Genomic DNA, 52,951 nt, shown 5'->3' with positions numbered 1-52,951 from the left:
GGTTCCCCTCTTTCCTCCCTTTCCTCCCTGGTTTTGGGGTGGGGGGGGGGGGGGGGGGGGGGGGGGGGGGTCGGTTTTGGGGTTTCCTTCGTTCGATTGGTCCCCCCCAGGCCGTTCTGGACGTTCTGGACGGCTCGCCGGGCGGTCAGCCGCCCGACGTCTCGACGATCCTCAGCCGCGCCGGGTGCCGCCTGGCCGGTTGCGGTGGCGGCCGACGGTGCCGACGCGTTTGAGGGTCCGGACGATCGGGGCGGTCTCGACCGTGTCGATGCCCGGGAGGGCGCCGAGACGGTCGGTCAGGTAGTCGTACAGGTACTCGTCGTCGGGGCAGAGGACGGCGGCGAGGAGGTTGGTCCGCCCCGTGGTGGCGGCGGCGTAGGCGACTTCGGGGTGTTCGGCCAGGGCTTCGCCGACGGCGGCGAGGTGCGAGGGCCGCACCGACATCCAGATGGCGGTGGTGGTCGGGCTGCCCAATAGCCGCTCGTCGACGTCCACGACGAAGAAGAGCGCTCCGGCCGCGCGCAGGTGGGCGATCCGGCGGCGCACCGTCGACTCGTGGCAGCGGCCCTCGGCGGCCAGCGCCGCGTACGTCGTACGGCCGTCGCGGGCCAGGGCGGCGAGCAGCGTGTGGTCGAGGTCGGTGAGCTCCAACGGCGACGGCGACGACGACAGCCGCCCATCGGGGGGCGGGAACGTTGGGGGTGGGACGGCAGGAGGCGGGAACGCGGGGGCGAGCGCGTCCCGCTGGTCCTGGTCCAGCTCGCAGGTCAGGGCGCCCCAGGTGGTCGGGCCGCCCTTGAACAGCCGCAGCACGCGCTGCGCGGTGATCGAGGTGACCCCCGGGAGCCGATCGAGCAGGTGCACCGGCGCGTCCTGGGCGCGGTCCCGGTGCGCCACCAGATGGCAGATGATCTCGGTGGCGCCGGAGGCGAGCTGGACCCACCGCGTGTCCTCCCGCGCGGCCAGGGCCCGGGCCAGGCCGAGCGACGCGCCGGGGGCGGACTGCAACCGCAGCGCCCACACGGTCTGCCCGACCGGCCGGGGGTTGAGCCTGCCGATGACGCGCAGCCCGGCGCTCTCGCACAGCGCGGCGTAGCGGCGGGCGACGACCTGCTCGGAGACGCCCAGCACCGAGGCGATCCGACGCAGGGGGGCGCGCCCGTCGATCTGGAGGGCGTGGATCAGCCGGAGATTGAGGGATTCCACGGATCCAGACCCTACCCGGGGCGGTATCCGGCACGTACGCCCGGACTCGTTGCGCCCGCTCGCGGCCGATCCGGATCATCGGTGCGCAGGCCGACGCGGCACCTGTCCGCGCGGAACTGCGATCCCCGTGGCGGCCGCGCCGCGGCTCGGCCGCCACCCGCGAGGAAGAGGAGGAGGGGAGACCCGGGCACACCACCCGGCTCCCCGACGGCAGATGAGCGCATTCCGTGATCTTCGGCATTACATCGACCACCTGACCGAGGTCCTCGGGAAGGACGAAGTCCTCCAGATCGACGGCGCCGACCGGGACCTGGACATCGGAGGCATCACCGAACTGCTGGCGGAGCGGGAAGGCCCCGCCCTGATGTTCGACAACATTCCGGGATTCCCCACGGGGTACCGGGTGTTCACCAACTTCATGGGGACGCCCGCCCGCACCGCGGTGGCGCTCGGGCTGCCGCACGACACCGCCGAGCTCGACATCGTGCGGGCCTGGAAGGACCTCAGCAAGCGGATCGAGCCCGTTCCCCCGGTGGAGGTCGCCACCGGCCCGGTCCTGGAGAACGTCCTGGTCGGCGAGGACGTGGACCTCGGGATCTTCCCCACCCCGCGCTGGCACGACAGGGACGGCGGCCGCTACATCGGCACCGCCTGCATGGTGATCACCCGTGACCCCGACAGCGGCTGGGTCAACGTCGGCACCTACCGGGCCTGCGTCCAGGGCCGCGACCGGTTGTCGCTGTGGATGCTCGGCAACCGGCACGCCAAGGCGATCGCCGAGAAGTACTGGGCGCGCGGCCGGACCTGCCCGATCGCCGTGGTGGTCGGCCAGGACCCGATCCTGTCGACCGCCGCCGCGATCGCCGCACCGTCCGGGATGTCGGAGTACGACCTGGCGGGCGGGCTGCGCGGGGAGGGCGTCGAGGTCCTGTACGCGCCGGGCAGCGAGCTTCCGATCCCGGCGCACGCCGAGATCGTGATCGAGGGCGAACTGCCGCCGGTCGAGGAGGAGTCCGTCCTGGAGGGCCCCTTCGGGGAGTGGACCGGCTACTACACGCACTCGGGCCAGGAGACCGTCGTCCGGGTCACCCGGATCCTGCACCGCGACGACCCGATCATCCTGGGCGCACCGCCGATGCTGCCGACCATCCCGGCCGGCGACCAGGCCGTTCCGCTCTACTCGGCGTCGCTGACCTGGGACCACCTGGAAGCGTCCGGCGTGCAGAACGTCAAGGGCGTGTGGGCCTACGCCCGGCAGCTCCTGATGGTCGTCTCCATCGAGCAGACCGGCGCGGGGGACGCCATGCACGCGCTGCTGGCGGCGGCCGGGCGCAAGCGCACGGGCGGCATGGAACGGTACTTCGTCGTGGTCGACGAGGACATCGACATCACCGACATCAACCACGTGCTGTGGGCGATGTTCACCCGCGTCCACCCGACCGAGTCCATCCAGGTCCTGCGCGCGCCGACCACCGCCATCGACCCGCGGCTCGCACCCGACAAGCTCGCCGCCGGCGACCTGTCGATGGGCATCGTGCTCATCGACGCGTGCAAGCCGTTCGCGTGGAAGGACCGGTACCCGCCGGCCAACCGCGTCGACCAGGCCACCCGCGAGCAACTGCGCGAACGGTGGGCGGGCGTCCTGGCGCTGTAGCCCGCCGGAGGGGAGGGGGCCCGGTGCGCCCCCTCCCTCACCCTCCCCTCCGGTCCTCCCCCCCTTCACCCCTACGCCAGGAGCACATTGTGCCCGCCACACCCCCCACCACCCGCCTCGTCATCGGAGTCACCGGCGCCACCGGCGCCCCGATCGCCGCCCGCCTGCTACAGGTCCTGCGCGAGGCACCCCAGGTGGAGACCCACCTCGTCCTGAGCACCTGGGCCCGCTCCACCATCGAGGTGGAGACGCCCTACAGCGCCCGGCACTTCGCCGAACTCGCCGACGTGACACACAAGTTCGGCGACCTCGGCGCCACCATCTCCTCCGGCTCCTACCCGGTCGCGGGCATGGCCATCGTCCCGTGCAGCATGAAGACGCTCGCGGCCGTCCGGCACGGCATGGCCGACAACCTCATCACCCGCGCCGCCGACGTCACCCTCAAGGAACGGCGCCCACTGGTCCTCGTGCCCCGGGAGACGCCCCTCAACGAGATCCACCTGGAGAACATGCTCGCGCTCTCCCGGATGGGCGTACGCATCGTCCCCTCGATGCCGGCCTTCTACGACACCCCGAACGGCATCAGCGACCTCGTCGACCACATCGTCATGCGCATCCTCGACCAGTTCGACCTCCCCGCAGGCACCGCCGACATCGCAGAACGCTGGCAGGGCCTGGCCGACACCCGCCACCACCACCCCGCCTCCTAGCGCCGCGCGGCACACCCGCCCGCTACGAAAAACCACAGCGCTGGTCGCAGCCACCCACAATGTGGCCGCGACCAGCGCTTTCCGGAATCAGTCGAGGATGGCGTCGATCTCCACTTCAACGAGCCATTCGGGATCGATGAAGCGTGAGACCTCAACGACGGTGCAGACCGGACGGACCGACGCGAACCGCTCCCCGTGCGCTCGCGCGGCCTCCTTCCAACGCGTCACATCGGTGAGCATGAGACGGGTCCGCACAACGTCCCCCAACGATGCCCCCGCCTCCTTCAGCGCGGCCTCCGCAATGTCCAGACACCTGACAGTCTGGGCGTACACATCGCCCTTCCCCACGGTCGTCCCACCGTCCCCGATGGGAGCAGTCCCCGCGACTGCAACGTGTGACCCCTTGCGGACTGCCCGGGAAAAGCCGATCTGAGGTTCGAGAGGCGAGCCGGAACTGACTATCTGCCGATGATCCATCGCACCATGCTCCCAGAGCACCGCACATCTGAAAACAGGCCCTCCACCGGGCACTTCGCCCCTGAAGCAGCCCATCCCCCGCGCCTGCGGGGATGGCTACTTCCCGCCGATCGGAATCGTGCTCCACCCGGAGCAATCCCCGCGCGTGCGGGGCCGATCCATTGATTTCGGCCGCCACGCCTCCTTCGGGGGAGCAATCCCCGCGCATGCGGGGCCTACGCTTCGTGACCTGCGAGTCTATCGGCGGGAGCGGGCTGAGAGGATCAGTCCGTCGAAGTCGACGGGCTTCCAGCGGTCCTTGCCGGCGGTGCGGACGGTCCAGCCCTGTTCGTTGGTGGCGGGTTCGACGAGGACGGCTTGGCCGTCGCCGATGCGGGTGGCGAGGAGGTCCCAGAGGCGGTCGCGGATGCGGCGGCTGGGGGTGCCGACGAAGACGCCGGCGTTGACTTCGACCATCCAGCGGGTGAGGTGGCCGCGCAGGCCTTCGGGGGCGGCGATGAGGATGATGACGGTCATGGGCTGTCCGTGTCCTGGGTGAACTCCGGGCCGATGATGGCCAGGTGTTCGTCTCCCATTCCTGGGTCGGAGACCGGGGGCGTCGGCGTGCCTTCCGTCCCGGACCAGTTGACGCCGCCCTGGACCGTGCCGACGCGTTCGTCCCAGAGTTCGTTGACCTCGACGTCCGGCATCTCGGTGCCGTCCGGGCTGAGGAGGGCCTTGACGTCGTTCACGATGCGGCCGAGCAGTTTGTCCTCGGCGATGCGGTCGCGCAGGCCGAGCCGGGCGTCGCGCTCCTCGGTGTGGCCCTGCTTGGCGAGGTCGAAGGCGAGGGGGATGGTGTATTCGGCCTTGTAGAGGTCCGCGATGTCGAGGACGAACGAGGTCGCCAGGCCGGTGTGGACGAAGCCGAGGCCGGGGCTGGCGCCCAGGCCGGTGATGACCGCGTGGCAGATCCCGTAGAGCGCGGCGTTGGCGGCCGACAGGAGGCGGTTGAGGTCGTCGCCGGCGGCGTGGGCGTCGCCGGCCTTGTAGACCCGGCCGTTCCAGGGAACACCCGTTCGGCGGGACTCGGCCTGGTAGAGCTTGCGGATGCGGGCGCCCTCGCGACCGCGCAGTTGCTGCATGGTGGCGGCGCTGACGTCCTCGCCGGGGAAGCGCATGCGGTACATGGTCCGGGCGACGGCGAGGCGTTCCTTGGTGCGGCTGACCAGCCAGGCGTGCCGGTTGAGGAGGGCCGCGCCACGGCTGGGGCCGAGTCCTGCGGCGTACATCCGCACGCCCTGCTCGCCGACCCAGCACACGGTGGTGCCGGAGTCGGCGAGCAGGTTGACGGCGCCGTGGGTGATGCGGGTGCCCGGGCCGAGGAGCATCACGGCGACCATGGCGGCCGGGACGCGGACGGTCTCGCGCTTGTTGATGACGACGACGGCGTTCTCGTCGCGGTCGATGTGGCTGCGCTCGACGTAGACGCTGGAGACGCGGTCGGCGAGGCGGTGCAGGTCGTGGGGGTGGGCTTTCCACCAGATGTCGGCCATCGGTCAGTGGTGTCCGGTCGGCAGCGGGGCGAGGGTGAGCAGGCCGCAGCCGTAGGCCTTGGAGGGGCCGATGCCACCGAGGAGGGCGGCCTGGAGGAGCCCTGGGTCGGTGATGCGCAGCCGGCCTTCGAAGGTGGCGGTGGTGAGGGTGACCGGGCTGCGGGTGCCGGGCTTGGTGAAGGTGTTGCGGCTGCGGTCGGTGATCCGGGCCTCCCGGGCGGGCTGCTGCGCCTCTGCGGGGGTGTCCGAGGCCGGCGGTTCGAGGCCCGGGGCCGCGCTGTCGGTGCGCGCTTCGGGGATGGTGAAGCCCCAGCGCTGGGTGCGTTCGAGGAACCAGGTGAGCTGCTGGGCGGCGGTGCGGTGGGCCATGCGGTAGGAGCGGTGGTGGAGTTCGGCGGCGGTCTTGGTGCGGTGCGGGCTCGCCTTGGCGGGCTTGGAGGTGTTCTGGACGGGGCTGGCCTTGAGCCGGAAGGCGAATTCGCGGCCGACGGCGAGCTGGGCGAGCAGCGGGCTGTAGTCGCGGACCGCGTAGTGCTCGCCTTCGGCGTCGGGCCAGCCCGCCTGTTCGACGATGTGGGTCCAGTCGGGTTTGGAGGGGGTGAGGACCAGCAGCGTGGGGCGGCGCGGGTGGTCGGCGTCGAGGCGCCAGAGGATCCGGTCGCCGGCGGCGGGGTCGGGGATGCCTGCGGTGACGGCGCCGTGCAGGGCGCGGGGGTTGGCGAGCAGGGTGCGGCTGGCGGCGCGCAGGGGGTTGATGCGGACGCGGGAAAGGTAGGTCATCTGGTCACCAGCCCAGCAGGGCGAACGGGTCGTGGCCGCCGGCCGCAGTGGCCGGTTGGGCGGTCGTGGTGGGCGCGGCAGACAGGGTAGACGGGGCGAACAGCGCGGACGGGGCGAGGCCGGTGGGGACGTTGAGCCAGGCGTGGCGGATCCGCCGGGTGGTGAAGCCGCGTTCGCGGGGCGCGAAGGAGCGCGGGACGTCCTGCAAGGTGTCGTCGCCGGCCGGGTCGTCGAAGGTCGCGGCCAGGTCGATCCGGTGGGGCGAGAACGGATCCGGACCGCGTTCGGCCCGTCGGCGGTAGGCGGCCTTGGCGGCGGTGCCCGCCTGCCAGGGCTCGTCCGCCAGCACGTCCTCCAGGGCTCCGGTGCGCACGGTGCCGAGGGCGATCGGCTGGGTGGGGACGCAGGAGCGGCGGCCGAGGGCGAGCGGGAAGGCGGGGCGGCGGATCGCCTCGGCGAGCGTCGCGACGAGGCCGGCCGGGCCCTGGACGGCGGCGACGAACACCGCGTCCTGAAGGTAGTAGCGGTGGGTGACGTGGGTGTCCTTGGCCGGGGAGGTCGGCTTCTGGACGCCCTTGGCGTTGACGCCGCTCTGCGGCAGCGGGCGGCCCCGGTAGTCGCTGACGGTGTGGTAGTCGCGCAGCAGCGTGCCGGGCTGGTCGATGCGCACGCCCAGGCGCAGGCCGACCAGGCCGGTGATGTCCGCTTCGCGGGGAAGTCCGGCGGCGGCGGCGAGCAGGCCGACGACCCCGGACTTGGTCGGCTGGGGCGGGGTGTCGCGGCGGTTGAAGGCGCTGCGGTCGCCCCAGGACTGGAGCGGCCCGGCCAGGCGCAGGACGAGGACCGCCTGCGCCTCGCCCTGCGGGGCCGGTACGGGGGTCAGGTCGGCGGGCATCAGTTGTCGTTCACCCCCTCGGTGAGGGCGGTGCGCAGGCCGTCGCGCAGCTCGGTGAAGGTGCGGTTCGCGCCGAAGGCCTCCGCCAGCTGCTGCGCGGACTCGGCGGCGCCGGTGTCCGCACCGAGGGTGTGGCAGATGCCGACGTACAGCGGGCTGTCTCCCCACTGCTCGGTGGCGGTGGCGAACTCCACGGCGAGGCGGCGCGCGGACTCGGCGACGATGCCCCGGCTCGCCGGGACGGGGTTCTCGTACGCGGACACGAGGTTCACGGGCTGGTCGGCGCGCACGACGACGGCCACCAGGCTGGGGCGGGTGCGGTGCGCGAAGGAGTTGCCGTAGCCGGTGGGCATGGACCGGGCGAAGGAGTCGACGAACAGGTCGACGGCGTCGACGGCGGCCTTGTCGTCGCCGAGGTTGCCGCGCAGCTGGTGCAGGCCCACGGTCGCGTAGCGGTAGAGGGTGGCGGAGTTGAAGCCGATGGTGCCGATCATGCCGGCGCCGGTCTCCTCGGCGGTGTTCTCGTCGTCGACGGCCGTGTAGTAGTCGAATTCGAGTTCGGCGGCGTGGGTGGAGATCGCGTGCGCCACCTGGGTGGCGGCGTCGACGTTCAGGCCGGGGATGTCGGCGACCATCCGGCCGAACAGCGCGACGTCGGCCGGGTGGCCGCTCTGCAACTGCTCCTTGACCGGCAGCGCCTTGACGGCCTCCTCCAATGCCTTGGCGTCGAGGGCGGCGAGGTCGGCGGCGGTGTCGGCGACCAGGTCGACGATGCCGTCCAGCTGGCGGCGCCCGTAGAAGAGGAGGTAGGCGGTGTCGCCCTCCTTCTTGCCGGCGGAGATCCCGGTCGACTTGATCAGGGCGTCGGCGATCCGCTGCGCGTCCTCGGCCTCGATGCCGGCGCGCTCGGCGATGCCCTTGGCGAGCTGGGCGGCGATCCGCTTGGTGCGGGTGGCGAGGTCCTGCCGGTCGCGGCTCTCGGCGAAGTGGATGCGGGTGGCGCGCTTCCAGGCCTGGGAGGAGACGCGCGAGCGGCGCTTGCCGCCGAAGTACGCCTCCTTGGGGTTGCCGTTGTCGTCCCGGTTGAGGTTGGCCGGCGGGACGGTCTGCAGGATGTGGACGTCGATGTAGAGGCGGGCGGTCATGCGCTTCTCCTCGGGGGTGGTGGTCCGGGTGTGTCGGGCGCTCAGTCGGCGGGCGTCTTGTCCTTCCACGCCTGGTAGCCGATCGCCCACTTGAGGCGGACCTGCGGGCGCCGGTCGGTGCTGTGCCAGGCCTGGATGTCGGCCATCAGGTGGCTGTAGTCCAACGGCTGCGTGATGGAACGCAGTTGGGTGATCAGCCCACGCAGGTGGACCAGCAGCGCGGACACGCTGGTGGCGCCCGCGAGTTGCGCGACCCGGGTGTCGAGCGCCTCCTCGCTGACCTTGCCGCTGCGGCGCAGCACTCGCAGCGCCTCCCCGAGCTTGACGCCACGGCGGTGCATCGGCTTGGACTGGCTCTGCTGGTGCAGGCCGTAGAGAGCCAGCGCGGCGTGCTCGGCCTTCTGCTCGTCGGACACCTCGTCGCGCAGCGCGAGGACGTCGTTGACCTCGCAGCTGTAGAGCGGCCACATCTTGGGGCTGTCCATGACCGGGCGCCCGAGGCCGGAGCGCAGGGCCGCCAGGTCCTCGCCGGGCGGCCGGCGTGGTTGCTTGGTGCGGGGGTCGTACCGCCAGTTGTGGTCGGGGCCGGTGAACTCGTCCCAGTACCGGCGCCTTCGGGCGGCGGCGATGCGCTCAGCGGCAGTGGCGTGCTCAGCGGCGGCGCCGGCGGTGTGCTCAGTCGTCAAAGTCCGCTCCGGGGTCGTGGTCGAGGGCGGGGCCGGTCTCGGCCGCCCGCGCGGCGGCCGCTTCCCGTACGGCGGCCGCTTCCCGGACGGCGTCGGCGTACCGGGGAAGGATCTCGTCGAGCCGGCGCCGGAAGTTGGCGCCCGCGGTACCGAGCCGGTAGGTCTGCGTCTTGCCCGCCTTGCCGCCCAGGCTGATCGTGCGGCCGCCGAAGGTGGTGGCGGGTGCGGCCAGCAGGAGCGTGTTCGCCACGTCCCACGCCTGGCGGTGGGCGAGTTGTTCCCAGGCGAGCCGGCCCCGCTCCAGGGCCTCGTCGTCCGCGCCGGCGGTGCAGACGCCGGCGAGCAGGCGGCGCACCAGGGGGTCGAGGGTGTGCAGGAGGAGCTCGCCCGGTCGCTGGCCCTTGTCCCAGGGGATGGGGTCCGTTCCGGCGGCCCGGCGCAGGTCGGCGGAGAGGTTGCTGACGGCCTGGGCGAGCCGTTCCGCCTGCTCGGCGACGTCCAGGAGGAGCAGCTGGGCTTCGCTGTCCTGCTGGAGGGCGAGCAGCGGCAGGGGGATGACGTCGTGGATGACGTCCTCGACGATCGCGGACTGGGTGCCGTAGACCATGCCGAAGGTCTCGACCTGCAGCGGGTAGTCGGCGGGGAGTCGGTCGTCCTCTTGCAGGGCGCTGATCTGGTCGAGCAGGATGCTGGTCTCGAAGCCGCCGTCGGGGCCCTGGCGAGTGGGCGTGAGAAGGGCCTCCAGACCGCGCCAGGCGGCCTTGCCCTGGGTGTGGCGGCGCGGCCTGCGCTCGGACAGGGCGGAGGCGGACTTCTTGGCGGGGGCGGTGAAGGTCCAGGCGGTGTGGGGCTCCTGCTCGGGCATGGGCGTCAGCCGGTCCCCCGCGCTGATGACGACCCGGGCCACCTTCAGCTGCCCGGCCTCGTCCTGGTGCGGGATGAGGCGGATCCGCCGGGCCTGCCAGGTCCACAGGTCGAGGAGGCCTTCGGCCGCGCGGGGCTGCCAGGCGGGGCCGTGCGGGCCGCGTTTCCACTGCGGGAGGCCGAGGTTGTCGGGCGGGGTGAGCGGAAGGTTCAGCAGGAGGGTCTCGTACAGGGTGCGCCCGGTGGGGATGATGACGCCGAGCTGGCCGAGCGGGCCGGTGGGGTTCCCGGTCGTCTTGCCCGCCTTGACCTGGTCGTCGCCGACGACGCCGGTCTTGATCGCCGCGGTGTCCCAGCAGTGGGCGTGCACGAGCCAGTGGGCGGCCTGGGCCGGCGTCAGGTCGAGCGGGTCCGCGTCGGTACGGGTGCCGAACAGCGGGACGTTGTTGCCGCTCGCCGCGGTCGCCACCAGGGCGGCGGAGCCCTTCGTCTCGTCCTTGGCGGTGCGCAGCCCGGCGACCTGCCCGAACGGGGCGGCGGGGTCGAAGAGGTCGAACTTCGCGTGGTGATCGGCGAGGTAGATCTCCAGGCTGCCCAGCTCGTCCTTCGTGAATCCGCCGCCCTCCCGGGAAAGCCGCTCACCTTTCTCCCCGGGGTTCTGGGGCGCGCCGGTGGCGTCGGCGACGACGGGCAGCAGGACCTGGCGCAGGACGGCCGGCAGCTGCGTGGAGAACTCGACGACGAGGCCCTCGAACTCGTGGGCCCGGGCCAGGGCCCCAGCGATCCCCACCTGGACGGGGGGCCCGCCACCGACGGGTCGTACCGTCAGCCACGGTTCGTCGACAAGGTTGTACCCAGGCACGCGCTGATCTCCCAACTAGCCATGTTTAGCTTGTTGCTGGTTCATCGTGGCACCGGCGGATGCCTGTTGTGGGGTGAATGCTTGAATTGCCCCCGGCCCCGCCTGCTTTGGTGCGCGGGGATGGCCCGTGGCCGTGTTTTCCGGCCCTGGTCGGCTGCAAGTCGGCCCCGCGGTCGCGGGGTTGAGGGGGTGGGGCGACGCCTGTTCGACTCACCCCCTCGCCTTTATCGGTACCGGGGCGCGCTGGGGCCCTCCGCTCACCACGAGGCCGAGCAGGTCGTCGTAGCGCAGTTGGAAGTCACCGAGGGCGGCGTCCCCGCGCTCGTCGAGTTCGAGGGCCAGGCTGTATCGCAGCCATGGATGGTCGCGCCAGCCCGACAGCGGACCGAGCACCTGCTCGGCGACCTTTGTCAGTTTGGTGGGCAGGCGCACCGTCCCGGAGAACACGTCGTCCACCGTCTCGGCCGCGACCGTCCCGTTGGGGCCGAGCTTACGGCCCGTCATCGCGTGGAAGTCTTCCCCGGTGCGGCGCACCAGCACGACCTCGACGCTCCGGTCCCCGTCCCGGACGAGCGCCTCGAACTGCCCCTCCGCCAGCGTGCCGTGGGCTCCGTAGTGCAGACCGGCCAGAGTCTGCGAACCGTGCTCCCCGGCGCGGGTCAGGACGTACTGGGCGGCTTCCTCGCGGCGTTTGGCCTGCCGCTTCTCCCAGTCCTGCCGCGCCTGCGCCTCGGCCTCGCTCCACTCCGCCGGGACGACGGGATCGGTGCCGTAGACCCGGGCGACCAGGTCCGGCACCTGTCCGGGGATGCCCCACGCGCCTGCGTCGGCCTTCGCCGCCCGCTCGACCTCGGCGGCCGTGCGCAGCAGGAGGTAGCGGCCGTAGATCCCCTCGGAGTCGCGCAGGATCTGCGGCACGCCGTCGTCGTCGAGGCGGATACCGGTGATGACAACGGTGGGCCGGGACAGCCGGCGGGGGCGCTGCACGCCGTCGTGGCGGTGGAGGCGTCCGATGCGCTGGAGGAGCAGGTCCATCGGAGCGAGGTCGGTGATCAGCAGATCGGCGTCGACGTCGAAGGACTGCTCCGCGAGCTGGGTCGCGACGACGATCATCCTGCCGGGACGCCCGGATCCCTCGGCCGGTGGTCCGAGGAGCTTCAGCACCTCCTGCGTACGGTCCGCCCGGTGGCCGGCGTGCAGGCGCCCGTGCAGGAGCCGGACATCAGCGCCGAACTCCTTGCGGAGGGCCTCGAACGTGGACTGGGCGCGGGCCACGGTGTTCCGGATGACCAGCACGCATCCGCCGTCGACCAGCCGCTCCTTCAGATAGTCGACCACGGCGGCATCCTGCGCGACTTGGGCGTCGGTCCGCGTCGGCTGTTCATCGAGCACCTCGACCCGCACCTGAAGGTCCTCACGCCAGGATGCGGTGCTCTCCACCAACAACTCCGGCCGCCCGTCCGGCCCCGCCCAGGCCGCCGTGACGCTCGGATAGCCCTCCGGCTCGGGCAGCTCCAGGGCCGCCGAGGCCTCCGCCGACCGTGCACCGGCCAGGTAGGCGGCGACCAGGCGGCGCCGCTGCTCCGGCGGCAGCGTCGCCGACAGCAGCACCACCGGCACGCCGGCCTGCCCGAGCCACCACAGGCCCTCCAGCAGGAACTGCGACATGTAGACGTCGGCGGCGTGGACCTCGTCGAGGATCACGACCTTGCCCACCAAGCCGGCCATCCGCAGCATCACGTGCTTGGTACGGGTCGCGGCGTACAGGAGCTGGTCGATGGTGCCGACCGCGAACGGGCTCAGCAACCCGCGGCGGCGGCCGAGGAACCACTCGGCGGGGGCCCGGCGCTCCCCGTCCGCGCAGCCGTCGAAGCAGTCGGTCTGCATACCGAACTCGTCTTCCCCCACCGAAGCGAAGGGGTCGTCGGCGTCCTGCCCCCACTCCCCCGCGCCCTCCAGCAGGCCGCGCCACTCCTTGTTGAACATCCGCTTGCCGTGCAGCAGCGCGACCTGGCCCTCCAGCCCATCGCCGACCTCGCGCAGCCACGACCGGACCTGGGTGAACATCGGGTCCGCCGTCGCCTGGGTCGGCATGCCCAGGAACGCCCCGTCCGCACCGTGACGCGCTGCCAGCAGCTCGGCCGCCGCCAGCGCCGCCTTCGTCTTGCCCTCCCCCATCGGCGCCTCGACGATCACCAGACCGGACCCACCCATCCGACGCACCACGTCGAGGACCAACTCCTGCGAAGGCCTGGTCCCGTGGCCGAACCTGTCCCGGAACGTCTCCGGGCCAGGCGCCGCCAACGCTCCCCATCCACCGCGCAGTTCGAGCCTCGACCACGCCGCCGCAGCCCGCTGCCGCGCCTGAGACATCGCCACCTTCGCCAGATCGGACACACCCGTGAAGTGCCGCTCGTCGCTGGCGATCCAGTCCGCCATCACCACGAAACCGGACAGCTGAAGCTGCGCCGCCCGGCTCGGCACCAGCACCGGCTCCACCGCGGCCAGCGGCGACTCCCCCTCATAGCCGAGCTCCCGCGAGAACGCCTCCACCAGCGCCGACTGCGCGAGCTTCCAGGGGCGGCCGATTCCCTGCAGCTTTTCGTTCTTCTTCGGCGGGCTCAGCTGCCCCAACGTCGGGATCAGCCCGTGGTGGCCGGCGACCAGCGGCCAGACCCAACCGACCTGCTCCTGCGACCACTTCGCTTCGGTGAGCAGCGCCTTCAGCACCCGGCCACCGGCCTTGTCATGCCGCCAAGACGAGCCCTTCACCGCGTACTTGTCCCAGGTGAGCCCCGCTTGACGGACCGCAGCCTCGCCGGCGGCATCGAGATGCTGAAACGCCGGGGTGGCCTTGCCACAGTCATGAATCCCGCACAACCAGGCGAACAGACGCCGCCCCTTACCCGCTCCCCCCGCCAGAGCGTCCAGGCGCCACCGCGTCACCGGCGGCAGGTAGCGATCCCAGACAATCTCGGCCACCGCCGCAGTGTCCAGCATGTGCGACAGCAGAAGGTTGGCCGTCCCCCCGGCCCGCCCAGCGGACTTACCCCACAGCGCACCCAGCCACCCCCTGACCTCGGGCGGGTACCACTGCCAACGATCCTCAACCATCGTCTCAACCTCCACGTGCAGGTACGCTTCGAGAGCGTAGGACACGGCACTGACAACTCGCCTCGGAGCAAAGAAATATGACGGTCACACATCGACTCCCCTCCGGGCTGCCATCCGATCGAACTGAATCAATCAGGCCCCTCGCCCGCTAATCACCGCAGGTCAGAAAGCGTCGGCCCCGCGCTCGCGGGGATTGCTCCCCCGGCTGGCGCGACGTCACCGACGTCGGACGGTCGGCCCCGCGCTCGCGGGGATTGCTCGGATCGCAGTACGTCCAGCAGGCCCAGATGTGGGTCGGCCCCGCGCTCGCGGGGATTGCTCTTTCGAGGAGCGGTGGGGGCAGGCGCGGATCACGTCGGCCCCGCGCTCGCGGGGATTGCTCACGGGGCGCCCCCCGGCCGGGTTGGCCGGGGGAGTCGGCCCCGCGCTCGCGGGGATTGCTCCAGTTCGGCCTCGGCCCAGGCGCGCAGCCGGTCATCGGCCCCGCGCTCGCGGGGATTGCTCCTGTCGCTCACCGCCTTCTACAAGCAAGGCCGGATCGGCCCCGCGCTCGCGGGGATTGCTCGGCGGTCGGGTCGGTGTCGGCGAGGGTGAGCGGATCGGCCCCGCGCTCGCGGGGATTGCTCCCTGTTCGCCAAGAAGCTGGGTGCGGCTGGCCGATCGGCCCCGCGCTCGCGGGGATTGCTCCGGTGAGCACGGGTTGGTCCCCCTGGCGGGTGTGATCGGCCCCGCGCTCGCGGGGATTGCTCCTGGCCGCCTACGCGGAACGGCTGATGGAGACGATCGGCCCCGCGCTCGCGGGGATTGCTCCGCGGCCGGGTCGCTCTGCTGGGGCTGGGTGGGATCGGCCCCGCGCTCGCGGGGATTGCTCCCCCGAGGTGTCGATCTACCAGTACGTCACCGAATCGGCCCCGCGCTCGCGGGGGTTTCTCCCCTTCGGATGGCCAGATCCCTCGGTTCCTGCTATCGGCCCCGCGCTCGCGGGGGTTGCTCCGGCGTAGCCCCGCTGGACAGTTCCGGGGTTGTATCGGCTCCGCGCTCGCGGGGGTTGCCCCACCGCCCGGGGCGACGGCGTGGACCAGGGCTCGTCGGCCCCGCGCTCGCGGGGGTTGTTTCGGCCGCCATGGGGTGGTGCGGTGAAGCGGGCGCTCGGCCCCGCGCTCACGGGGGTTGCTCCGGCCTCGTCCCGCCCACGCTCGACCAGCTCAGCGCGATCGCCCGCCCGATCGGGATCCCGCTCTGGCATCTGTTCCGCGACGAGTAGCACTGGCCGGCCGCACCGCCGTACGGCCGGCCGGGGAGTCACTTCTCGGGGTTCGGCGGCGGGTCGGCCGGCGGCGGCGGGGTCTTCGGTGCCGCCGGCGGTGCCTTCGGGCCACCGATTCCGCCCGAGCCGCCGCTGGGGTCCTTCTGCGGGGTCATGTCGTCCTCCTCGATCTCCTCGTCCGCCAGGATCGGGATCTCGCCCAGCGGCGGCATCAGGGGGTGCCGCCCGCGGTTTGGGCCCGCGGTCTCACGGCGGCCCCGACTCCAAGCGCCCTGGCGTTTAGGGGGGATGGTCGCGCTCATGGTGTCCTCTCTGTGACTGTCCTGCCGGGTCACCCATGATGGGGCCTCAGCCCCACCCGTTGCCGAACGTCCCCACCGGATGGCCGAGGTCCGCACACGACGCACAGATGACCCGCGAGTACAGCACCGCAGGGCCGCGCACGATCGACTCGACACCGCCCAGCATCGACGCCGAACCCGCCGGAGACCCGCAGGTCGAACAGGTCCGAGTCGCTCGGGCCTCGGTGTAGCAGGGCCAGCAGACGACTCGGCGCGGGTCCTCGGTCAGCAGCGCCATGGGCTGGATGCTGGTCAGGTGCGCGCAGAGCCGCAGCGTGCCGTATTGCCGGGCCTGGTCCATGGTGGTGGCGTCTCGCACCCACTGGCTGGCCTCCTCCATGGGAACCGCTCCGGCCTGTCGGACGCCGGCCTCCGCGAGCAGCCTGTCCGTGTGGGCCGCGCTCGCTCTGGCCTGGTCCACAGGGAGGTGAAGGCCGACCAGCTCCCGGCATCGTCGGCGGCCCAGGCCTTTCGAGACGAGATCCGGGCCTCCTTGAAGTAACTGCCGATCAGCTTCGCGTCTCAGCGGCCACCCACTCCAGGTAGGCGGCCGATCCAGTGATCACCGGCACCCCGACGACCTCCGGCGTGTCGTAGGAGTGCAGCTCAACGATGCGCGCGCACAGCCGATCAGCCAGGCTCGCCCGGGACTTGAAGTCGACCCGCCACTCGGCGGAGTCCTGCACCGCACCGTCCCACCAGTAGACGGACTGGACGCGGTAGACCTGCGCACACGCGGCCAGGCGGTCACGGATCACCGCCGAAGCGAGCCCACGGGCCTTTGCCTCGTCGTCATGGGTCGTCGTCACCACAACGAAGTCACTGATCGTCATACCGTGACGGTACCCGGCATCGACCGCCGCCCACACTCTGCCCGACGGACCTACCCCACAGCACGCCCAGCCAGCCCCTGACCTCGGACAGGTACCACTGCCAACGGTCTTCAACCATCGTCTCAACCTGCACGTGCGAGTACGCTTCGAGAGTGTAGGCCACGACACTGACAACCAGCCCTGGGGCAAGGAGAGATGGCAACAACGCATCGGCTGTTCGACAGCGCCTCAACCGATCGAACTGAATCAATCAGGCCCCTCGGCCGCTAATCACCGCAGGTCAGGAAGTATCGGCCCCGCGCTCGCGGGGGTTGCTCGGTGGACGCCCGGATCGACCCGTCCTGGCGGGCATCGGCCCCGCGCTCGCGGGGGTTGCTCCGACCCAGATACCCGGTTCGGGGCGCAGCGGGAATCGGCCCCGCGCTCGCGGGGGTTGCTCCCGGCCGTGCCCCGTACCTGATGACGGGCACGGATCGGCCCCGCGCTCGCGGGGGTTGCTCCCCGCCAGTGCGCGTCAAGGTGCACGCCGCCCGATCGGCCCCGCGCTCGCGGGGGTTGCTCCGTTGAGATCCGGCCCGGCTGGCGCGAGCAATCATCGGCCCCGCGCTCGCGGGGGTTGCTCGACGTCGGACTTGCGGCTGGCGGGGGGCATCGCATCGGCCCCGCGCTCGCGGGGGTTGCTCCGAGGAGTGGATCGTCCCGATCTGCGCCGAGTGATCGGCCCCGCGCTCGCGGGGGTTGCTCGCTGGCGCCCCACGGGGTGGCCCTGGTGGTGGTATCGGCCCCGCGCTCGCGGGGGTTGCTCCACGGGTACCTCCGTGGATCACAGGGTTGGTTGATCGGCCCCGCGCTCGCGGGGGTTGCTCCGGCCGGTACGACAGCACCTACGTGGTCGACCGAATCGGCCCCGCGCTCGCGGGGGTTGCTCCCCGTCTTCCGCAATCCCGTCGAGCTTGTCGCAATCGGCCCCGCGCTCGCGGGGGTTGCTCCCACCACCTCGCCGCCCGGCTCGATCTTCAGGTATCGGCCCCGCGCTCGCGGGGGTTGCTCCCATCGCTGGCCTACTCTCCGCGCGGCGTGCGAATCGGCCCCGCGCTCGCGGGGGTTGCTCCGCAGAGGGCCGCAGCTCGGGCGGCGTGACGTCATCGGCCCCGCGCTCGCGGGGGTTTCTCCCACCATGACCGGCGGCAGGACCCGGTGGCCACATCGGCCCCGCGCTCGCGGGGGTTGCTCCAGATAAAGACTCTTCTCGCGCCGCCGCGAAACATCGGCCCCGCGCTCGCGGGGGTTGCTCGGCGGCCTCCCACTCAGACGACCACAGCAGTTCGCGGTGCTCACTCCTTCGCCCGATGATGCTGGCCCGACGAGACGACAAAATAGGCGTGGACGCGTCAAACTGTTCGCGAATTGAGTCGCTGAATTCAACAAGTTCCCTGCGGAACTGGGCGTACGAGTCGCCAAAGGAGACCACCGGCCGTGGGCCCGGCCGCGGTCCAGGGCCGTCCCACCTAGCACGCCGAGCCAGCGCCGAGGTCTAGGAGAGAACAGCTGGCTCTCCCTCAGTGCCGCCCAGACTGCTGCGGGCACGGGATTTTTCCGAGGGTGGTTGATTTCTTTCAGGACCATCTTCGCGGCTTAGTCTCCCTGGTCGGCCGCAGATCGCAATAACAGCACGGGAGTTAGACGCCTATGGGCGCTAACCACGTCGAGCGTGACCGAGTTCAAGGTCTTCCAGGCTTGGGAAGCCTTCGCTGAGAACGGTTCCGGACCCTCGATCCGCACCAGAGCCAGAGCATTCAGCAGCTCCCGCCACATTTGCGCGACCTCGTCCAAATCAAATGTCTTCTCAGCGATCTTAAGAAGACATCTCATTTGGAGAGTCTTCGGATGCAGATGAGAGCTGCGGCGAAGTGGTCGGCCTTGCGTTCGTAACGGCGGTGGAGTCGGCGGAATCCGCCGAGCCAGGCGACGGTGCGCTCGATCACCCAGCGGTGCCTGCCGAGGCGCTGGGAGGAGTCGATGCCTCGGCGGGTGATGCGGGCGGGGATCTGTCGGCGGCGAAGGTAGGCGCGGATGAAGCGGTGGTCGTAGGCTTTGTCGCCGTGCACTTTGCCGGGTCGGCGCCGCCCGGGGCCGCGTCGCGAGCGGATCGGCGGGATGGCGTCGACGAGCGGTATCAGGGCCTGGCTGTCGTGGACGTTGGCCCCGGAGATCGCGAGCGACAGGGGTAAACCGGTGCGTTCGGTGAGCAGGTGGATCTTCGACCCGCACTTGCCCCGATCGACAGGATTCGGACCTGTCAGCTCCCCTTTTTCAGGGCCCGCATGTTCACCGAGTCGACCGCGTACCTCGGCCAGTCCAGCTCCCCCCGTGAGCCGAGCTCGTCCAGGACGACCCGGTGGAGCTTGGCCCACACCCTGGCCCTGCTCCACTCGGTGAAGCGCCGGTGGGCGGTAGGCCCGGATGGGCCGAAACAAGGCGGCAGCTGAGCCCAGGTACACCCCGAGGTGGCGACGAACACGATCGCCGCCAACACCTCACGATCCCCGTGCCGCCGCCGGCCTCCGCCCTGCGGACGTACCGGAGCTTCCGGCACCACCAACTGGAACAGCTCCCACAACTCGTCCGGCACCAGGCGCTCCACGATCGTCACGGAAGCAGCCTGCAAGCCCAAATGAGATGTCTTCTAAGAACCCTGATCGTCTCCAGCTGCTGTTCCCCCGCAAGGACGAACGTGATCGCGGCTTCTCGTCGCGTGTTGCCGCGCCATTCATCGTGGGCCGCCTGCGAGGCGACCTCGGCAGTCCGCTGGGCAGCGCGAGTCTGCCGCAGGCCGACGATCAAGGCAGCGGGCACCCCGAGGATCGCGGCCCCTGATGCTGCAAGCGCTGATATCGCTTCAACTTGCATGCAGTCATGATGCCCCGGCTGGCGAGTGGTTGGGCTGAGACCCGCGAACCGGGGGATGCGGAGCGGCTGTTCTTGGGGTCGGCCAGCATCTCTCACATGCTGTGCGGTCGGCGTCCTCTCAGCTGCCGGCCGCAGGTGGTGCATCGGCCTTCGGCCGATGCGGCGGTGCCGCGCCCGTTTCGCTGCGTCTGGCCGAACGGCGGCGCGAGTGTCCTTCCATCGGAGGTGTTGGGCTTCCGGCCGCGCGGGAGCCCCGGTGGGGGCTCCTCCGGCGCCCGCCCCCACCGGATCCGGGTCGGTCAGCTGGCGAGAGCTTCGCCGAGTCGGTCGTGGGCGAGGCCGGCGAGGGTGCGGTGAAGGGCCTCGGCGCGGGACCGGACCAGCCCGTCCCGGAACGCTGCTGGCAGCTGCTGCCAGACCCCAACGGCCATGTCAGCAGCGGCGGCCGGGTCGCCGTCCATGCTCAGGCAGGTCGCGGCGTCCATGGTCAGCAGGGCCCGGGTCATGACGGACGGCGATTTGGTGAGGGCGAGGGCTGCATCCTGTTCGGCGTTCGCCTCGCGGGTGCGGCCCATCAGCGTGAACGCCTGGGACAGGTGGACGTGATGCTTCTGGAGCGGGTAGCCGAACCAGGTGTCGGCGGCCTGCGCGGAGTTCAGGTGTTCGGCGATGTTACGGGCGTCCGCGACCGCGCGAAGGGCCCCTCGGTGGTCACCGATGGAGGCCAGGGCGCGCGCGGTGACGGCGGCGGCCAGAGCTGCGGCGGCCGTGGGGGTTCGGCCTGCCTCGCGACGAGCGCAGATAGCCAGGTTCGCGGCAGCGTTCGGGGCGCCGTAGTTCAGCGGGACCATCGCGTGCCGGGCCAGGACCCAGGCCAGCATGTGCCGATCACCGGACTCGCGGGCGGCCTTCTCGGCGGTGGCGAACCAGCCGTGGGAGTCGCGCTGGTCACCCCGGTCGTGCTGGATGATCGCAACCAGTCCGGTGATCCCAGCCGCGGTGCGGGCCAGGTCGGTACGGGTGCCGGCGGGGTGCGGGCGGCTGAGGACGTCTTGCAGGAGACCGAGGTCCTGGCGCATCTGTGTCAGCACGACCCCGGGCGCCCGACCGTGGTAGCCGCCGCGGTGGCGTTCGAACGCCCCGTCGAGGTAGGCGAGGTCGCCAGCGTCGGAGCCGGACAGTCCGGCGTCGATCCCCTCTCGCGCCTCCGCGATGCCGGGCAGCGCGGCGACACCTGTCGCCAGTGCCGCCGCGCCGAGAAACTGTCGTCGATTCACCGCCGTACCCTCCTCTCCTTCGTCTTCGACCGGCTGCTGGTGGAGCCTGCGCCAGCGCCGCGAGGTGGCCACTGCTCGGGCGACCTCCTCCACCGAGAGCCCGTACCCGTCGGCCAGCAGCTGGTGCCACCTCGGGGTGGGCAGACGTCGCTCGGTCTCCCAGCGCTTCAGGTTCTTCGGGTCGAACCACGTGCCGCCTTGAGCGTCCTGTAAGAGCAGGGCCTGCTCGTCGCGGGTGAGTTCGGCGGTCTCCCGGATCCGCCTCAGCACGGCGCCGATGCCGTCTGGTGCCATCATGCCCGTCCTCAAGCCTTTGACTGACTGGTGCCCAATCCTGGCCCCCCAAAGCGGCCCCCGTGCGAGAAATGCACCCCCTGCTGGCACCACTACGGGCTGTAGTTGACTGTGTACCAGCCGAGTAGAGATCGGGCGAGATCAGGCCCTTCCCTCCGCACGGCACCCCCAAGCCCCCAGCTCCGGCCTGACGCCCCGAAGGGTTCCTTCGACATGCGCGTGTGCAACAGCAGCTTCTTCCTGGTCCGCGATCCCGTCTCCGTCCCCATGAGCCGCCAGCGGCTCGGCCGGCTGATCAAACAGTGGGGGGTCCGCACGGACAACGACAGCCGCCTGGCCCTGGACACCGTGATCTCGGAACTCGTCACCAACGCGGTGCGGCACACCAGCGGAGCGATGCTCACCGTCGGGGTGCACGCCGACCTCGACCTGCGCCGCCTGATCATCGAGGTCTACGACGGCTCGCGGGCCCTGCCCCGCCACCAGGTCTCGGGCCCGGACGCGGAGGCGGAGGCCGGCCGGGGCATCTTCCTGGTCGAGCGCCTGGCCCTCGCCCACGGGGCCGAGCACACCGTACGGGGCAAGAAGGTCTCGGCCGAGGTGGCCCTGCCCGAGCAGCCGCTCACCCGCCGCCAGCTCCTCGTCCACCCCCGCAGGGCGGCCCGCGCGGTGGCCCGCCGCCTGTCGGGCCACCGCCGCCCGCCGATACACCCGCCCGCCCTGGCCGCCACCGCCACCGCCACCGGCACCGGCACCGGCACCCGCTGACGCCCTTGCCCACAGCCATGATCGAGAGGACGACATGACCACCACCCAGCACAGCACAGCGATCACGGACCCCGCCCGGTTGCACGGCCGGGCGGCCGTCCGCAGCTTCCTGGAGGGCCCCTCGCTCACGGCGGCCGACCTGTCGATGGTCCTACTGGTCCGCGAGGACAGCGAGGACGCCGACCGGCCGATGCCGACCGTCACGGTCGCCGAGATCCCGCAGACGGTGCGTGACCTGGCCTCCCTGGGCGTCCGCTCGGTGAAGGTGTTCGCCAACAGCCTGCATCGCGACGCCGAGGCGTCCGGCGCCGTCGCACCCGACAGCCTGATGGTGCGGGCCATCCACCCGCAAAGGACGCCGAGCCGGGCATCGCGGTGATGACCGAGAACTGCCTGTGCGGCCACACCGACACCGGCGAATGCCACCTGACCAGCGCTGGCCGGATCGACCTGGACCGCACAGCAGCGATGATCGCCGCCCAGGCCGTCATCCAGGCCGAGGCCGGCGCCGACATCGTGGGACCGGCCGCGATGGTCCGGGGCACCACCTCCTGCGTGCGCCAAGCCCTGGACGAGAACGGCCACCGCGACGTGGCGACCATGCCCCATCTGATCTTCGACTCCGCCCTCTACGAGGGCTACCGGGCCACCATGCGGGCCACCCCGGCCTCCGGTGCCCACCGACCGTTCCAGATCAGCCCGCGCCAGCCGGAAACCGCGGTGGACACCGGTCTGGCTTTCGTCGGCGAGGGGGCCGACATGCTGCTGCTGGAACCAGGGATGCTCTCGGTGGATGTGCTCACCACCCTCAAGCAGAAGACCGCGGCGCCGCTGATGCCGTTCTCCGTCTCCGGCGAGTACACCCGGCTCGCCCCGTTCGATCCGGGCACCGGGCGGCGGGACTTCCGCCCGCTGCTGGAGCTGTTCATGATGCTCAAGCGCTCGGGTGCCGAGCGGATCATCACCTATGCCGCTGCTGACCTCGCGCGGCTGCTGGCCGGCTGAGCGGCCGGGCGGATCTCCGACAGGATCGCCTCGGCGCCCTGGTCCAGGAGAAGGCCGGCCACCTGAATGCCCAGCTTCTCCGGCTCCGAGACGGGGCCGGAGAAGCTGGCCTCGACCTGGTTCGTCCCGTCCAGGGAGGTGACCTGCGCGTGCAGCGACAGCGTGTCGCCGGCGGCCTTCGCGTAGGCGCCGACCGGAACCGAGCACCCGCCGTGCAGTTCGCCGAGCATTGCCCGCTCGGCCCGAACCTCCGCGTCCACTACCAGGTCGCCGGTGTCGGCCAGAATTTCGCGGGCCAGCTCGTTGTCCTCGCGGATCTGGATCCCGAGCGCCCCCTGACCGGGGCTCGGGGGGAACTGGCCAAGCGGCAGCAACTCGCCGATCGCGCCGTCCAAGCCGAGTCGCACCAACCCGGCCGCCGCCAGAACGACGCCGTCGAGGTTCATCGTCTTGAGCTTGTTCAGCCGGGGCGGCACGTTTCCGCGGATCGGCACGAAGACCAGGTCCGGGCGGACGTGCAGCAGCTGGGCGATCCGGCGGGCCGCCGACGTGCCGACCCGGCCACCCTGCGGCAGGTCGGCCAGCGTCGAGCCGCACAACGCATCCCGCACGTCCTCGCGGCCGGGCGGGGGCAGCAGCACCAGGCCGGGCGGGTTGCTGGTCGGCAGGTCTTTCAACGAGTGGACGATCACGTCCACCTCACCCCGCACCAGCGCGGCTTCCTGCTCGGTGGAGAACGCGGAGCCGCCCGAGTGGGCCGACACCTGCGACAGGGCCGTCTTCCGGTCCCGGTCACCGCCTTCAAGGATCACCTGGTGCCGGAACTCGACGTCGGGGAAGCGGTCCCGCAACGGCGCCAGGAACTCCCTGACCTGCGCTCGCGCGAGGTGACTGGCCCGCGATCCGACAATCAGCGTCCGCATTCCCGAACTCCCGGCACCTGAAGAGATGTTGACCGCATTCTACTCGAACACGGGCCTACCTTTTTCCGACGGTTTGTCGGAGTCGTGATTGGAGAGATCGAATGCCGTCCACCCGCCGCACGATCCGCATCGGCGCCCGCGCCTCGGCCATGTCGCTAGCCCAGGTTGCAAGCGTCCGGGCCGACCTGGCCGCACTCCACCCCGACGTGACCACCAAGCTGGTGGCGTTCGTCGCGGCCGGCGACCGCGAGCCCGGCGAACAGGCCGAACTGCACGACAAGGGCGCCTTCACCGGCGACATCGAGGAAGCCCTGCTGAGCGGGGTGTGCGACCTTGCGGTGCACTGTATGAAGGACGTGGCAGGCGACCCGCTGGTCACCCCGGGCACCGTCTTCGCGGCCCACCCCGAGCGGGCGAACATTCGTGACGCCCTGATCCACCCGGGCGGCCTCACCCTCGACCAGCTGCCGCCCGGCACCCGGGTCGCCACCTCGGCGGTGCGGCGTGTCGCCCAGCTCACCCGCAGCCACCCCCACCTGGACCTGGTGCCGATCAGGGGGACGGCGAACCTGCGGCTGGCGGTCCTGGAAGCCGGGGAGGTCGATGCTCTGGTGCTGGCCGCCTCCGGGCTGGAGCGCATCGGTGAACAACACCGGATCAGCCAGGTCCTGACCGTCGAGCAGATGTGCCCGCCGCTGGGGGCAGCCGTGCTCGGCTTGCAGTGCCGCGAGGATGACGCCGACCTGATCGACCTCCTCACCCCACTCGGCGACCGCGCCACGACGCGGGAGATCACCGCCGAGCGGGCCCTGCTCAACGCCCTGCGCGGGCACTGCAACAGCCCGATCGCCGGGTTCGCCCGCGCCTTCGAGGACGGGCACCTGGGCCTTCGCGCGATGGTCTTCTCCCCGGACGGCGCCACCGTGCTGGAAGCCCGCCAATCGGCCGGCCAGCTCAGCCCGGAAGCGCTCGGCGTGGGGGTCGCCGCCACCTTGATCCGCGACGGCGCCCGCGAGCTGATCGACTCGATCGACCACTGACCTCGCCCCTCGGAGGCGCCGGGGCCCTGCCCGGCGGCCTCCGGGAGGCCGTCGCAGGGCGATGCCGTTTGGCTCCCCGAGGGGGCTACCGCGAGCCGGTCGGCTGTCGCGGTTCTGTTTTCGCATCATCTTCCCTTGCCAACAATCCTCAGCCATCGTCTTGACCTCCACGTGCGAGTACGCTTCGAGAGCGTAGGCAACGACACTGACAACCAGCCCTGGGGCAAGGAGAGATGGCAGCGACGCATCGGCTGTTCGACGGCGCCTCTACCGATCGAACTGAATCAATCAGGCCCCTCGCCCGCTAATCACTGCAGGTCAGGAAGTATCGGCCCCGCGCTCGCGGGGGTTGCTCCACGGTGATCACCACCCCGCACATCACGGCGTCATCGGCCCCGCGCTCGCGGGGGTTGCTCCTGGGACACGTGGGCGCTGCCCGGTCTCTACTGATCGGCCCCGCGCTCGCGGGGGTTGCTCGGGTGGTCCCGGTCCGGCCCGACCACCCGCCAGATCGGCCCCGCGCTCGCGGGGGTTGCTCCCACCGCCGATCCCAGGCGAGGCCTTCCACGTAATCGGCCCCGCGCTCGCGGGGGTTGCTCCCGGTGGGAGGAGTACTCACCGGTCCGCGGCGAATCGGCCCCGCGCTCGCGGGGGTTGCTCCCGTGCGGACACGGTTCGAGCCCGCGATCCGCTATCGGCCCCGCGCTCGCGGGGGTTGCTCGGTGTCGGTCAGCTCCCGGCGGATGCGGGCGTTATCGGCCCCGCGCTCGCGGGGGTTGCTCCGCCTGCGGCTTCCGGGACCAGCGGACGTAGTCATCGGCCCCGCGCTCGCGGGGGTTGCTCTACATGTACACGAAAGCCGAGTTGACCCGCGCGGTCGGCCCCGCGCTCGCGGGGATTGCTCCTGCGCGAGCAGCAGAAGCACGTCATCACCGTCATCGGCCCCGGGCTCTCGGGGGTTGCTCCGGCTGGGTACGCCTGGACTGGGTGCTGCCCATGTCGGCCCCGCGCTCGCGGGGTTGCTCCACTCTGTATTCACGGTCGACGTCCATGTGGGGTCCTCAGCCTCCCGGTGATGTCCCTTGCTGTCGCCGAGGGCGGTGGCTGGTGAGTTCCTGCCGCCGGTCGGGGGAGGGCTTCAAGCCGTTGCGCGCCTTCGAGGTCCGCTTGGTGCTCTTGGCCTTGCGCGGGCGCTTGTGGCCTGCGTCCGCCTGGCCGTGTCGGTGCTGGCTGCTCGGAGGATCGCGGGCGGTTCGGGGAAGACCGCAAGCCCCGCTGCGCCCCGCGCAGCGGAGGCCGGGGCGGCGCCGTTCCAGCGGGCCCGGGGCCGCAGCGCTTACCCGGCCTACACCTGAGAAGCGCCGGAGCCGCACACGTACGGTGCCCGGCCGGCGGCCGCGTGGCGGAGGAGGGTGAGGGCCTGTTCGGAGGGGGAGTTGGCGGGGGTGGTGCACACGATGAGCGCCTGGTCTGGTGAGCGGGCGATGGACAGGGTCTGCTGGGTCACCGTGACCGTGCCGACGACGGGGTGGTGCAGCTCGTAGGACGAGGCGTCGCACGGCACTACGCGGTGGTCTGCCCACAGGGCGACGAACTCCTGGCTCTTCATGGTCAGTTCGCCGATCAGACCCGCGAGCAGCGCGTCCTCCGGATGTCTGCCGACGGCGATGCGCAGGTTGCCGACCACCGCGCGTGCCTTGCGTTCCCAGTCCGCGTACAGGTCTCGGCAGTGCAGGTCGAGGAAGAGCATCCGGCTCATGTTCGGTCGTCGTGCCGGGTCGTCCGGGCTGAGGAGGTCGAGGTGGCCGGCCAGCAGGGCGTGTCCGAGGGTGTTCCAGGCCAGGACGTCGGTGCGGCGGCCGAGCACGATCGCGGGGACGCCGTCGACGGCGCGGAGGAGGTCCCGGGTTTCGTCGGCGAGTTTCTCGGGCCGTGGGCGGCGTGGCCGGGGTGTGTGGCGGGCGGTGTCGGCGAGCCGGTCGAGGTGGGCGCGCTCGTGGGTGTCGAGCAGGAGTGCGCCGGCGATGGCGTCGAGTACCTCGGCGGAGGCCCCGCGGGACAGGCCCTGTTCGAGCCGGGTGTAGTAGGAGACGCTGACGCCCGCGAGTTGGGCCAGTTCTTCGCGCCGGAGCCCGGCCACCCGTCTGCGGGGCCCGAGGTCGCGCAGGCCGACGTCCTCGGGCCGCAGCTGCGCCCGTCGGGCTTGGAGGAAGGCGCCGAGTGGGCCTGGTCCGTTCATCGCCCCAGTATTCGGTGGCGGCCCGGTCCCTGCCACACCCTGCGAGGGGTAGGACAAGCCGGGAGTGGTTGGTGCCCGTCCGGGTGTCCAGGATCGGTCTCATTCGGCCACCAACTCGGCCGCGTACCCCGGACCCGAGGACGGACCGCATGGATCAGAACATGAACGAGAGCATGGACCAGAACATGGATCAGGACCCCGACCAGATCACCCTGGGCGACGTCACCGTCACCCGCGTCAAGGAGTTCTACGGCTCGACCGGGCTGGCGCCGGGCCAGTTCTTCCCGGACAGCCCCGACGGTTCGTGGGACGAGCACCGCGACTGGCTGGTGCCCGACTTCTGGGACCCGGAGGCGGACGAGTGCCGTACGGCGATCCAGTCCTGGCTGCTGCGCAGCGAGGGGCGCACGATCCTCGTGGACACCGGCGTGGGCAACCACAAGGACCGTCCTTACGCGCCGGTGTGGAGCCGCCTGGACACGGGCTACCTCGACAACCTCGCCGCTGCCGGCGTGCGGCCCGAGGACGTCGACGTCGTGGTCAACACCCATCTGCACGTCGATCACGTGGGCTGGAACACCCGCCTGGACGGCCGGGACTGGGTGCCGACCTTCCCGAACGCCACGTATCTGATGCCCCGGCGGGACTTCGAGTTCTGGGACCCGGCCAACGGGCACAGGAGCGTACTGGGCCGGGGGAACCAGAACGTGTTCGAGGACAGCGTCGCACCGGTCCACGCGGCGGGGCTGACACACCTGTGGGACGGGACGTACCGGATCGACGGGAATCTGCGTCTCGATCTCGCTCCCGGGCACACTCCCGGCTCGTCCGTGCTCACCCTGGAGTCCGGCGGCGACCAGGCCCTGTTCGTCGGGGATCTGGTGCACACCGCGTTGCAGATCGCGGAGCCGGAGACCAATTCCTGTTTCTGCGAGGACCCGGCGGAGTCCCGCGCGACCCGGCGCAGGCTGCTCGGCCGCGCCGCCGAGAACAACGCGCTCGTCCTCCCTGCGCACTTCGGCGGCCGAGGGGCGATGGAGGTCGCGCGCAGCGGGTCGAAGTTCGCGATCAAGGAGTGGGCGGGTTTCTCCCGGATCTCCTGACGTCCCGTCCGGAGATCCCTCAAGCGATGTCCCCTTCGTTCCCTTCCAGAGAGGAAGTCATCCCGTGTCCCGACAGGCAGATCCGGTCGCCGAAACCCCGGCGGGCGCCGTGCGCGGCGTCCGTGACGAGTCCGGCGAGCGCTTCCGCGCCCTTCCGTACGCGGCGGCGCCGGTCGGTGCCGGCCGGTTCGCCGCGCCCGCGCCGCACCCGGGCTGGTCGGGTGTCCGTGACGGCAGCAGGCCCTCGCCGACCGCTCCCCAGCCGGCCCGGGACTTCGGCCGGCTCGACATGAGCCCCTACTTCGGGCCGGGCTGGGTGCCCGGCGAGGAGTACCTGACCGTCGACGTCCACACGCCGGCCGCCGACGGGGGCGGGCGCCCTGTCATGGTCTTCGTGCACGGCGGCGGGTTCGTCACCGGTTCGAACCGTGCGGCGCTCTACGGCGGCGGCGCGTTCGCCCGCGACGGCGTCGTCCTGGTGACGGTGAACTACCGCCTCGGCGTGCCGGGGTTCCTGGAGCTGGCGGGTGCTCCGGCCAACCGCGGGCTGCTCGACGTGCTCGCCGCGCTCAGGTGGGTGCGGGGCTCGGTGGCGGCCTTCGGTGGCGACCCGGGGAACGTCACGGTCTTCGGCCAGTCCGCGGGTGCCACGCTCGTCGGCGCGCTGCTCGCGACTCCGGCGGCCGCCGGTCTGTTCCGGCGGGCGATCGTCCAGAGCGGCAACGGCTGCGGCGCGTTCACGCCGGAGCAGGCGCAGCGGGTCACCGCCGCGGTGGCGGCCGCGCTGGGCGTCGAGCCGACCGTGGAGGCGTTCGCCCTGGTCCCGGACGAGCGTTTCGTGGCGGTCCTGCCCGCGCTGGCCGGCCTGGATCTGCGGACCGGCACCGCTTCGGACCCGCTGGCCGGGCTCAGCCCGTTCAGCCTGGTCCTGCCGGCGCAGCCCGCCGACGCCCTCGCCGACGGCCCGGCCGCCGACGTCGATCTGCTCATCGGCACCACCACCGAGGAGGGGCACCTCTACGTCGTCCCGCAGGGCGGTCTGGAGTCCACCACGGACGCCGACGTGCTCGCCGTCGCCGCCCAGGTACACCCGGACCCGGAGGCGGCCCTCGCCGCGCACCGCGCGGTCCGGCCGGGTGCGACACCGGGTGAGCTGCGCTCCGCTGTGCTCGGGCAGGCCCTGTTCGAGGCCGGTACGGCGCGTCTGGCGCAGGCGCACGCGCGGGTCTCGGGCGGCCGTACGCACCGCTACTCGTTCGGGTACCGCTCGACGGCCCTGGGCGGACGGCTCGGCGCCGCCCACACCGTCGAACTGCCCTTCGTGTTCGACGTCGCCGACGAGCCGTGGCTGCACGGGGACACCGGACTGCTCGGCGCCGAACCCGCCCCGGCGGGGCTCGCAGCCCGGGTCCACGGTGCCTGGGTCGCGTTCGCCGGCACCGGGGACCCGGGCTGGGCCGCCTACGACCTGCGGCGACCCGTGGTGGAGGCCTTCGGCGGCTGAGCGCCGCCAGCAACCGCCAGGGGCTGCCAGTGGCCGCCCGAGACATGGCTCCCCCGAGGCCGGACGGGGGACGCGGACCTGGCTACTTCGGGTCCACGGTCCACCGTTCGGGCCTCGCCTCACCCAACGCCGAAGAGGTCACTCGGCCCTCAGCGGTTTGACGATCGTGTGGGTGATGATCTGTCCCTGGATGGTCTTGTTCCCTAGAGTCTGCTGACCGACCTGCTTGGCGGCGGGCTTGGCAACGGGCTTGGCGGCGACAGGCTGGGCGGGGGCCTCGGCGGTGGTGGTCTCGTCGGGCTGGTCGTCGGACATGGGCAGTCTCCTTCTGTTGTGCTCCGATCAGGCGTAGTCGATCTTGCCGTCCGAAGTCCTGGAACAGCCAGTCGATTACGAGCCATGGTCATCAGCAGCCGTAGCCGACCAGGCACACCAGCCCGGTGATCTTCAACTACGGGGTGCGAACATCTCATTGGCTCTCCCCCAGCTGTCCGTCCACCCGGGTCGCCGGGTCGCCGGTGGCCGCGGGCCCGGTCAGGCGACCAGGCGCAGCCAGGCTGCCGCGAGTGCGGCGTGGCCGGCGGGCGTCGGGTGGACGCCGTCCGCGGACCAGTGCTCCGGGCCGGCCGCGGCGGCGAGTTCGGCGAACATGCCGTCAGCGGCGAGCAGGTGCGCACCGTAGGTGCGGGCGAGCTTGCGCACGGCCTGGATCTTGGGGTCCAGGTCGGTGCGCCATTGCTGCCGCTGATGCTCTCCGATGAAGGCGGCGCCGGCCTCGATGACGCCGTGGATGGGCAGGAGGAACGGCTCGATGAGGATCAGCTGCGCGCCCGCCTCGGCGAGGGGCGCGAGCAGGCGGTCGTAGCCCGCTTCGAACTCCTCTGCGGGGATCACGCGCCCCTCCGGGTCCAGCGTGTGCCAGCCCATGTCGTTGACTCCGACGAGGATCGACACCACGTCCGGGCGGGCGTCGAGCACGTCGGTCTGCCAGCGGGCTTCGAGGTTCATCACCTTGTCGCCCGCGTTCCCGGTGTTCAGCCAGGTCACGGGCCGGTCCGGGTGCCGGAAGCCCCACTCGCCCGCGACGCGCAGCGGGTAGCCGTACCCGAGGGCGTCTTCGCTCTGCTGCCGTTGGCAGTCGGTGATCGAGTCGCCGGTGAACATCACGGTGCTTCCCGGTCGGATGGTGATCGTCATGTGCGCTCCTTGAACGTGAATATGGAGGTGGGCGTGGACGTGGACGTGAATTCGGTTGACGTGGACGTGAATTCGGGCGAGGAGAGGCAAGGCCGGACCTCTCGAAGGTGCCGGACCTCGCCGTCATCGGGCTGACAAGCGCCGCCATGTCACCGCCATGCCCCCGTAATCGCGCTGACGGCCCCCGAGGCCGGTGGGCCGCCGCCACCCGGGCCGGTGGCTTTTCTGCTTCAGTCGAGGATTCAGAGGATTCGGCAGCCCCGCGGATCCGACAGCAGAAGCCGCGAGACCGAGGTGCGGATGACGTCCAGCCCAGTTCCCAGTCCGTCCGCCAGCCCTTCTCCCAACCCGCCGGAGCACACGTCGGGCTGCTCGGCCGGCCGTCCGCTCGTGCCCGGTGCGGTCGCGTTGTCCGGGGTCAGCAAGGCGTTCGGCGTGGTCAGCGCCGTGGACGGGATCGATCTGGAGATCAGGCCGGGCGAGTTCTTCTCGATGCTCGGGCCGTCCGGGTCGGGCAAGACCACGGTGCTGCGCATGATCGCGGGCTTCGAGGCGCCGAGCGCCGGCCGGGTGCTGCTGGGCGGGGTCGACGTCACCGGCTTGCCCGCGTTCGACCGCGACGTCAACACGGTGTTCCAGGATTACGCCCTCTTTCCGCATCTGTCGGTGTGGCAGAACGTCGAGTACGGGCTGAAGGTCAAGCGGGTGCCGCGGGCGGAGCGGGCCGCACGGGTGGCCGAGGCGCTGGCGAGCGTGCAGTTGCCCTCCTTCGGTGACCGGCGCCCGGCCGAACTGTCCGGCGGGCAGCGCCAGCGGGTCGCGCTGGCCCGCGCGCTGGTCAACCGCCCGTCCGTGCTGCTGCTCGACGAGCCGCTCGGCGCCCTCGACCTGAAGCTCCGGCTGGAGATGCAGCTCGAACTCCAGCAGATCCAGCGCGAGGCCGGGATCACCTTCGTCCTCGTGACCCACGACCAGGACGAGGCGCTCACGATGAGCGACCGGATCGCGGTCCTCAACGCCGGCCGGATCGAGCAGGTCGGCACTCCCGCCGAGGTGTACGAGCGGCCGGCCACCGCGTTCGTGGCGGGCTTCGTCGGCACCTCGAACCTGCTCCGGGGCGCCTGCGCCGAGCAGGTCTTCGGCCGGCCCGGGACGTACTCGGTGCGTCCCGAGAAGATCCGCATCGCCCGTGCGGAGGACCCGACGGGGCCCGACGAGTACGGCGTCACCGGGACGATCGGCGAGGTCGTCTACGCCGGCGCGCAGACCCGCTTCCTGGTCGACCTGGCGGCGGGCGGGCGGCTGGTGGCCGTCCGGCAGAACCTCGACGGCTCCGGTCTCGACGGCTCCGGTCTCGACGACTCCGGTACCGACGCCTCCCGCCGCCGGGGGGCGAGCGTCCTCCTGGCCTGGCGGCGACACCACACCGTCCGTATCGACAACTCCTGACCCTCAACCCTTGACGAAAGCGATCGAGTTCATGAGCACCACGCGCCCCCGCCCCCTGCACCGCCGAACCCTCCACCGCCGCCCCCTGAGCGCCCTGGCGGCCGCGGCCGCCCTGCTGCTTCCCGTGGCGTGCGCGTCGAACTCCGGTGGCGGCGGCGGCACGGGCACCGGGTTCACCGCACCGGACATCCCCGCGCAGAAGTCCCTCGGCCCGGGCGAGGGCACCGTCAACATCGTCGCCTGGGCCGGCTACGTCGAGTACGGGCAGGACAACAAGGCCGTCGACTGGGTCACCCCGTTCATCCGGCAGACCGGCTGCAAGGTGAACCTCAAGGTGGCGGGCACCTCGGACGAGATGGTCGCGTTGATGAAGACCGGCCAGTACGACACCGTCTCGGCTTCCGGTGACGCGACGCTGCGCCTGATCGCGGGCGGCGACGTCGCGCCCGTCAATACCGCGCTCGTCCCCAACTATGCCGATATCTACCCCGGGTTGAAGAACCGCCCGTGGAACTCGGTCAAGGACGTACCGTACGGAATCCCGCACGGGCGCGGCGCCAACCTGCTGATGTACAACACCGACAAGGTCACTCCCGCGCCGACCTCCTGGGGCGCGGTCTTCACCCCGGACTCGCCCTACGCCGGTCACCTCACCGCGTACGACAGTCCTATCTACATCGCGGATGCCGCGCTGTACCTGATGAGGACCAGGCCCGAGCTCGGCATCAGGAACCCCTACGCCCTGACCTCCTCCCAACTGGACGCCGCGGTGGCGCTGCTCAAGGTCCAGAAGAAGCAGGTCGGCTCCTACTGGAGCGACTACACCAAGGAGCAGGCGGCGTTCGACTCCGGCGACGCCCTGATCGGCACCACCTGGGAGGTGATCCAGCAGGCGGTCGCCGCCGACGGCAGGGTGCGGACGCAGGCGGTCCTGCCCGTCGAGGGTTCCACCGGCTGGTCCGACACCTGGATGGTCTCGGCGCACGCCCAGCACCCCAACTGCGCCTACGCGTGGATGGACTACATCGTCTCGCCGTCGGCCAACGCGCAGGTCGCCGAGTACTTCGGCGAGGCCCCGGCCAACTCCAAGGCCTGCGCGCAGATCACCGACAACCCGGGCTTCTGCGCCGACTACCACGCCACCGACGAGAACTGGTGGAAGGACGTCTACTACTGGACCACGCCCACCGCGCAGTGCGCCGACGGCAGCGGCCGCGACGACTGCACCGCGTACGCCCAGTGGGTCACCGCCTGGAACGGGATCAAGAGCTCTTGAGCGCCCCCGCCACGGCACGCACCCCGGCGCACACCCCCGCGCGCACCCCGACACGCACCCCGATGCGCCGGCTGGCCGGGCTGCTGGACCGGCGCCCCGGTCTGCGGCTCGCGGCGCTGCTGGCGGCGCCGATGACCTGGCTGGTGCTGGCGTACCTCGGCTCGCTGGCGATCCTCCTGCTGTCCGCGTTCTGGACCACCAACGCGTTCACCTCCGCCGTCGAGCAGCGCTGGACCGTCGACAACTTCCGGTCGCTGCTGACCGATCCGCAGTACCGGACGGTCGCCGTGCGCACGCTGGGCATCGCGGTGTCGGTGACGGTGATCGACGCGGTGGTCGCCCTCCCGATGGCCTTCTTCATCGCCCGCGTCGCTCGGCCCGGGAGCCGGCGCCTGCTGCTGGTGGCGGTGCTGACGCCGCTGTGGGCGGGCTACCTGGTCAAGGCCTACGCCTGGTGGGTGATGCTCAGCCACGGTGGTGTCCTGGACTGGGTCGCCGCCCCCTTCGGCGGGCACTCCCCCGGTTTCGGCGTGCCGGCGGTGGTCATGGTGCTCGCGTACCTGTGGCTGCCCTACATGGTGCTGCCGCTGTGCACCGCGTTCGGGCAGCTGCCCGACAGCCTGCTCGCCGCCGCGGCGGACCTCGGCGCCGGCCCCTGGCGGACCCTGCGCACGGTGGTGCTGCCGCTGGCCAGGCCGGCGCTCATCGCCGGGTCGGTCTTCACCTTCTCGCTGAGCCTGGGCGACTACCTGACGGTGCAGATCGTCGGCGGCACCACGTCCATGCTCGGCAACGTCATCGCGTCCAACGTGACGCTGAACCTGCCCCTGGCGGCCGCGGTGTCCTGCGTCCCGGTGCTGCTGATCGTGGGCTACCTGCTCGCCGTGCGCCGCACCGGCGCGCTGGACAGTCTGTGAGGCCGAGGCCCTGATGCAACTCTCCCGCGGTGCCCGGATCCTGCTCCGGACGGCGACGGCCCTGGGGTTCGCCGTCATCTACGCCCCGCTGCTGCTGGTCCTGGTGAACTCCTTCAACGCCTCGCGCTCCTTCGCCTGGCCGCCGTCCGGCTTCAGCACCCGCTGGTGGACGGCCGCCTGGCAGGAGACCGGGCTGCGCGAGGCGCTGGCCACGTCGCTGAAGGCCGGGCTCGGAGCCACCGGGGTGGCGCTGGTCCTGGGCACCATGGCGGCCTTCGCCGCGACCCGGTACCGGTTCTTCGGCCGGCAGTCGGTCTCCTTCCTGCTGATCCTGCCGATCGCCCTGCCCGGCATCGTCACCGGCATCGCGCTCAACGCCGCGTTCCGCACCGTGCTGACCCCGCTCGGGGTGGGCTTCGGCCTGTTCACCGTGGTCGTCGGGCACGCCACCTTCTGCATCGTGGTGGTGTTCAACAACGTGTCGGCGCGGCTGCGGCGCATCGCGCCGTCGGCCGAGGAGGCGTCGGCGGACCTCGGGGCGGACACCTTCCAGACCTTCTGGCACGTCACGCTGCCCGCCGTGCGCGGCGCGCTGCTCGCCGGGGCGCTGCTGGCCTTCGCGCTCTCCTTCGACGAGATCGTGGTGACCACCTTCACCGCGGGCCCCGGCACCCGGACGCTGCCGCTGTGGATCTTCGAGAACCTGGCCCGGCCCAACCAGGGCCCGGTGGTGGACGTCGTGGCCTCGGTGCTGATCGTCCTGGCCGTCCTGCCGGTCTACCTGGCGCAGCGCCTGTCCGGCGAGCCGCTGGAGGGGCACGGCCCCTGAGCGGCCCCGGTCGCAGACGCTCGCGGGGGGGGCGCGCCGGGCGCCGGGACCGCGCCGGGCACCAGGGCCGCGCCGGATTCCGTCGGCGCGGCCCCGCTCAGGACGAGCACGCCCAGAACGAGCCCGCTCGGGACGAGCCCGCTAAGGCAGCTGTACCGGGGTGAAGGTGCCCGCCGGGGTGTCGGCGAGGGCGCCGTTCATGGCGTCGCGCCAGATCGGGCCGGCCAGGGTGCCGCCGAAGGCCTGGCCCACGACGGTGCCGCCGATGCGCTGGCCGTCCAGGGGCTTGGGGTTGTCGGTGTCGCTGACGACGGTGGCGCCGGCCATCTCGGGGGTGTAGCCGACGAACCAGACCTGGCGGCTCGCGTCGGTGGTGCCGGTCTTGCCGGCGCTGTCGCGGCTGCTGAGGCCGGCGGTCTGGCCGGTGCCGTCCTCGACGACGCCCTTGAGCATCGCGGTGACGGTGTCGGCGGTGGTGGTCGACATCACGGCGGAGCAGTTCGCCTGCGGCACCGCGAGCTGCTTGCCGTCGGGGCCGGTCACCGAGGCGATGGCGGTCGGCGCGCAGTAGGTGCCGTGGGCGGCGAAGGCCGCGTAGACGCCGGCCATCTCCAGCGGGGTCAGGTCGTTGCTGCCGAGCGTCATCGACGGGACGACCTGGAGCTTCTCGCCGCCCGCCTGCTGGGTGATGCCGAGCTTGTTGGTCATCTGGGCGACGTTGCACAGCCCGGCGTCGCCCTCCAGCTTGGCGAAGTAGGTGTTGACGGACTGCGCCATGGCCGTCTTCATGTCGAACTGGCCGGTGAGGCTCTGGCTGTCGTTGTGCACCTGCCCGGCGGAGGGGAACCGGCCGCCGGAGCAGTCCGTCATCGCCGGCCACGGGATGCTGTAGTCGGTGGTGTAGCTCTGGCTCGGCGAGATGCCGTTCTCCAGGGCCGCCGCGGCGACGATCGGTTTGAACGTCGAGCCGGTCGGGAAGCCGAGCCCGCCGCCCATGGCCTTGCCGACGTTGTAGTTGATCTGGGTCTGGTGCTGCTTGCCGTCGACGCCGTACGGGCGGCTCTGGCCCATCGCGAGGATCTTGCCGGTGCCCGGCTCGACGATGCTCATCGCGGTCGCGGCCTGGTCGCCGGCGTTCACGTGGGCGGTGACGGAGGCGTAGAGCGAGGCCTGGGCCTTGGGGTCGAGGGTGGTGTGGATCTGGAGGCCGCCGCGCTTCCACACCGCCTGCCGTTCGGCCGCCGACTTGCCGAAGGCCGGGTCGGTGAGCACCGTCTGGCGCACGTAGTCGCAGAAGAAGCCCTCGCCCTGCTTGGCCAGGATGCAGCCCTGCTGCGGCGCCTGGACGTTGAGCCCGAGCGGGGTCGCGATGGCCTGCTGGGCCTGGTCCTTGGTGATGTGCCCGTACTCGGCCATCTTGCGCAGCACGGTGTCGCGCCGGTCCTTCGCCGCGGTCGGGTTGACCGTCGGGTCGTAGCCGGTGGGCGACTGCACCAGGCCGGCGAGCAGCGCGGCCTGCGGCAGGGTGAGGTCCTTGGCGTGCACGCCGAAATAGCGCCGCGCTGCCGACTCGATGCCGTAGGCCTTCTCGCCGAAGAAGGTGATGTTCAGGTAGTTGGTGAGGATCTGGTCCTTGCTCAGGGTCTCCTCGACCTTGATCGCGTACTTCAGTTCCTGGATCTTGCGGCCGACGGTCTGGCGCTGCGCCTCGGCCACCTTCTGCGGGTCGTCGCCCGCCTCGTCGACGAAGACGTTCTTCACGTACTGCTGGGTCAGGGTGGACGCGCCCTGCGCGGTGCCGCCGGAGGTGGCGTTCTTGTCCAGGGCGCGCAGCACGCCCTTGAGGTCGATCGCGCCGTGCTCGTAGAAGCGGTTGTCCTCGATGTCGACGAGTGCGGTCTTCACCAGCGGGGATATCTGGTCCGCCGGGACGACGGTGCGGTCGCGGTCGTACACGGTGGCGATCGCGCCGCCCTGCGCGTCGAGGATCGTCGAGGCCTGTGAGAGCGGCGGGGTCTTGAAGTCGTCGGGCAGGCTCTGGAAGTCGTCGGCCGCCGACCGGGCGCCGAGCCCGGCGGCCGCCACCGCGGGCAGGGCTATGCCCGCCGCCACGATCCCGGCGATCACGCTCACCCCGATCAGCCGCGTTCCGTGCCCCAGTTTCCGCATCTCCATCGCCTCCCGCTTCTCCGCCATGTCGTGCGCGACGTTACGTGCGCGTCATGAGGAACTCCTTGGGAGGCCGACCCCGCCGTGTCACAGCCCTGTGACAGTCCGCCGCTCGCCTCGGGTTCTGGCGGTTGTCGCGACACCCCGTCCAGCCCAGCTCCGGCGAACTCCGCGAAGTCCGTCATCCGAGGCGGCGGAATTGACACTTCCTGCCGTTGGCGCCGGAGAGGGCAAGGGTGGTCTTTCCGAATCCGGCAGCCCCGGGGGGAGGCTCCCGCGAAACCCGGGGCGACAAATTCGCCCGTGGCGGGCCCGAGCCTGCTAGAGTCGTACGAGTTGCAGTAGTGGTTCCCATGGACTTTGTGTGCGCCTGCTGATGTTTTGCAGGCGCATTTTTGTTTCCCGGCTCTTCCCCGGGTGGGTGCTCATCGCGGCGACTCGGAGCCTGCATGGTGCGGGCTTCGGACAGCCCTTGAAGGAGATTATTTTTATGGCTAATGGCACCGTGAAGTGGTTCAACGCGGAAAAGGGCTTCGGCTTCATCGAGCAGGAGGGTGGCGGCCCGGACGTCTTCGCCCACTACTCGAACATCAACGCCAACGGCTTCCGTGAGCTGCTCGAGGGCCAGAAGGTCGAGTTCGACGTCACGCAGGGCCAGAAGGGCCCGCAGGCCGAGAACATTCGCCCGCTGTAGTTTTTCTGCCACGGCACCCGCCTAGCAGCGAGGGGCCCGCACCGCGTACATGTTGCCCGGTGCGGGCCCCTCGGCATTGCGTCACGGACGCATTCCCGGCCGCTCAGGCCCCCTGGCTCCGCCACCGGCGGCCATCCCCACGCGAGACCCACAGCTCCGCGTCCGGATCGGCGCCCTGCCGTGACAGCTCACGGTTCGAGGTCGTTCGCTCCCGCCCCTCCCGGGTGAGCGCCGACCGTAGGTGACGTGCCGCACGGTTCTACCGTCCACGCTCCGCCCGTCACACTTCCGGCCCGTTCCCTTGCGGTCTCCGTCGGCGCCCCGCGCCACGGGGCCTTCCTCGTGACGCGCCGCCTTGAGGAAGGTTTCCACGTGAACCGCTCCAGTCGCTCCTCGTACCAGAACGCCAACTCCCGCTCCGGCGCAGGCTCCCGATCCGCCGCAGGCTCCCGCTCCGGCGGCAGTTCCTTCTACGGCTCCCGTCCGGCCGGCGGCCGGCGCTCCTCCGACCGGGGCCGCCGCCAGGACTCCTCCCCGCAGGGCGAGTTCGCGATGCCGGTGAGCACCACTCCCGCCCTGCCGGCCGTCGAGTCCTTCGCCGAACTGGACATGCCCGCAGCCCTGTTGAAGACGCTGACCCGCCAGGGCGTCACCTCGCCGTTCCCCATCCAGGCCGCGACGCTGCCGAACTCGCTGGCCGGCCGCGACGTGCTCGGCCGGGGCCGCACCGGCTCCGGCAAGACCATCGCCTTCGGTCTCGCCGTCCTGGCCCGCACCGCGGGGCAGCGGGCCGAACCCCGCCGCCCGTTGGCCCTGGTGCTGGTCCCCACCCGCGAGCTCGCGCAGCAGGTCACCGAGGCGCTCACCCCCTACGCCCACTCCGTGCGCCTGCGGATGGCGACCGTGGTCGGCGGGATGTCGATCGGCCGCCAGGCGCAGGTGCTGAACCGCGGGGCGGAGGTCGTGGTGGCCACCCCCGGCCGGCTCAAGGACCTGATCCAGCGCGGCGACTGCCAGCTGGACGGGGTCGGCGTCACCGTCCTCGACGAGGCCGACCAGATGGCCGACATGGGCTTCCTGCCCCAGGTCACCGAGCTCCTCGAACAGGTCGCCGAAGGCTGCCAGACCATGCTGTTCTCCGCCACCCTGGACCGCAACGTCGACCGCCTCGTGCGGCACTTCCTGAACGACCCGGTCACCCACTCGGTGGACCCGTCCGCAGCAGCGGTCAGCACCATGGAGCACCACGTGCTGCACGTGCAGAACCACGACAAGAACGCCACGATCGCCCACATCGCCTCCCGCGACGGCGGGGTGATCATGTTCACCGACACCCGGGACCGCGCCGACGCGCTGGTCGAGGACCTGCTCGCCAACGGGGTCAAGGCCGCGGCCCTGCACGGCGGCAAGTCCCAGCCCCAGCGCAACCGCACCCTGGAGCAGTTCCGCACCGGCCAGGTCACCGCGCTGATCGCCACCAACGTCGCCGCCCGGGGCATCCACGTCGACGGCCTCGACCTGGTCGTCAACCTCGACCCGCCGAGCGACCACAAGGACTACCTCCACCGGGGCGGCCGCACCGCCCGGGCCGGCGAGTCCGGCACCGTCGTCACCCTCGTCCTGCCCAGCCAGCGCCGCCAGATGGCCCGGATGATGACCACCGCCGGCATCACCCCCGTCACCACCAGGGTCCTCGCCGGCGACGAGGACCTGACCCGCATCACCGGCGCCCGCGTCCCCACCGGTGTGCCCGTGGTCATCGCCGACCCCGTCGTCGAGCGTCCGCGCCGCAGCGCGGCCACGAACCGCGGCCGCCGCGGACGCCCCGCCCCCACCGGAGGCGACACCCGCGCGGCCTCCGGGCGCGACAACCAGGGCTCCTCGGGCCGTCGCCGGGCGCCCAGGCGCGTCACCCTCGCCGCGTAGCACCCCGGAGCGGGCCCGGTTCACCATGCGGACCGGGCCCGCTCAGCCGCGCCCAGGCCTCCCCAGTCCCTCCCAGCCCTCCGCGGCACCCCGGCAGCAGCGACACGAAGGAGCCCGCCCATGACCATCGCCCCCGGACACCCCGCAAGCACCGCCACGGTCGGCGACCTCATGAAACGCCCGGAACTGCAGATCAGCGACGACGTCATGGTCGACACCGCGATGGACGTCCTGCAGAGCTCCGGAAGCGACCACCTGCTCGTCCGCGACGACGACGGCCGCTGCGCCGGGCTGCTGACCCGCCTGCACCTCGCGCCGTTCCAGGCCCGGTCCTGGTACACCGAGCGCACTCCGGTGCGCGACATCGTCCTCGACCGCGCCCCGTTCGCCACCACCGACATGCCCGCCACCACGGCGGCCACCACCATGCGCGCCCGCGGCCTGGACGCGTGGCCGGTGGTGGACCACGACGGCCACGCCATCGGCCTGCTCAGCTTCTAGACACGATCCCCTCGACGATCCTCATCAGGCGCTCCCCCGCCTGGTCGACGCTGCCGTTCTGCGCGCAGACCTGCGCCCCTTCGAGCACGAAGGTGATCTCGGCTGCGGTCTGCGCCGGGTCGGGCAGCCGGGCCTCGGCGCACATGGCGACCAGCCTGCGCAGTTGGTGGGCCTTGTGCTCCTCGATGACCTGCCGCGCCGGGTCGGAGCGGTCGGGCAGTTCGGCGATGGAGTTGATGAACGGACAGCCCCGGTGCGAGATGGCCGGCAGCCCCTCGGCGATGAAGCGGGCCAGGCCCAGGATCTGCTCCCCGGGCCGGCCGGGGTGCTCGGCCTCGACCCGGTCGAAGGCCGCCTGGTAGTCGGCGGCGACGATCCGCAGCCACTCCGCGACCAGTGCGTCCTTGGTCTCGAAGTGCCGGTAGATCGCCATCTTGGTGGTCTCGGCCTTCTCGGCGATCGCCTGGACGCCCACCCGCCGGATCCCCTCGCTCTGGAAGAGCTCTTCCGCCGCGTCGAGGATGCGCTCACGCGGCGGCAGCTTGGCCACCCTGCTCGGCCTTCTGGTGCTCGATGTCATGACTGCTCCGTGACGTCCGGTCGGCGGTTCCGAGGGGCCTTCCCACTCGCCTTCCCGCTTCCGCCACGATACCAAGCAGCACCATACGATACCGTTCGGTATCGTCAGATGCTGACCGGTATCGCTCTTTCCGCTGGGAGTGACAAGTGAGGATTGCCGAATACACGAGCTTCGACGCGGTCGGGCTCGCCGAGCTGGTGGCCGACCGCGAGGTGACCCCCGCCGAACTGGAAGCCGTCGCCCGAGGGGCCGCGCAGGCAGTCGATCCGCAGCTCAACGCCATCGTGGAGACCTGGCCCATCGACGACGCGCCCAGCCCGGGCAGCGCACCGCTGGCCGGGGTCCCCTTCCTGATCAAGGACATCGGAGTCGCCATGGCCGGGCGGCGCATGGAGCTGGGCAGCCGTCTCGCGGCCGCACCAGCTACCACTACGGGCAGCAGGTCAGCGGCGCCCAGTTCGTCGCCGCGTTCGCGGTCCGCAACCAGGTCGCCCGCAGCCTGGCACGGCACTTCGACGCGTACGACACCCTGCTCACCCCGACCCTGCCGGAGCTCCCCCCGCTCCTGAACACCTACACCGAGGGTGGGGAGACGCTGGACGGCCTCGGCTGGATCGACCGCCTCCTCGACCGCTCGCCGTTCACCGCGGCGTTCAACGTGGCGGGCACGCCCGCCATGTCCGTACCACTGACGGCCGACACCGGGACGGGACTGCCGATCGGCATGCAGTTCGCCGCCGGGTACGGCCGCGAAGACCGCCTCTTCCGCCTCGCCGGGCAACTCGAACAAGCGAGCCCGTGGTCGCACCGCATGCCCCCCGTCTGGGCGGGAAACACCCCGGGCCGCTGACGAACGCCCTGGGGAACCGGGTCGTGCGACCGCACAGAAAGCGGCTCGGACGAGCACGACCCGGCGCCCCCGCGTGTGGCCGGCGTGGCTGTCGATGTGCGCCGCCGCAACATCAGCACGCGACCTTCGCGGACCACGATCGCGGCGGCGATGCCCGGGGGCTCGTGAGTGGTCGGGTTCACGTCGGCTCCTCAAGGGGCGGATAGGACGGGTGACTGATCGTGGAGGCGTCTCCGAAGCAACTCGGCGATGTCCGAGGACGCTGCTCGGCGAGACCAGCACTGTGACCGCCCTCGCTGAGTCAGTGACGCAGAGGGCGGCCCTGGAATTCATGTGCGACGCAGGAACCTGCGGGGGCCGCGATGACGTCCCGCACGCCGGCCTTCCGCTGTTTCCAAATCTGTTGCTGGACCGGGCTGGCCTGGTTCGTCGTTGAGAACGATCGACTGCCAGACCCGCTCTTGGAGTTCCTGGATGCAGGGCCCGCAGGCGTACATCGCCGCCTGGGCGCCGGCCACGCTCGCCGGGCCGATCCACAGCACGCGTGTCCGCTGCTGACCGCAGTAGAGCCAGCAGACGCCGTCGACCCAGTGGTTGCCGTCGTCCGTGGCGGCCGGAGCGGGCAGGCCGCCACGGACGAAGTCGGTGATCCCGGGTATCACCTGGTGGGGCACTGCCGGGTCCGTAAGCACACGTTCCCCCAAGGTCAGCTTCCGTCGGCAGCGGCGGTCTCCACCCCGTCGATCGGCGACCACTCCTGTTCCAGGATCGAGTAGGTGATCGAGTCGCGCCACGCGCCTCGGACGAAGACGTGATCGCGGATACGGCCGTCCTCGGTCATCCCGGCCCGGAGGAGAGTCCGCGCCGAAGCCTCGTTGAGTGGCGAGCGGGCTGCCCAGACACGGTGCAGGCCAAGCCTGTTGAACGCCAGCGCGCACAGCAGATGGACGGTCTCCGCGCCCAGCCCCCGCCCCCACACGGCGGGGTGCAGGGCGAAGCCGATGGTGGCCGCCTGCTGGGGCTCGGTCGCCAGGCGGGCGTAGCCGATCAGGTCGTGCTGGCCGAGTCGGGTGACGGCTAGGCAGTACTCCGTCCTCGGGCTGTCCTTCGCCGACGCGATCGAGCGGTCGGTGATCAGCTGGACCTGGTCCAGGGTGCGCGGCTCGAAGCTGAGATGCCGAGTGGCCTCCGGGTCGCCGTAGATGGCCAGAAGGGCGTCGGCATCCCCGGGTTCGACTTCGCGCAGTGCCAGGCGAGGGCCGGCCAGGTGGACTGAGGTCATGGCTTCGGAGCCTACCGGCGTGGTCACCGGATGAGGACCGACGTCGGGGTGGCGGTGAAGGCTTCGATCTCCTCGCGCAGGTTGACGACCGCTCCTCCATCTCGGCGGCTGTCGGCGCGCAGCGCGCTGTGGACGCGCTGGGCACTGCTGGTGATGCCGAAGTTCCTTTGCTCAAAGGGGAGATCGAGTACCGGACGAACAGCCTCGGCTGCGCCCTCGAACTCGCCACGGGCGATGCGGGCGAGCGCGAGGTCGGTCTGGGCGCCGGCCTCGTCGCCGAAGGCCCACTCGTCCTCGGCGGCGTTGCGGTACGCGGTGACGGCGGCCTCCGACTGTCTCTCGCCGAGCGCGGGGTCCTCGCCCAGGTGCACGGTGGCCTCGGCGACGTAGTAGAGCTGTCGGGGCACCGGGAAGGTCATGATGCCGCCGAAGCCGTCGAGGTCGTCGAGCTGGACCGTCGCGCGGGCGTCCTCCGCTCGCTGGATGGCAGCGCGCGTGGCCTCGCCGTCGCCGAGCAGGGCGTTGGCGCGAGCGGACAGACAGGCGAGCCACACGCTCGTGGTGCCGCGAACGCTGCCGGCAGCGGACTGCCCGAGCGCGGCGTAGTCTGCGGCTTCACCCGGGCGGCCGGCCCAGTAGGCGATGAGCGACTGCAACGAGCGGATCCAGGCGCGCATCGCGTGGTGGTCGGCGTTGTCGGCGCACACGTAGGCGGTGCGGGCCTGCATCATCGCGGCGCTCGGGTTGCCCAGGTCGTGGCTGGCCTTGGCGAGCATCCCCGAGGTGATCCCGGCGAGGAGGTACAGCTCGCGGGCCTGCAGGGGCTTGACCCTGCCGTGCTCCAGCAACCGGAAGGTGAGGTCCTGGACCTCGACCAGGTCGCCGAGGAGAGTGGGGAGGGCTAGCCGGGGATAGGCAGCGGTCAGCCGCCGCACCTCGTCATGGATCTGCCCCAGCGTCTCCGGGCCGACACTGCTGCCCTCCGCCATCGCGGTGAACCGAAGCGCACGACGAGCTGCCATCACAACCTGCCTTTCCAATTCCGTGGTGCCCGCGTCGAGGCGGGTCTCGATGCCGAACGGGTCACCAGCAGGCGACACGCGCGCCTGCTCGGACGAGAGGAGGACGGGGGCCGGCCGTGGCGGTGGGACGAAGAACGATGGCGCGACGGCTTCCGGACCCGGATTCGCCGGGGCGGGCGCCAGGAGGAGGTCGACGCTGACTCCGAACATGGCCTCAAGAACCCGGCACAGGTCCGGATACGGCCGTGTCTTGACCGCGCCGCCGTACCAGCGTTCGAACTGGCGCTTGGAGACCGACAGTCCCTCCAGTCGAGGGTCGTCGTCCTCCCGTGCCAGCCGGTTGGCCGTTGCTTCGAACCGGAGCCGGAAGGTCTCGTGTACCTGCCAGTGCCGCTGTAGCGTCAACACCCTCAACAGCGTTGGATCTTGAGCCACAGCAGATCCTCTCCGATCCCCGTTCGTCTGTTCTGACGATAGCCCTGGCAGCTCGACAGGAAACCCCTTCAGGCGCCGCCCGACCGAGATGACGGCGGCCATGACGGCAGTCATGACGCGCAACGACGCAAGCCCCTCGCTCCGCCCGCGAACGGCGGCGGCCAGAAGACGGCAGCGGCGTCGTATCGAAGCCCCTCGGCGCGCCGCCATCCTGAGCACTCCTTCGCTTTCCGTGCATTCCTGACAGCGAAGCGTGAGATCAGCTGCTGAGACCAGCAGCCCCCGAGAACACCCACGTCGAGCACCACGTGGACCCGGCCTACCGAGCAGCAGGTCGGCGACGGGAGGGAACTGATGGACAACACCTTGACCACCCTGGCCGGGCAGATCGCCCAACTGGACGCGGTGGATCCCGCACAGCTCGAACGGATTCGCCACGAGGCCCTGACTGCGCGGGCCCCCTGGAAGGCGGAGTACAGCGCCTACCAGTCGGGCGGCTGGTGGACGACCTCGCTCATGAACGCCTCCGGCGACGCCGGCGACGTGACGATCGGCGACTGCACCGCCCAGCCGACCGCGCTCCTCGGACAGATGCCGGCCACCGCCGCACTGCTGGCCGAGCTGGGCCTGAACTACATGTGGGTGCGCCTGGCCCGCCTGGAGGCCAACGCCTTCCTCTGGGAACACCGCGACTACGACGAACTGGACCAGGTCGAACGGCACCGGCTGCACATCCCGCTGCACACCAACTCCTCCGCGTTCCTGGTCACCGGCGGCACGAAGGTGCACATGACCGGCGGCCGGATCTGGCGGCTGACGCCGACCTACGCGCACGGGGTGTGCAACCTGCTCGGCCCCGACCGCATCCACCTGATCGCCGACGTGTACGCCGACGACGTCTACCGGCGGCTCGCGCGGCGCCCGTCCCTCCACCCTGCGGCTGCGGAACCGCTACCCACCGCCGACGAAACGATGCTCGCCGAACGGCTGGAGGCCGCCCGCGGCATGGCCGCGCTTGGCTACACCGACGCGGCCGAACGCTTGCTGCTGCGGCTGTTCTACGCGTACGCCCTGCCCGAGGGCACGGTCTACGACCTGATCGCCGAACTGCACACCTCGCTCGGCGACATGGAGGCCGCGACGCGCTGGACGGTGGCCAAGCGGCGCCTCCTTGCCCTCACGCCCTGACCGGCGGCTCACCTCGTACTGTCCACCCCCGCCGGAATCCGAACGGAGGACGCGCATGCCCACCCTGCAACTGGCCGAGCTCACCCAGGCCAACCGCCCGACCCAGCTCCCGCTCCTGGCGAAGCTCGCCGACATCCTGGCCACCTCCCCGGCCGTCACCCACCTGATGGTCCGCGGGTCACTGGCCCACGGCACCGCCGACCGCCTCTCCGACGTCGACTTCGTCGTCGGCGTCCATGACGCCCGGCTGCCCGCCTTCGCCGAGGCCCTGAACGACCTCATGTCCATCGAGGCCGGCGCCCTGCTGCCCGGCTGGCGCGACACGATCGTCGCCGACCTCGGCGGGGTCGGGACGGTCTTCCTCATCCCGGATGAGGGCAGGCTGCACCAGATCGACCTCTACCTCGCGCCTGCGTCCCGCATCCCCCACCTGCAGGCGACGGTCGCCACAGCCCCGCTCCTCGACCGCCGGCCCGCACCTGCCGCCCCGGAAGCGGTCGCGCTGGCCGAGCGCTTCGCCGCCGAGTTCCTCGCCCGGCCGCACTCGTGCACCGAGCTGCTGATCGAGCACCTGGTGCTGGCCGTACTGCTCCACAAGCGCATCAAGCGCGGCCAGCGGTTCGTCGCCTACTCCGAGTGGCACCGGCTGCACACCGCGACGAAGGACCTCATCAAGACCGCCCTCGCACCGGCCTCCCGGTACTGGGGCTGGTACCAGCTCCGCGAGGAGATCGCCGTCACCCCGATCGGCCGGGCCTGCCTGGGCGACCTGGACGCGGCGATCAGCGGGCCGGCGATCCCGCTGGCCGCGGACGTCGACTCGGCGATCGAGCGGATGCTCGCTCTGGTGAACCGCACCTGCCCGGAAGCACTCGACGGACTGCGCGACGCCGTCGCCGCCTACCGCACCTACCTGGAGCTCGTGTGAACGCGCTTCACCTCTCGGGCCCGGCGACCAGCCGGGCCCGAGAGGGCCTTACCGCCGTCTTCTTCGGAGGCGTAGTCCCAGCCTCCGCCGAGGAGGAGAAGCTGGCCGAGGAGATCGGCCGGGCCCTGGCCCAAGCCGGGTACTCCCTTCTCCACGGCGGCTACAACGGGCTGATGGAGGCTGCCGCCCGCGGGGCCTCCTCGCAGGGAGCCACGGTCACCGCGGTCACGCTGATCGGTAAGCACGACGAGTGGGGAGCGTTCAACCCGCACGCCACCTCGTCGGTCCACCTGCCCGACCTCGGTGCCCGTCTCAACCACTACCTGGAACACGCCGACCTGGTCGTTGCGATGGGCGGTGGCGTCGGCACCCTGCACGAGCTGACCGCCGCCCTCTACTACGCGACCACCGTCCGCCCCATGCCGGTGTATCTCGCCGGACCCACCGCCCTTCGCCTGCTCGCGTTCCTGCGCGAGGAGAAGTGGCTCTTCGAGACTCCCACCCGACCGCTCGGATTCCTCACGGCCACCGAGTCCGCTGACGCCTTCTGCGCTCAGCTCGCCGCCCTCGATACGGCCCCGATCGGAGGAGCATGACCACCAGCACACCGCTGTCCGGCCTCGCCGTCAGGCTCGCCGAAACCGCTTGCGTCAACGCCTCGTTCAAGCTCGCCAACGGTACCCAGCTCGATGCCTACTTCGACGAGTACCGCCTCGCCGCCGACCCGACGCTCCTGCGCGACACCGCAGCCGCCATGGCCAACCTCGTTCCCGACGACGCCCAGGTCCTGGCCGGCATCGAACTCGGCGGCGTCCCCCTCGTCGTCGCTCTGTCCGCTGCCACCGGCCTGCCCGCCGTCTTCCTGCGCCGCCAGCCCAAGCGCTACGGCTCCCACCGCCAGATCGAAGGCGCCGCCATCGACGGCCGACGCACCGTCCTCGTCGACGACGTCGTCCGCTCCGGCGGCCAACTGCTCCACATGGCCCGCATCCTGCGAATCGCCGGAGCCCCCGTCACCGACGCTCTGTGTGTGCTGGAACGCCCGCTCGGCGGACGCGCGCTGCTGGCCGACCAGCGGGTCACCCTGCACAGCCTGCTCACCGAGGCCGACCTGCCCTCGCCCAGGAACGGAGACGCCGCGTGAGACGAGCCGCGCTCTTCGACGTCGACGGCGTACTCGTCGACAGCAAGGCCGCCCAACTCGCCGCCCTGGCAGGGTTTGCGACCTCCGCGCTCGGCCGCCGAATCAACGTCGCGAACCTCCCGCCATGGGCCGCGACCGCCCCGCGAGCGCAGGTGCTGGCCGAGCTGGGCCTGTACGGAGCGATCAACGAGGACGGCTGGGATGCGGCCACCGCCACTGCCAGCCTCGACGCCGTCGTCTTCCCATTCGTCAGGGACACCTTGAAGAAGCTCCGGGCCGAGGGCCTGGCCACCGGCATCGTCACCCGGCGGGACCACCGCCGGCTGGGCTGGCTGCTGCCGATGGACATCCTCGACCTGATGGAGACCGCGGTCTGTTATGAGGATGCGACGCCCAAGCCCGCGCCCGACGGCCTCCATCTCGCCCTCCACCGACTCGGCATTGCTCCCAGCGCCGCCGTCTTCGTCGGGGACACGGACGCGGACATCTACGCCGCCAGAGCGGCGGGCGTCACCTCCGTGGGTGCGGGCTGGGGCTTCACCGAGCCCGAGGCGCTCGCAGGCTTCGGAGCAGACCTGATCCTGCTCGACCCTGCCGAGCTCACCGACGTAGTGTTCGCCCTGCTGCACGCGGGTAATCCGACAGGAACTGCAAGCGATCTTGACGTCAGATCAGTTACGCTGGCCGGAGCAGCTGGTGGTGCAGCACACACAGGATCAACGCGTGGGCTGCGCCACCAGTGAGCAGTGGGCAACGGATCTGGAGTCATGGTCTACACCGTGGGGGCGCGAGCTATCTGCGTCGAGCTGGAGAACTGAGAACTTCTCAGTCCCTGTTCTCGGCCCGGCTCGGCGTGTGATCACCCCCCACCTCTCCGCGACTCTTCCGTGAGGGCCCTACCGCCATGCGCTCGACGCAGATCCGCTCCACCTTCCTGGACTTCTTCACCTCGCGCGGCCACCGCCACGTCCCGTCCAGCCCGCTCATCCCCTCCGACCCGACCCTGCTGCTGGCCAACGCCGGCATGAACCAGTTCAAGCCCTACTTCCTGGGCGAGGTCACCCCGGAATACCCCCGCGCGACCACCATCCAGAAGTGCGCCCGTACCTCCGACATCGACAACGTCGGCCGCACCAACCGGCACGCCACGTTCTTCGAGATGCTCGGCAACTTCTCCTTCGGTGACTACTTCAAGGCCGACGCCATCGCCTACGCCTGGGAACTCCTCACCCAGGGCTACAACTTGGAGAAGAACCGGCTCTGGGTCACCGTCTACCAGGACGACGACGAGGCCGAGCAGCTCTGGCGCAAGATCGGCGTCCCCGCCGAGCGCATCCAACGCCTGGGCATGGACGACAACTTCTGGTCCATGGGCGTCCCCGGACCCTGCGGACCCTCCTCCGAACTCCACTACGACCGAGGCCCCGCCTTCGGCCCCGAAGGCGGCCCCGCCGTCGACGGCGAGCGCTTCATGGAGATCTGGAACCTCGTCTTCATGCAATCCCAGCGCGGCGAGGGCGACAAGAAGGGCAACTTCCCGATCCTCGGCGACCTCGCCCAGCAGAGCATCGACACCGGCCTCGGCCTCGACCGCCTCGCCGCGATCCTCCAGGGCGTCGAGAACGTCTGCACCACAGACCTGCTCCTGCCCACCCTCAAGACGGTCCAAGAACTCGCCGGTCGCGACTACCCCGGCACCGGCGAGGAGAAGATCTCCTTCCAGGTCGTCACCGAGCACGCCCGCTCCATCGCCTTCCTCATCGCCGACGGCGTCCTGCCCGCCAAGGACGGACGCGGCTACATCCTGCGCCGCCTCATGCGCCGCGCGATCCGCCACGCCCGCCTGCTCGGAATCGACCAGGACGTCCTCGCGCCGACCACCAGCAGCCTGATCGCCAACCTCAGCGCCGTCTGGACCGAACTCTCCGACCAGGCCGCCCTCATCGAGCAGGTCGTCACCGCCGAGGAGGAGTCGTTCACCCGCACCCTCACGCAGGGCACCCGGCTGCTGAACGCCGCGATCACCCGTACCCGCAAGACCCGCTCCAGCACCTTGCCCGGCGAGACCGCCTTCGAACTGGCCGACACCTTCGGGTTCCCCCTGGAACTGACCGTCGAGGCAGCCCACGACGCCGGACTGGCGGTCGACGAGGACCGCTTCGCCACCCTGCTGGACGAGCAGAAGAAGCGTGCCAAGGCCGGCGGCAAGGCCAAGACCACCGAAGCCCTGCGCCAGCAGGACACCTACCGCGAGCTGTCCGCCCACCTGCCCCGCACCGACTTCCTGGGCTACGACCACCTCACGGCAGAGGTCACCGTCCTGGGCCTGATCTCCGACGGCGCCGTCACCACCGCCCCCGAAGGCGCCAACGTCGAACTCGTCCTCGACCGCTCCCCGTTCTACGCCGAGGCCGGCGGCCAGATCGGCGACACCGGCACCCTGCGCACCAACGACGGCACGCTGTTGCTGATCACCGACACCCGATATGGCCTGGAAGGCTTCCGCGTCCACAGCGCCCGCGTGATCGAAGGCGAGATCCGCACCGGAGCGAGCGGCGAAGCCACCGTCGACGCCGACCGCCGCAAGGGCCTCATGCGCTCCCACTCGGCCACTCACATCCTGCACGCCGTCGTCCGCGCCACCCTCGGCGACCACGCCCGCCAGCAAGGATCCCTCGTCGAACCCGACCGGCTCCGCTTCGACTTCGCCCACTTCTCCGCCCTCAACCCCGACCAGCTCGCCGAGATCGAAGCCGCCGTCAACGCCCACGTCCTCGACGACCCGGGCGTCCGGGCCTGGTACGCCGACCGCGTCGAAGCCGAGGCCGCCGGCGCCATCGCCCTGTTCGGCGAGAAGTACGGCGACACCGTGCGCATCGTCGACATCGGCGACTTCTCCCGCGAGCTGTGCGGCGGAACCCATGTCGGCCACGGCTCCCAGGTCGGTGCCTTCCGCCTGCTCAGCGAGTCCTCGGTCGGCTCCAACCTCCGCCGCATCGAAGCCCTCACCGGCCACGGGGCCCTCCGCCACCACGACACCGAACGCCGACTGCTCGAAGAGGTCTCCACACTCCTCGGCACACGCCCCACGGATGCCCCCGAGGCCCTGCACAAGCGCCTCGACGCCATGGCCATCACACAGCGGGAACTCGTCCGCCTGCGCGAGGCCGAACTACGGAACCAGGCCGGACAACTCGCCGAGGGCTCCCGCCAAGTACCCGGAGGCTGGATCGTCTCGCAGCGGGTCACGGGGCTGGGGGCGGATGACCTCCGCGTCCTCGCCGCCGGCACAGCCGACCGCCTCCGCAACGACCGCGCCGTGGTCGTTCTCGGGACCGAACACGACGGCAAAGCCCTGCTCGTCGCCGCCATCACGCCTAGTCTTCTCAGCGACGGAGCCGAGGCCAGCCAGATCCTTGCGGGTGCTGCCCGCGCCGTAGGCGGCGGAACAGGCGGCAAGGGGCCAGTCGCCAACGCCGGAGGCCGCCGCGTCGAAGCCCTGGACGAGGCCCTCAGCATCGCTGTCCAGGCGGCGACCCGCGTCCTCAACGAGTAGACGTCCGCGTGCATGAGCATGCTGTGGGCGGCGGGCCCGGCGCGGAGCCGCCGCCCAGTGCATGCCTCCGCCACCACGATCAGCGGACCAGCAGGTCTTTCACCAGGACAACGCTTTCGTAGTTGGTGACGTCCCACCGCCACGTGCCCACCGGGACGTAGCCACGCCGGCGGTACCAGCCGACCAGCTCGCTCGCCTGGGACGACGTGTCGATCACTATCTGTCCGCAACCCAACGCGGCAATCCGCTCCTCCGCGAGCGCCAGCAGCCACTGACCCAGCCCGGTGCCCCGCCGCGACGGCTCCACCGCCAGCTGCCAGAACGACCCCGCGCCCGCCGGAGCCGGGTATCCCTCCGGGGCCGCGAAAGGAGCCGCCACCGTCACCGTCGCCACCATCTCGTCCCCCTGGAACGCCACCCAGCACTCACCCTTGCCCAGGCGGTAGGCCGTGTCCTGCGCGGACTGGTACGAGGCAAAGAAGACCCGCCCAGCGGCGGCGTGATCGGCGTATGCGAGATGCAGCAGGCGGGTCAGCTGCTCCGCCGAGTCCCCTTCGGCGAATCGCCGCACGGTGCCGAGGCCAAAGGGGCGCTCTCGGGCCGCCGGATCAGTCGATCGAAAAGTCACAGCAACAGTGTCGGCCGAACGCTGACCTACGGCCTGCTGGGTGATCGATGCTTCGGCCAGGACTTAGGTGGTAACCCAGCGTGGACCACTACAGTCGTTGCCATGAGCGACTCCGACGCGCCTGAGGTCGTTGCCCAGCCGCGCACCGCCGCCGGCGTGCTGTTCTTCGACGAAGCTGACCGCGTGCTCCTGGTGAAGCCCACGTACAAGCCGGGATGGGAGATCCCGGGCGGTTACCTCCACCCCGGTGAGACTCCGAGCGAAGGCGCGGCCCGGGAGGTCAAGGAGCTCCGGCATGGTAGGACCGAGTACCTCGACGACCCCGACGCGCCGAAGGCCAACACCCTTATCCCCGCCAGCAACCTGCTCGTCATCGACCACACCGGTGCCATCCTGCTCCAACGCCGCCGCGACACCGGCCAGTGGGCCCTGCCCGGTGGAGCCCAGGACATCGGGGAGACCGCCGCCTAGTTGTACTGGCCCCTGAGGTAGGGACTGCCTCCTGAAGTCTTCGGCCTCCTCGTCGTTCGCCCAACAGGGGCCGTCCAGCAGATAGGGGGAGTTCGGGAGCCCCGCGGGTCGTGACAGCATCGACGTGCAGCCGGGAAGCCCGGGCGCCGACCGCCTCCAGGACGGCCCCGACACGTGCCAGATCCGTGCCGGAACGGGTGGAGAACAGTGGACAGCAGCGGTCTGCGCCGGGCCCCGAAGGACTGGTCGGGCCAGCATCCATGCAGGTCAGGGCAATGCCGGTGAGTTAGGGCGTTTCCGCAGGTAGAGCGCATGGCGGTGGCCGATTTGGGCGGATAGCCCGCTGTCGGCATGGGGAATTTCACCACGATCTGATGGTCCGCAGATGATCTCGGGACACGGCAACGGAGCCCCCGGTAAGACAGAAGATCGACCAAGATCCGACTGTCCGCAAGGGAGCTCCGTTGGGTGCTCAGT

The 52,951-nt window shown here is 71.1% G+C and carries 47 protein-coding genes, 4 pseudogenes and 3 CRISPR repeat arrays; of the genes and pseudogenes, 25 read left to right on the top strand and 26 right to left on the bottom strand.

Features of this window, described 5'->3' with window-relative positions:
- Nucleotides 1-171: 171 nt before the first annotated feature.
- A complete protein-coding gene (locus tag ACFVX9_RS13800; RefSeq protein ID WP_387981736.1) occupies nucleotides 172-1,206 on the bottom strand; it encodes an Lrp/AsnC family transcriptional regulator in 1,035 nt (344 codons plus the stop codon).
- Between the two features lie 214 nt (nucleotides 1,207-1,420).
- On the opposite strand from ACFVX9_RS13800, the gene ACFVX9_RS13795 reads away from it, so the two are divergent.
- Together ACFVX9_RS13795 and ACFVX9_RS13790 are read left to right on the top strand one after the other, a co-directional pair.
- Nucleotides 1,421-2,860, top strand: coding sequence for a UbiD family decarboxylase (locus ACFVX9_RS13795; RefSeq protein ID WP_380481346.1), 1,440 nt, complete (start codon nucleotides 1,421-1,423; stop codon nucleotides 2,858-2,860).
- Nucleotides 2,861-2,949: 89 nt separating this feature from the next.
- Nucleotides 2,950-3,570 carry a UbiX family flavin prenyltransferase gene (locus ACFVX9_RS13790; RefSeq protein WP_387981734.1) on the top strand — a complete coding sequence of 207 codons (621 nt, stop codon included), beginning with the start codon at nucleotides 2,950-2,952 and terminating at the stop codon, nucleotides 3,568-3,570.
- Between the two features lie 87 nt (nucleotides 3,571-3,657).
- Here ACFVX9_RS13790 and ACFVX9_RS13785 read toward each other — a convergent pair whose 3' ends face one another.
- The 13 genes from ACFVX9_RS13785 to ACFVX9_RS13725 all read right to left on the bottom strand — a co-directional run bounded on the left by ACFVX9_RS13785 (nucleotide 3,658) and on the right by ACFVX9_RS13725 (nucleotide 19,016).
- Nucleotides 3,658-4,047 (bottom strand): RidA family protein, encoded by a 390-nt coding sequence (locus ACFVX9_RS13785; RefSeq protein ID WP_363378571.1) that lies wholly within the window; start codon nucleotides 4,045-4,047, stop codon nucleotides 3,658-3,660.
- Nucleotides 4,048-4,284: 237 nt separating this feature from the next.
- Nucleotides 4,285-4,563, bottom strand: coding sequence for a type I-E CRISPR-associated endoribonuclease Cas2e (cas2e, locus tag ACFVX9_RS13780; RefSeq protein ID WP_331744407.1), 279 nt, complete (start codon nucleotides 4,561-4,563; stop codon nucleotides 4,285-4,287).
- A complete protein-coding gene (gene cas1e / locus ACFVX9_RS13775; RefSeq protein ID WP_380481350.1) occupies nucleotides 4,560-5,582 on the bottom strand; it encodes a type I-E CRISPR-associated endonuclease Cas1e in 1,023 nt (340 codons plus the stop codon). Before cas1e ends, cas2e begins: the two co-directional genes overlap by 4 nt.
- Nucleotides 5,583-5,585: 3 nt before the next feature.
- Entirely contained in the window at nucleotides 5,586-6,362 is a 777-nt protein-coding gene (gene cas6e / locus ACFVX9_RS13770; RefSeq protein ID WP_380481352.1) for a type I-E CRISPR-associated protein Cas6/Cse3/CasE, read from the bottom strand.
- 4 nt (nucleotides 6,363-6,366) lie between these two features.
- On the bottom strand, nucleotides 6,367-7,257 hold the full coding sequence (gene cas5e, locus ACFVX9_RS13765; protein WP_380481354.1) for a type I-E CRISPR-associated protein Cas5/CasD: 891 nt from the start codon (nucleotides 7,255-7,257) through the stop codon (nucleotides 6,367-6,369).
- Entirely contained in the window at nucleotides 7,257-8,402 is a 1,146-nt protein-coding gene (gene cas7e / locus ACFVX9_RS13760; protein WP_380481416.1) for a type I-E CRISPR-associated protein Cas7/Cse4/CasC, read from the bottom strand. The genes cas5e and cas7e overlap by 1 nt, the downstream gene beginning before the upstream one ends.
- A gap of 41 nt (nucleotides 8,403-8,443) precedes the next feature.
- Nucleotides 8,444-9,088 (bottom strand): type I-E CRISPR-associated protein Cse2/CasB, encoded by a 645-nt coding sequence (casB, locus tag ACFVX9_RS13755; protein ID WP_380481356.1) that lies wholly within the window; start codon nucleotides 9,086-9,088, stop codon nucleotides 8,444-8,446.
- Nucleotides 9,078-10,814, bottom strand: a complete 1,737-nt coding sequence (gene casA, locus ACFVX9_RS13750; protein WP_387981731.1) for a type I-E CRISPR-associated protein Cse1/CasA — start codon at nucleotides 10,812-10,814, stop codon at nucleotides 9,078-9,080. Before casA ends, casB begins: the two co-directional genes overlap by 11 nt.
- A gap of 210 nt (nucleotides 10,815-11,024) precedes the next feature.
- Nucleotides 11,025-13,973 carry a CRISPR-associated helicase Cas3' gene (gene cas3 / locus ACFVX9_RS13745; RefSeq protein ID WP_387981730.1) on the bottom strand — a complete coding sequence of 983 codons (2,949 nt, stop codon included), beginning with the start codon at nucleotides 13,971-13,973 and terminating at the stop codon, nucleotides 11,025-11,027.
- 127 nt (nucleotides 13,974-14,100) lie between these two features.
- Nucleotides 14,101-15,105: direct repeats of the CRISPR family, unit length 27 nt; unit sequence TCGGCCCCGCGCTCGCGGGGATTGCTC.
- A 125-nt stretch (nucleotides 15,106-15,230) separates the two neighbouring features.
- A complete protein-coding gene (locus tag ACFVX9_RS13740; RefSeq protein WP_387981729.1) occupies nucleotides 15,231-15,407 on the bottom strand; it encodes a hypothetical protein in 177 nt (58 codons plus the stop codon).
- Between the two features lie 136 nt (nucleotides 15,408-15,543).
- The gene (locus ACFVX9_RS13735; RefSeq protein ID WP_387981728.1) at nucleotides 15,544-15,855 is read right to left on the bottom strand and encodes a hypothetical protein; all 312 of its coding nucleotides are present in this window, start codon (nucleotides 15,853-15,855) and stop codon (nucleotides 15,544-15,546) included.
- Nucleotides 15,856-16,045: 190 nt separating this feature from the next.
- Nucleotides 16,046-16,369, bottom strand: a complete 324-nt coding sequence (cutA, locus tag ACFVX9_RS13730) for a divalent-cation tolerance protein CutA (protein ID WP_387981727.1) — start codon at nucleotides 16,367-16,369, stop codon at nucleotides 16,046-16,048.
- Nucleotides 16,370-16,658: 289 nt separating this feature from the next.
- Nucleotides 16,659-17,664: a CRISPR direct-repeat array (repeat unit 28 nt; unit sequence ATCGGCCCCGCGCTCGCGGGGGTTGCTC).
- A 573-nt stretch (nucleotides 17,665-18,237) separates the two neighbouring features.
- A protein-coding gene (locus tag ACFVX9_RS13725) for an IS5 family transposase (RefSeq protein WP_387981810.1) occupies nucleotides 18,238-19,016 on the bottom strand; the annotation gives its coding sequence in 2 pieces (ribosomal slippage) (nucleotides 18,238-18,680 and nucleotides 18,680-19,016; 780 coding nt in all).
- 32 nt (nucleotides 19,017-19,048) lie between these two features.
- Here ACFVX9_RS13725 and ACFVX9_RS13720 point away from each other — a divergent pair.
- Nucleotides 19,049-19,246: a hypothetical protein gene (locus tag ACFVX9_RS13720; RefSeq protein WP_387981726.1), complete on the top strand. Its 198-nt coding sequence runs from the start codon at nucleotides 19,049-19,051 to the stop codon at nucleotides 19,244-19,246.
- Nucleotides 19,247-19,578: 332 nt separating this feature from the next.
- On the opposite strand, the gene ACFVX9_RS13715 is transcribed toward ACFVX9_RS13720, so the two are convergent.
- The gene (locus ACFVX9_RS13715) at nucleotides 19,579-20,853 is read right to left on the bottom strand and encodes a helix-turn-helix domain-containing protein (protein ID WP_387981724.1); all 1,275 of its coding nucleotides are present in this window, start codon (nucleotides 20,851-20,853) and stop codon (nucleotides 19,579-19,581) included.
- A 210-nt stretch (nucleotides 20,854-21,063) separates the two neighbouring features.
- On the opposite strand from ACFVX9_RS13715, the gene ACFVX9_RS13710 reads away from it, so the two are divergent.
- From ACFVX9_RS13710 to ACFVX9_RS13700, 3 genes are read left to right on the top strand one after another with little or no spacing between them, the layout of a single operon-like run.
- The gene (locus ACFVX9_RS13710; protein WP_387981723.1) at nucleotides 21,064-21,618 is read left to right on the top strand and encodes an ATP-binding protein; all 555 of its coding nucleotides are present in this window, start codon (nucleotides 21,064-21,066) and stop codon (nucleotides 21,616-21,618) included.
- 34 nt (nucleotides 21,619-21,652) lie between these two features.
- On the top strand, nucleotides 21,653-21,997 hold the full coding sequence (locus ACFVX9_RS13705) for a hypothetical protein (protein ID WP_387981721.1): 345 nt from the start codon (nucleotides 21,653-21,655) through the stop codon (nucleotides 21,995-21,997).
- The gene (locus ACFVX9_RS13700) at nucleotides 21,997-22,623 is read left to right on the top strand and encodes a hypothetical protein (protein ID WP_387981720.1); all 627 of its coding nucleotides are present in this window, start codon (nucleotides 21,997-21,999) and stop codon (nucleotides 22,621-22,623) included. The genes ACFVX9_RS13705 and ACFVX9_RS13700 overlap by 1 nt, the downstream gene beginning before the upstream one ends.
- Here ACFVX9_RS13700 and hemC (ACFVX9_RS13695) read toward each other — a convergent pair.
- Nucleotides 22,584-23,546, bottom strand: coding sequence for a hydroxymethylbilane synthase (gene hemC, locus ACFVX9_RS13695; RefSeq protein ID WP_363377503.1), 963 nt, complete (start codon nucleotides 23,544-23,546; stop codon nucleotides 22,584-22,586). The genes ACFVX9_RS13700 and hemC (ACFVX9_RS13695) overlap by 40 nt on opposite strands.
- Nucleotides 23,547-23,647: 101 nt before the next feature.
- Here hemC (ACFVX9_RS13695) and hemC (ACFVX9_RS13690) point away from each other — a divergent pair, with 101 nt between their 5' ends.
- On the top strand, nucleotides 23,648-24,586 hold the full coding sequence (hemC, locus tag ACFVX9_RS13690) for a hydroxymethylbilane synthase (RefSeq protein ID WP_380481374.1): 939 nt from the start codon (nucleotides 23,648-23,650) through the stop codon (nucleotides 24,584-24,586).
- A gap of 327 nt (nucleotides 24,587-24,913) precedes the next feature.
- Nucleotides 24,914-25,612: direct repeats of the CRISPR family, unit length 28 nt; unit sequence ATCGGCCCCGCGCTCGCGGGGGTTGCTC.
- Nucleotides 25,613-25,931: 319 nt separating this feature from the next.
- Here hemC (ACFVX9_RS13690) and ACFVX9_RS13685 read toward each other — a convergent pair.
- Nucleotides 25,932-26,825: a helix-turn-helix domain-containing protein gene (locus ACFVX9_RS13685; RefSeq protein WP_380368645.1), complete on the bottom strand. Its 894-nt coding sequence runs from the start codon at nucleotides 26,823-26,825 to the stop codon at nucleotides 25,932-25,934.
- 185 nt (nucleotides 26,826-27,010) lie between these two features.
- Between ACFVX9_RS13685 and ACFVX9_RS13680 the strand changes: the two genes are divergently transcribed.
- Complete coding sequence (locus tag ACFVX9_RS13680) at nucleotides 27,011-27,928, top strand: MBL fold metallo-hydrolase (RefSeq protein WP_387981809.1); 918 nt, start codon at nucleotides 27,011-27,013, stop codon at nucleotides 27,926-27,928.
- Nucleotides 27,929-27,992: 64 nt separating this feature from the next.
- Nucleotides 27,993-29,432 carry a carboxylesterase/lipase family protein gene (locus tag ACFVX9_RS13675; RefSeq protein ID WP_387981718.1) on the top strand — a complete coding sequence of 480 codons (1,440 nt, stop codon included), beginning with the start codon at nucleotides 27,993-27,995 and terminating at the stop codon, nucleotides 29,430-29,432.
- A gap of 138 nt (nucleotides 29,433-29,570) precedes the next feature.
- Here the strand turns inward: ACFVX9_RS13675 and ACFVX9_RS13670 are convergent, their stop codons facing one another.
- Together ACFVX9_RS13670 and ACFVX9_RS13665 are read right to left on the bottom strand one after the other, a co-directional pair.
- Entirely contained in the window at nucleotides 29,571-29,747 is a 177-nt protein-coding gene (locus tag ACFVX9_RS13670; protein WP_380368650.1) for a hypothetical protein, read from the bottom strand.
- A gap of 219 nt (nucleotides 29,748-29,966) precedes the next feature.
- Nucleotides 29,967-30,629, bottom strand: coding sequence for a GDSL-type esterase/lipase family protein (locus ACFVX9_RS13665; protein WP_387981717.1), 663 nt, complete (start codon nucleotides 30,627-30,629; stop codon nucleotides 29,967-29,969).
- A gap of 408 nt (nucleotides 30,630-31,037) precedes the next feature.
- On the opposite strand from ACFVX9_RS13665, the gene ACFVX9_RS13660 reads away from it, so the two are divergent.
- From ACFVX9_RS13660 to ACFVX9_RS13645, 4 genes are all read left to right on the top strand, one after another.
- Entirely contained in the window at nucleotides 31,038-32,078 is a 1,041-nt protein-coding gene (locus tag ACFVX9_RS13660) for an ABC transporter ATP-binding protein (RefSeq protein ID WP_387981715.1), read from the top strand.
- 31 nt (nucleotides 32,079-32,109) lie between these two features.
- Complete coding sequence (locus ACFVX9_RS13655; RefSeq protein WP_387981808.1) at nucleotides 32,110-33,354, top strand: ABC transporter substrate-binding protein; 1,245 nt, start codon at nucleotides 32,110-32,112, stop codon at nucleotides 33,352-33,354.
- Between the two features lie 62 nt (nucleotides 33,355-33,416).
- Complete coding sequence (locus ACFVX9_RS13650) at nucleotides 33,417-34,271, top strand: ABC transporter permease (protein ID WP_387981807.1); 855 nt, start codon at nucleotides 33,417-33,419, stop codon at nucleotides 34,269-34,271.
- Between the two features lie 13 nt (nucleotides 34,272-34,284).
- Nucleotides 34,285-35,100 (top strand): ABC transporter permease, encoded by an 816-nt coding sequence (locus ACFVX9_RS13645; protein ID WP_387981713.1) that lies wholly within the window; start codon nucleotides 34,285-34,287, stop codon nucleotides 35,098-35,100.
- 141 nt (nucleotides 35,101-35,241) lie between these two features.
- On the opposite strand, the gene ACFVX9_RS13640 is transcribed toward ACFVX9_RS13645, so the two are convergent.
- Nucleotides 35,242-37,296 (bottom strand): transglycosylase domain-containing protein, encoded by a 2,055-nt coding sequence (locus ACFVX9_RS13640; protein WP_387981711.1) that lies wholly within the window; start codon nucleotides 37,294-37,296, stop codon nucleotides 35,242-35,244.
- 463 nt (nucleotides 37,297-37,759) lie between these two features.
- Here ACFVX9_RS13640 and ACFVX9_RS13635 point away from each other — a divergent pair, with 463 nt between their 5' ends.
- From ACFVX9_RS13635 to ACFVX9_RS13625, 3 genes are all read left to right on the top strand, one after another.
- A complete protein-coding gene (locus ACFVX9_RS13635; protein WP_030918248.1) occupies nucleotides 37,760-37,963 on the top strand; it encodes a cold-shock protein in 204 nt (67 codons plus the stop codon).
- 372 nt (nucleotides 37,964-38,335) lie between these two features.
- Nucleotides 38,336-39,889, top strand: coding sequence for a DEAD/DEAH box helicase (locus ACFVX9_RS13630; protein WP_387981710.1), 1,554 nt, complete (start codon nucleotides 38,336-38,338; stop codon nucleotides 39,887-39,889).
- A 120-nt stretch (nucleotides 39,890-40,009) separates the two neighbouring features.
- The gene (locus ACFVX9_RS13625; protein WP_387981708.1) at nucleotides 40,010-40,390 is read left to right on the top strand and encodes a CBS domain-containing protein; all 381 of its coding nucleotides are present in this window, start codon (nucleotides 40,010-40,012) and stop codon (nucleotides 40,388-40,390) included.
- On the opposite strand, the gene ACFVX9_RS13620 is transcribed toward ACFVX9_RS13625, so the two are convergent.
- The gene (locus tag ACFVX9_RS13620; protein WP_387981706.1) at nucleotides 40,380-40,970 is read right to left on the bottom strand and encodes a TetR/AcrR family transcriptional regulator; all 591 of its coding nucleotides are present in this window, start codon (nucleotides 40,968-40,970) and stop codon (nucleotides 40,380-40,382) included. The two genes, ACFVX9_RS13625 and ACFVX9_RS13620, sit on opposite strands and share 11 nt — an antisense overlap.
- Nucleotides 40,971-41,116: 146 nt before the next feature.
- On the opposite strand from ACFVX9_RS13620, the pseudogene ACFVX9_RS13615 reads away from it, so the two are divergent.
- A pseudogene (locus ACFVX9_RS13615) lies at nucleotides 41,117-41,820 on the top strand (amidase family protein).
- A gap of 92 nt (nucleotides 41,821-41,912) precedes the next feature.
- On the opposite strand, the pseudogene ACFVX9_RS13610 reads toward ACFVX9_RS13615, so the two are convergent.
- From ACFVX9_RS13610 to ACFVX9_RS13595, 4 genes and pseudogenes are all read right to left on the bottom strand, one after another.
- Nucleotides 41,913-42,002: pseudogene (locus ACFVX9_RS13610) on the bottom strand (NUDIX hydrolase); the annotation flags it as partial.
- Nucleotides 42,003-42,149: 147 nt separating this feature from the next.
- Entirely contained in the window at nucleotides 42,150-42,494 is a 345-nt protein-coding gene (locus tag ACFVX9_RS13605) for a hypothetical protein (protein ID WP_387981705.1), read from the bottom strand.
- A 32-nt stretch (nucleotides 42,495-42,526) separates the two neighbouring features.
- Nucleotides 42,527-43,102, bottom strand: a complete 576-nt coding sequence (locus ACFVX9_RS13600) for a GNAT family N-acetyltransferase (protein ID WP_380481395.1) — start codon at nucleotides 43,100-43,102, stop codon at nucleotides 42,527-42,529.
- Between the two features lie 23 nt (nucleotides 43,103-43,125).
- Complete coding sequence (locus tag ACFVX9_RS13595) at nucleotides 43,126-44,532, bottom strand: hypothetical protein (protein ID WP_387981703.1); 1,407 nt, start codon at nucleotides 44,530-44,532, stop codon at nucleotides 43,126-43,128.
- A gap of 381 nt (nucleotides 44,533-44,913) precedes the next feature.
- Between ACFVX9_RS13595 and ACFVX9_RS13590 the strand changes: the two genes are divergently transcribed.
- The 6 genes from ACFVX9_RS13590 (at nucleotide 44,914) to alaS (ending at nucleotide 51,375) form a co-directional block, all read left to right on the top strand.
- A complete protein-coding gene (locus tag ACFVX9_RS13590; RefSeq protein ID WP_380481399.1) occupies nucleotides 44,914-45,747 on the top strand; it encodes an aspartyl/asparaginyl beta-hydroxylase domain-containing protein in 834 nt (277 codons plus the stop codon).
- A gap of 55 nt (nucleotides 45,748-45,802) precedes the next feature.
- On the top strand, nucleotides 45,803-46,675 hold the full coding sequence (locus ACFVX9_RS13585; RefSeq protein WP_380481401.1) for a hypothetical protein: 873 nt from the start codon (nucleotides 45,803-45,805) through the stop codon (nucleotides 46,673-46,675).
- Nucleotides 46,672-47,271 (top strand): LOG family protein, encoded by a 600-nt coding sequence (locus tag ACFVX9_RS13580; protein WP_387981701.1) that lies wholly within the window; start codon nucleotides 46,672-46,674, stop codon nucleotides 47,269-47,271. Before ACFVX9_RS13585 ends, ACFVX9_RS13580 begins: the two co-directional genes overlap by 4 nt.
- Nucleotides 47,268-47,819 carry an orotate phosphoribosyltransferase gene (locus tag ACFVX9_RS13575; protein ID WP_387981700.1) on the top strand — a complete coding sequence of 184 codons (552 nt, stop codon included), beginning with the start codon at nucleotides 47,268-47,270 and terminating at the stop codon, nucleotides 47,817-47,819. The genes ACFVX9_RS13580 and ACFVX9_RS13575 overlap by 4 nt, the downstream gene beginning before the upstream one ends.
- A complete protein-coding gene (locus ACFVX9_RS13570) occupies nucleotides 47,816-48,562 on the top strand; it encodes an HAD family hydrolase (RefSeq protein ID WP_387981698.1) in 747 nt (248 codons plus the stop codon). The genes ACFVX9_RS13575 and ACFVX9_RS13570 overlap by 4 nt, the downstream gene beginning before the upstream one ends.
- Before the next feature lie 161 nt (nucleotides 48,563-48,723).
- Nucleotides 48,724-51,375 carry an alanine--tRNA ligase gene (alaS, locus tag ACFVX9_RS13565; protein WP_387981696.1) on the top strand — a complete coding sequence of 884 codons (2,652 nt, stop codon included), beginning with the start codon at nucleotides 48,724-48,726 and terminating at the stop codon, nucleotides 51,373-51,375.
- A 79-nt stretch (nucleotides 51,376-51,454) separates the two neighbouring features.
- On the opposite strand, the gene ACFVX9_RS13560 is transcribed toward alaS, so the two are convergent.
- Complete coding sequence (locus ACFVX9_RS13560; RefSeq protein ID WP_387981694.1) at nucleotides 51,455-52,003, bottom strand: GNAT family N-acetyltransferase; 549 nt, start codon at nucleotides 52,001-52,003, stop codon at nucleotides 51,455-51,457.
- Between ACFVX9_RS13560 and ACFVX9_RS13555 the strand changes: the two are divergent.
- Both ACFVX9_RS13555 and ACFVX9_RS13550 read left to right on the top strand, forming a co-directional pair.
- Nucleotides 51,893-52,279, top strand: a pseudogene (locus ACFVX9_RS13555) (NUDIX domain-containing protein); the annotation flags it as partial. The gene ACFVX9_RS13560 and the pseudogene ACFVX9_RS13555 overlap by 111 nt on opposite strands.
- Before the next feature lie 72 nt (nucleotides 52,280-52,351).
- Nucleotides 52,352-52,471 (top strand): annotated as a pseudogene (locus tag ACFVX9_RS13550) (NUDIX domain-containing protein); the annotation flags it as partial.
- Between the last annotated feature and the right edge of the window lie 480 nt (nucleotides 52,472-52,951).

The organism is Kitasatospora sp. NPDC058243 (genome assembly GCF_042882025.1).
In the GTDB taxonomy this organism is placed as follows: Bacteria; Actinomycetota; Actinomycetes; order Streptomycetales; family Streptomycetaceae; genus Kitasatospora.
This window is presented reverse-complemented; position numbering and strand designations above follow the sequence as displayed.

Bases quoted from the DNA above. Each gene is read 5' to 3' on its own strand.
- ACFVX9_RS13585 (WP_380481401.1), top strand. From the start codon at position 45,803: ATGCCCACCCTGCAACTGGCCGAGCTCACCCAGGCCAACCGCCCGACC.
- ACFVX9_RS13715 (WP_387981724.1), bottom strand. From the start codon at position 20,853: ATGATGGCACCAGACGGCATCGGCGCCGTGCTGAGGCGGATCCGGGAG.
- alaS (WP_387981696.1), top strand. From the start codon at position 48,724: ATGCGCTCGACGCAGATCCGCTCCACCTTCCTGGACTTCTTCACCTCG.
- cas6e (WP_380481352.1), bottom strand. From the start codon at position 6,362: ATGACCTACCTTTCCCGCGTCCGCATCAACCCCCTGCGCGCCGCCAGC.
- ACFVX9_RS13700 (WP_387981720.1), top strand. From the start codon at position 21,997: ATGACCGAGAACTGCCTGTGCGGCCACACCGACACCGGCGAATGCCAC.
- ACFVX9_RS13665 (WP_387981717.1), bottom strand. From the start codon at position 30,629: ATGACGATCACCATCCGACCGGGAAGCACCGTGATGTTCACCGGCGAC.
- ACFVX9_RS13705 (WP_387981721.1), top strand. From the start codon at position 21,653: ATGACCACCACCCAGCACAGCACAGCGATCACGGACCCCGCCCGGTTG.
- ACFVX9_RS13640 (WP_387981711.1), bottom strand. From the start codon at position 37,296: ATGGCGGAGAAGCGGGAGGCGATGGAGATGCGGAAACTGGGGCACGGA.
- ACFVX9_RS13655 (WP_387981808.1), top strand. From the start codon at position 32,110: ATGAGCACCACGCGCCCCCGCCCCCTGCACCGCCGAACCCTCCACCGC.
- ACFVX9_RS13685 (WP_380368645.1), bottom strand. From the start codon at position 26,825: ATGAACGGACCAGGCCCACTCGGCGCCTTCCTCCAAGCCCGACGGGCG.
- ACFVX9_RS13720 (WP_387981726.1), top strand. From the start codon at position 19,049: ATGTCTTCTAAGAACCCTGATCGTCTCCAGCTGCTGTTCCCCCGCAAG.
- cas1e (WP_380481350.1), bottom strand. From the start codon at position 5,582: ATGGCCGACATCTGGTGGAAAGCCCACCCCCACGACCTGCACCGCCTC.
- ACFVX9_RS13670 (WP_380368650.1), bottom strand. From the start codon at position 29,747: ATGTCCGACGACCAGCCCGACGAGACCACCACCGCCGAGGCCCCCGCC.
- hemC (WP_363377503.1), bottom strand. From the start codon at position 23,546: ATGCGGACGCTGATTGTCGGATCGCGGGCCAGTCACCTCGCGCGAGCG.
- ACFVX9_RS13740 (WP_387981729.1), bottom strand. From the start codon at position 15,407: ATGCCGCCGCTGGGCGAGATCCCGATCCTGGCGGACGAGGAGATCGAG.
- ACFVX9_RS13590 (WP_380481399.1), top strand. From the start codon at position 44,914: ATGGACAACACCTTGACCACCCTGGCCGGGCAGATCGCCCAACTGGAC.
- ACFVX9_RS13625 (WP_387981708.1), top strand. From the start codon at position 40,010: ATGACCATCGCCCCCGGACACCCCGCAAGCACCGCCACGGTCGGCGAC.
- cas2e (WP_331744407.1), bottom strand. From the start codon at position 4,563: ATGACCGTCATCATCCTCATCGCCGCCCCCGAAGGCCTGCGCGGCCAC.
- ACFVX9_RS13795 (WP_380481346.1), top strand. From the start codon at position 1,421: ATGAGCGCATTCCGTGATCTTCGGCATTACATCGACCACCTGACCGAG.
- ACFVX9_RS13635 (WP_030918248.1), top strand. From the start codon at position 37,760: ATGGCTAATGGCACCGTGAAGTGGTTCAACGCGGAAAAGGGCTTCGGC.
- hemC (WP_380481374.1), top strand. From the start codon at position 23,648: ATGCCGTCCACCCGCCGCACGATCCGCATCGGCGCCCGCGCCTCGGCC.
- ACFVX9_RS13600 (WP_380481395.1), bottom strand. From the start codon at position 43,102: ATGACCTCAGTCCACCTGGCCGGCCCTCGCCTGGCACTGCGCGAAGTC.
- ACFVX9_RS13645 (WP_387981713.1), top strand. From the start codon at position 34,285: ATGCAACTCTCCCGCGGTGCCCGGATCCTGCTCCGGACGGCGACGGCC.
- cas7e (WP_380481416.1), bottom strand. From the start codon at position 8,402: ATGACCGCCCGCCTCTACATCGACGTCCACATCCTGCAGACCGTCCCG.
- ACFVX9_RS13650 (WP_387981807.1), top strand. From the start codon at position 33,417: ATGCGCCGGCTGGCCGGGCTGCTGGACCGGCGCCCCGGTCTGCGGCTC.
- ACFVX9_RS13710 (WP_387981723.1), top strand. From the start codon at position 21,064: ATGCGCGTGTGCAACAGCAGCTTCTTCCTGGTCCGCGATCCCGTCTCC.
- ACFVX9_RS13575 (WP_387981700.1), top strand. From the start codon at position 47,268: ATGACCACCAGCACACCGCTGTCCGGCCTCGCCGTCAGGCTCGCCGAA.
- ACFVX9_RS13785 (WP_363378571.1), bottom strand. From the start codon at position 4,047: ATGGATCATCGGCAGATAGTCAGTTCCGGCTCGCCTCTCGAACCTCAG.
- cutA (WP_387981727.1), bottom strand. From the start codon at position 16,369: ATGACGATCAGTGACTTCGTTGTGGTGACGACGACCCATGACGACGAG.
- cas5e (WP_380481354.1), bottom strand. From the start codon at position 7,257: ATGCCCGCCGACCTGACCCCCGTACCGGCCCCGCAGGGCGAGGCGCAG.
- ACFVX9_RS13620 (WP_387981706.1), bottom strand. From the start codon at position 40,970: ATGACATCGAGCACCAGAAGGCCGAGCAGGGTGGCCAAGCTGCCGCCG.
- ACFVX9_RS13680 (WP_387981809.1), top strand. From the start codon at position 27,011: ATGGATCAGGACCCCGACCAGATCACCCTGGGCGACGTCACCGTCACC.